This window comes from Vibrio sp. R10-SG-ISO4 (genome assembly GCF_059834135.1).
In genome coordinates, this window is the sequence record NZ_JCBDHJ010000018.1 from 56,606 (window position 1) to 112,664 (window position 56,059).

Consider the following 56,059-nt stretch of genomic DNA (forward strand, 5'->3'; position numbering starts at 1 on the left):
ATGAAATCACGCTTGAGCCGCGCAAAAGCTACAGCATTTTCGATACCTTTCAGGAAGCCATGGCCTTGTCACAAGGGTCTGTGTCAGATACGTCCAATACCGCACGTTTGCATCGAATGACTCAAGAATTCCATTCGGCGTTTATTCATCTCAATAAAGCGCGCACGGATGTGGGGGCAAGATTGAGCACGCTCGATATTCAAGAAGAGCAGCATGAAGATTTTAAGATGACGCTCGCCAAATCGAAAAGCAACTTTGAAGATTTGGATTACTCGGAAGCGATCATCGAGTTTAACGAAAATACGCGTGCGTTGCAGGCTTCGCAGCAAGCGTTCGGAAAAACAAAAGACTTAACTCTGTTTAACTATCTCTAAAGGGAACTTTATCGTCCAAGTTGATGCTTAACACTCTCGGTGATTGAGTTGTCTGACACAAGATGAAGATAACCGATGGGTTCGCTCCATGCCTTATGTGCTACGCCTTAAGCGCCGAGCAAAACCCGGCAGTCCGTGTATCGGCAAACCTTGCCACCGAGCGGCAATGATCGAGTGCCGCTCACTAGCAAGTACAGAGTGACTAAGCGCAGTTCGATGGCAATGATGTATCTAACATATTGATAGTTAATTTAAATAAACTTATTTGGCTATTTTTTGTTAAGTTGGCATACAACTTGAATTAGTAAAATCAGAGTAAAAATTTTTAAGCCGGCTACCGCCTGCTTAGCAAGTCATACACGGTCAGTGCTTCCAAATGAGATTAAGCTGGCCGCTTCGCAAGAACTTGCGACTCACTAGGAGAGCAAACTATGACCATTACAGTCAACACTAACGTGTCAGCAATGACCGCTCAGCGTTACCTGAATAAAGCGACTGGCGATTTGAATACGTCGATGGAACGTCTATCTTCAGGTCAAAAAATCAACAGTGCGAAAGACGATGCAGCGGGTCTGCAAATCTCAAACCGTCTGACCGCTCAGTCTCGTGGTTTAGATGTCGCGATGCGTAACGCCAATGACGGTATCTCGATTGCACAAACCGCAGAGGGGGCGATGAACGAGTCGACCTCGATTCTGCAACGTATGCGTGATCTATCACTACAATCTGCGAACGGCACCAACTCCGCTTCAGAGCGTCAAGCCCTGAACGAAGAAGTGTCTGCGCTGCAAGATGAGCTTAACCGTATTGCAGAAACCACCTCTTTTGGGGGGCGTAAGTTGCTCAACGGATCATTTGGTGAAGCGTCATTCCAGATCGGTGCCAGCTCGGGTGAAGCGATTATCATGGGATTGACCAGCATTCGTGCCGATGATTTCCGTATGGGAGGCCAGTCGTTCATCTCGGATGCCGAGAAGGGTAAAGACAAGGACTGGGGCGTACCTGCCACCGCACGAGATCTAAAATTTGAATTCACCACCAAAGATGGCGAAGCGGTGACGCTCGATATCCTCGCGAAAGAAGGGGATGACATCGAAGAGCTAGCGACGTACATCAACGGTCAAACAGACAAACTGAAAGCTTCAGTCGATCAAGATGGCAGACTGCAAATCTTTGCCGCTGAGCCTAACTTGGAAGGCAATATGAATATCTCTGGTGGCTTAGCGACCGAGATTGGCCTCAACGGTGGTCCTGGTGTTCAGACAACAGTACAAAGTATTGATGTAAATACTGTGGGTGGCGCGCAAAACGCGGTCGGCATCTTGGATGCGGCGTTACGCTACGTAGATTCTCAGCGTGCCGATCTGGGTGCGAAGCAGAACCGACTCAGCCACAGTATTAATAACTTGGCCAACATCCAAGAAAATGTTGAAGCGTCGAACAGCCGAATCCGCGATACGGATTTTGCCAAAGAGACGACGGCAATGACCAAAGCACAAATTCTGCAGCAGGCGGGGACATCGATTCTCGCTCAAGCAAAACAGTTGCCAAACTCTGCGATGTCACTATTGCAGTAGTTGCGAATATCTTCATTAGCGCAGACCCAGACGTGGGGCTTTTGAAGGCATTCAGGCAAACATGGGTGATTGGATAAGCAGAGTTCTCTCTCAAACCTGCTCTGCTTAACCGCTTTACCTGTGTCTTGGTTGCCAGCCCGGAATCATTTCTCTCGATCTCCAAAGGCACTGGTGACCTCTATAGCCCCGGTTCTCTCAAAGGAAAAGGGGCTTTTCTTTTATCTCCAGATTTCTCTTTCTTCAATCAATCTCATTTCTTTCGCACTGATGTCTTAAGTGCACCAGATCGGTCAATAGTCACAAAACTTTAATGATATTTTCTCGAACTCTGAGCTTGCTCAAATTCTATCGATTTTTGCTATGCAACGAGGAGGATTTATCAAAATGCTCTAAAGATAATCAAGTTGGCGTCGCTATAAGGATACTTTGAGAGAACTAATTGGTTTACCGAGACGTCGGAAACCTTTGGACCTCCGCTCTACGGAAATCAATAGGAGACACCATTATGGCGGTTAATGTAAATACCAACGTTTCGGCAATGACAGCTCAGCGCTACTTGAACTCAGCAACATCAGCGCAGCAAGCATCAATGGAAAAATTGTCGTCTGGTTTCAAAATCAATAGTGCGAAAGATGATGCAGCAGGTCTGCAAATCTCGAACCGTTTGAATGTCCAAAGTCGTGGCCTAGACGTCGCGGTACGAAATGCGAACGACGGCATTTCGATGGCGCAAACAGCGGAAGGCGCGATGAATGAAACCACCAATATCCTGCAACGTATGCGTGACCTCTCGCTACAATCGGCGAACGGCTCGAACTCTAAGTCTGAGCGTGTGGCGATTCAAGAAGAGATCACCGCGTTGAACGATGAATTGAATCGTATCGCTGAGACCACCTCGTTTGGTGGCAACAAGCTACTTAACGGTACGTTCGCCACCAAATCGTTCCAGATCGGTGCGGACAATGGTGAAGCGGTTATGTTGACGATGAACAACATGCGCAGCGACAATGCTCTGATGGGCGGTAACAGCTACGTCGCAGCCAACGGTCAAGATAAAGACTGGGCAGTGCAAGCGGGGGCCAATGACTTGACCATCAACGTCACGGATAAGTTTGGCGGCGTGCAAGACATCACCATCACCGCAAAAGAGGGGGATGATATTGAGCAGCTGGCCACTTACATCAACGGTCAAACGGACATGGTGAAAGCGTCGGTTAACGAAGATGGTCAACTTCAGTTGTTCACCGATAACAACACAGTAGAAGGCACGGCGACCTTTGGAGGCAGTCTAGCCGGTGAACTGAGCATTGGCCCAGCTAAAGCGGTCACCGTTGATACCATTGACGTTCGCACCGTCGGTGGCGCTCAAGAGTCTGTTGCCATCGTCGATGCTGCGCTTAAGTTTGTTGATAGTCACCGAGCGGAATTGGGTGCATTCCAAAACCGATTCAATCACGCGATCAATAACCTAGACAACATTAATGAGAATGTTAACGCGTCGAAGAGCCGCATCAAAGATACGGACTTCGCCAAAGAAACCACCGCATTGACTAAGTCTCAGATCTTGTCTCAAGCGTCAAGCTCTGTACTTGCTCAGGCAAAGCAAGCGCCCAACTCAGCGTTGGGGCTTTTAGGCTAAGAAAGTGATTTCTAGCATCTAAAAAGTCATGACTTAATGTTAAATCCAGCCCAAGGGCTGGATTTTTTTGTGCAGAAGAGATGCGAACAAGGCAACTGGGCTGAAACGAGAAAACCCAGCCAAAGGCTGGGTTTTAATATGGCAGGTCTACCTGGATTCGAACCAGGGAATGGCGGCATCAAAAGCCGCTGCCTTACCACTTGGCGATAGACCTGCAGGGTGATAGCGATGCTATCAAATAATGGTGCGGAAGGAGAGACTTGAACTCTCACACCTTGCGGCGCCAGAACCTAAATCTGGTGCGTCTACCAATTCCGCCACTTCCGCTTTGTTTATATCATAACCGAACTATGGGTAAAAATCAGCTATGAATTGTAATGGTGGCTACGACGGGATTCGAACCTGTGACCCCATCATTATGAGTGATGTGCTCTAACCAGCTGAGCTACGTAGCCAAACCTGAATTAAGTGTGGTGTGGAAGGAGAGACTTAAACTCTCACACCTTGCGGTGCCAGAACCTAAATCTGGTGCGTCTACCAATTCCGCATACTTAATGGTGCCTAGAAGGTTTTCTAGACGCTTGTAATGAGAAAACTCACCACAAGAAATAATGGCAGGTCTACCTGGATTCGAACCAGGGAATGGCGGCATCAAAAGCCGCTGCCTTACCGCTTGGCGATAGACCTGCAGGTGATAGCGATGCTATCGAATGATGGTGCGGAAGGAGAGACTTGAACTCTCACACCTTGCGGCGCCAGAACCTAAATCTGGTGCGTCTACCAATTCCGCCACTTCCGCGAATCATAGTGCTCAACTTATCAAACAAGGAGTAAGTTCAGCGGTTTTCAGTCTGGCGAGACTAAAAACAAAATATGGCAGGGCTACCTGGATTCGAACCAGGGAATGGCGGCATCAAAAGCCGCTGCCTTACCGCTTGGCGATAGCCCTACAAGATTCTAATGAATCTGAATAATGGTGCGGAAAGAGAGACTTGAACTCTCACACCTTGCGGCGCCAGAACCTAAATCTGGTGCGTCTACCAATTCCGCCATTTCCGCATAATCAAATTCAGAGTTGTTTATCAAGATGGTGCGGAAGGAGAGACTTGAACTCTCACACCTTGCGGCGCCAGAACCTAAATCTGGTGCGTCTACCAATTCCGCCACTTCCGCGTCTTGAACTCTGTACACAACCGATCAATTGGTAAAAATCAGTAGTGTTGATTTAATGGTGGCTACGACGGGATTCGAACCTGTGACCCCATCATTATGAGTGATGTGCTCTAACCAGCTGAGCTACGTAGCCAAACCTGAATTAAGTATGGTGCGGAAGGAGAGACTTGAACTCTCACACCTTGCGGCGCCAGAACCTAAATCTGGTGCGTCTACCAATTCCGCCACTTCCGCATACTTAATGTTGCCTAGAAGGTCTTTCTAGACGATTGCAATGAGAAAACTCACCACAAGAAATAATGGCAGGTCTACCTGGATTCGAACCAGGGAATGGCGGCATCAAAAGCCGCTGCCTTACCGCTTGGCGATAGACCTGCAGGTGATAGCGATGCTATCGAATGATGGTGCGGAAGGAGAGACTTGAACTCTCACACCTTGCGGCGCCAGAACCTAAATCTGGTGCGTCTACCAATTCCGCCACTTCCGCGAATCATAGTGCTCAACTTATCAAACAAGGAGTAAGTTCAGCGGTTTTCAGTCTGGCGAGACTAAAAACAAAATATGGCAGGGCTACCTGGATTCGAACCAGGGAATGGCGGCATCAAAAGCCGCTGCCTTACCGCTTGGCGATAGCCCTACAAGATTCTAATGAATCTGAATAATGGTGCGGAAAGAGAGACTTGAACTCTCACACCTTGCGGCGCCAGAACCTAAATCTGGTGCGTCTACCAATTCCGCCATTTCCGCATAATCAAATTCAGAGTTGTTTATCAAGATGGTGCGGAAGGAGAGACTTGAACTCTCACACCTTGCGGCGCCAGAACCTAAATCTGGTGCGTCTACCAATTCCGCCACTTCCGCGTCTTGAACTCTGTACACAACCGATCAATTGGTAAAAATCAGTAGTGTTGATTTAATGGTGGCTACGACGGGATTCGAACCTGTGACCCCATCATTATGAGTGATGTGCTCTAACCAGCTGAGCTACGTAGCCACTCGTGAGCGAGACAATATAAACCCTCACGCTCTGATAGACAAGCCCTTTATAATAAAAGGCTCAGCTATGTAAAAATGGCAGGTCTACCTGGATTCGAACCAGGGAATGGCGGCATCAAAAGCCGCTGCCTTACCGCTTGGCGATAGACCTGCAGATGATAGCGATGCTATCGAATAATGGTGCGGAAGGAGAGACTTGAACTCTCACACCTTGCGGCGCCAGAACCTAAATCTGGTGCGTCTACCAATTCCGCCACTTCCGCATTATTCTGTCTAGAGTTAGCTCTAGAGGTTTCCAGTCATGTATCATCACTAGAAACAAAATGTATGGTGGCTACGACGGGATTCGAACCTGTGACCCCATCATTATGAGTGATGTGCTCTAACCAGCTGAGCTACGTAGCCACTCTGTGCCCCTTTCGGCTTCGTTTAAAAACGATATGCCTTATTGTCGGGAACGGCGCGCATTATGCGAAGTTGAGGCAGAGGCGTCAATAGTTTTTTTTAATAAATCCGGATAAACCAGCTGTTCGATTCCTTTTTAAACAAAGAGGCGTGTAAACAGGCAAAAACAGGTAACATTTTGGCGTCAATCTCTTTACTTAACTTAGGCTTGCTGGGGGAGAAAACAACAAAGCCAGCAGAGTTGCTGGCTTTTTAAGTCAATCACTTGCGCAATTTTATACGTTAAAGCGAAAGTGGATAACGTCACCATCTTTGACGATGTAGTCTTTACCTTCTAGACGCCATTTACCGGCCTCTTTTGCACCGCTTTCACCGTTGAACTGGATGTAGTCGTCATAGCCGACAACTTCTGCGCGGATAAAGCCTTTTTCAAAATCCGTGTGGATCTTACCTGCTGCTTGTGGGGCGGTTGCACCGACAGGGATAGTCCAAGCACGTACCTCTTTGACACCTGCGGTGAAGTAGGTGTGTAGGGTCAAAAGCTCGTAACCAGAGCGGATAACACGGTTTAGACCCGGTTCTTCAATGCCCATATCCGCCAAGAACTCTTCACGATCTTCGTCGTCGAGCTCAGAAAGCTCAGATTCGATCGCTGCGCAGACGGCCACAACCACGTTGTTTTCTTTTTCTGCGTACTCACGTACCGCATCCAGGTACGGGTTGTCCTCAAATCCGTCTTCGTTGACGTTCGCAATATACATGGTTGGCTTGAGCGTTAGGAAGTTGAGGTAACCAATGGCATCCAACTCTTCTTTCGACAACTCAACGGTACGCGCCATACCACCTTCGGTCAGTACTGGGAGTAGCTTCTCTAGGACGGTCAATTCGAATTTCGCGTCTTTGTCGCCGCCTTTGGCTTTTTTAGCGTTACGTTGAATGGCGCGCTCACATGAGTCTAAGTCCGCCATCGCCAGTTCAAGGTTAATGACTTCGATATCTTCGATTGGAGACACTTTACCCGCAACGTGAACGATGTTTTCATTTTCAAAACAGCGAACCACATGGCCAATGGCATCGGTTTCACGAATATTGGCAAGGAATTTATTTCCTAGACCTTCACCGCGAGACGCGCCTGCAACCAAGCCTGCGATATCAACAAACTCCATCGTGGTTGGAAGTATTCTTTGTGGGTTAACGATCTTTGCCAGTGCATCGAGACGAAGATCAGGCACAGGTACCACACCTGTGTTTGGTTCAATGGTACAGAACGGGAAGTTGGCTGCTTCAATACCCGCTTTAGTCAGTGCGTTAAACAGAGTTGATTTACCTACGTTAGGGAGACCAACGATGCCACATTTAAAACCCATGATAGTAACCTTATTCAGCTTTGAACGTGTGTAGACGGTTTTGAGCTTTCGCTAAGCCATCTTTTAAAAGGATGTCTAAACAGCGGACCGATTCATCGGCGGCTGCATCGAGCAGTTCTTGCTCTTTTGCTGGTGCTTTGCCAAGGACAAAACCAGCGACTTTGTCTTTGTGCCCAGGGTGACCAATGCCAATCCTGAGGCGATAGAAATCTTTGTTATTGCCAAGCTTGCTAATTGTGTCACGCAGGCCGTTGTGTCCACCGTGTCCACCGCCTTTTTTAAACTTGGCTACACCAGGTGGCAAGTCGAGCTCATCGTGTGCCACCATGATCTCTTCCGGTTTAATTTGGTAAAACTTTGCCATAGTGGCGACCGCTTTGCCGGAGAGATTCATAAAAGTGGTGGGGATCAGCAGGCGGAGATCTTGACCATTGATCAGTATGCGCCCGGTCATACCGAAGAATTTCGGTTCGTTCTTCAAGGTGACCGTGTGGATACGTGCGAGTTCTTCTACCACCCATGCGCCTGCATTATGGCGAGTTTTGGCGTATTCAGGCCCAGGATTGGCTAGGCCGACAAGAAGTTTGATCGGTTGAGTCAAGGTTAGGATCTCTCTTGCAATCTCAAAAAGCGCAGTATGATAGCACAATTTTATCGCCGCAATAAAAAAACACCCCGTAGGGTGTTTTTACATCGGAGCAAGGCGCGATATTAGTTGAACATCGCCGAGATAGACTCTTCATTGCTGATGCGGCGAATCGCTTCAGCCAGCATGCGAGATAGGCTTAGGCAGGTCACTTTACCGGTCGCTTCCATTTCTTTAGGTAGCGTGATCGAGTCAGTAACGATCACTTGGTCTAGCACTGAGTTACCAATGTTTTGTGCTGCGTTACCAGAGAAAACGGCGTGTGTCGCGTAAGCAAAGACACGTTTCGCGCCGCGCTCTTTTAGCGCTTCTGCTGCTTTACACAGTGTGCCGCCTGTATCGATCATGTCATCGACGATCACGCAGTCGCGACCCTCTACATCACCGATCAGGTTCATCACTTCAGAGACGTTGGCACGCGGACGACGCTTGTCAACGATAGCAATATCGATATCACCCAGTGCTTTTGCTGTTGCGCGAGCGCGAACAACACCGCCAAGGTCTGGAGAAACCACGACAGGGTTCTCTAGGCCGCGAGCCTGCATGTCTTCAAGCAGTACAGGTGTACCGAAGATATTATCAACAGGAACATCGAAGAAGCCTTGGATTTGCTCTGCATGTAGGTCGATAGTTAGAACGCGGTCAACACCGACGTTGGACAGGAAGTCAGCAACAACTTTTGCCGTAATTGGCACGCGAGCAGAACGTACGCGACGGTCTTGGCGAGCGTAACCAAAATAAGGGATAACTGCAGTAATACGGCCCGCTGAAGCGCGGCGCATTGCGTCAATCATCACTACAAGTTCCATTAGGTTGTCGTTGGTCGGTGCGCAGGTAGATTGGATGATGAAAACATCGCTACCACGAACGTTTTCGTTGATTTGTACAGCGACTTCGCCATCAGAAAAACGAGAAACAGTTGCGTCACCAAGGGAGATGTATAGACGATCAGCAATACGTTGGGCTAGTTCAGGTGTAGCGTTACCAGCAAATAGCTTCATATCAGGCACGGTGGAAACCTCAGGGTTGCGTCCAGTTTTAGATAGATTGTGTGTGGGCTAAGCGATACTTAGCCAAAGTCTCGTGTAAAGGCGAAATGTTTTTCCCTTGGGCTACAAAAGCCGAGACGGCGTCAGGTAATTTTTCGAAGACAGATTGTGCCGCATTTTTGCTCGAAAATTCGGCAAAAATGCACGATCCAGTCCCAGTCAATCTTGACGGCGCATATTGTAGCAGCCATGAAAGTTGCTTATCAACCTCTGGGTAAAGCATTCGAACAATTTTTTCGCAATCGTTTCCGTAAGGATCGGCGAGAAGGGTTGTCAGCGCTCGCTTTGGTGAATTTCTGCACAAATCTGGATGGGTGAATATATCCACCGTCGCAATGCTTACGGAGGGTTTGATAACTAAGTACCACTTTTCCTCTGGCGATGCCGGCGTCAGCTGCTCACCTACACCCTCAGCAAAGGCGGCAAAACCTCGGGTGAACACTGGGACATCTGCTCCTAGAGCCAATCCAATCTCGGCGAGAGCATCGTCGCTCAGTTCGGTTTGCCATAAGTGATTGAGCGCGACAAGCGTTGTTGCGGCGTTAGAGGAACCGCCGCCAATGCCACCGCCCATAGGTAAAATTTTGTTGAGTTCGATATGAGCGCCGAGTGGACATTGACTCGCACTTTTCAGTGCCATTGCCGCTTTCCAGATCAAATTGTCTTCTAGTGCAACGCCCTCGATAGCAGGTGAGAGCGTAATGTTTCCACTGTGATTGGCGGTGATGGTTAACTCATCGCCATAAGCAAGGAATTGAAACAGCGTCTGCAGTTCATGGTAGCCATTGGCTCGTCGGCCTGTGATGTAGAGAAAGAGATTCAGTTTGGCCGGTGAGGGCCAAGTGGTGGTTTGGGTGATCATCAGTTCAGTGTCCAGGTCGAAATAATGATGTTGATGGTCGTGTCACCTTGGCGAAGGGCTATGCGTTGTGGTAACGGTGTGGGTAGCCCAGCGACGAGCACATCTTGATACCGTTGGTATTCCAACTGCCAGGTTTGGCCGCTGACCGTTTTGGTTAAGGTAGCGAGCGTGTTGGTCGGGTTGAGAGTGTAATCGTCGGCTTGCGTAGGGCGGCCCAATAGCCAGTCATGGAGATAATCAACGGGAATCGACAGACCCGTTAAGTGTTCAATCAGAGTTTGAGCACTCGGCGCTTGAAAGGTTTGCTCATCCATGGTCTCCACTTTGGCCATGGTTGGCGTGTCTTCTAGCAGTAACACGGTTTGGCCGAGAAAGGTGGTCAACCTTAGGCGGTTCGATTCACTGGCATGATGCCACTGGAAATTGAGCGATTGTCTTTGGTCTGGGGCGATGTAGCCCAGCTTGCCATTGGCTCTGTATTGCTCGATGGCCGCAAGCTGTTGTTGGTGAGTTTGCCACTGCACGTTGGTGGTGCTCTCCATCGTCGCACAGCCATTAAGTAACACGAGCGTCATAAGCGCAAGGATTAGGGATCGCAAATAGAGCGTCATTGCTGATAATTTGTCCGTTTCTTCTGCTGCCATGGGCATCACTATATCATTGATATCACGAACTCATGAAAACATATCCTCAATGCCCTTTCATTAACTTGGGGCATAAAGTAAAATTCCGTCCTCATTTGTTAACTGCCTGATTCAGAGAACCTTCGAATACATGTCTTTGCTTGCTATAGGTATCAATCACAACACGGCCTCAGTGGAACTTCGTGAAAAAGTTGCCTTTGGACCGGAAAAGCTGCCTGAAGCACTCAAGCAACTGAGCGACAATGCCGCCGTCAATGGCAGCGTGATTGTCTCAACCTGTAACCGAACGGAAGTCTACTGCGATGTCAAACCCTCCGGTAAAAGCAAGCTTATTGAGTGGTTATCTCAGTTTCATCAGGTCAGCCCTGAAGAGTTAAAGCCCAGTTTATACATCCATGAAGAGCAGGCCGCTATCAAGCATCTGATGCGTGTTTCGTGCGGGTTAGACTCGCTTGTTTTGGGCGAGCCGCAAATTCTAGGTCAGGTGAAACAAGCGTATGCCGATTCGCGTGAACACCGCTCGGTGGACAGCGCGATGGAGAAGCTGTTTCAAAAAACCTTTTCCGTTGCGAAGCGCGTGCGCACAGAGACGGACATCGGCGGCCAAGCGGTCTCGGTTGCCTACGCCGCTTGTACGTTGGCGAAGCACATTTTCGAATCGCTTGAAGCCTCCACCGTGCTGTTGGTGGGCGCTGGCGAGACGATTGAACTGGTCGCTAAACACCTCTCTGCCAATGGCTGTAAAAAGATGATCGTGGCTAACCGCACCCGAGAGCGGGCCTTGCCACTGGCGCGCGAGTTTGGCGCTGAGATCATCAGTTTGCCCGAGATTCCAGAGCATCTTGGCCGAGCTGACATTGTGATCAGCTCGACGGCTAGCCCGCTACCGATTATCGGCAAAGGCATGGTGGAAAGTGCCATCAAGGCAAGACGTCACCGTCCTATGTTGTTTGTTGATATCGCCGTACCGCGTGATGTTGAATCTCAGGTCGGCGATTTGAGCGATGTGTACCTTTACACCGTCGATGATTTGCAGTCGATCATAGACAGCAACATCGAGCAGCGCAAAGTGGAAGCCATTCAAGCCGAAGCGATTGTCAGCGAAGAGAGCGCGGCGTTTATGTCTTCACTGCGCTCGTTGCAGGCGGTAGATAGCATCCGCGATTATCGCCGCAGCGCGAATGCCATTCGCGAAGAGTTGTTGGCGAAAAGCTTACAAGCACTGGCAACCGGTGCCGATCCTGAAAAACTGCTCCATGAACTCAGCAACAAATTGACCAACCGATTGATTCACGCTCCGACGCGCGCCATGCAAAGTGCTGCGGAGCAGGGCGAGCCTGCAAAGCTTGCTATCATTAGACAAAGTTTAGGCCTAGACGATAACTAGCGGATTCACTTTGCCGTGCCCGTACGTTATTGATTGTGCCCACTTACCCTATCTTGAGAAATACAGTATGAAACCCTCGATTCTAACTAAGCTAGAAACACTGGTTGAACGTTACGAAGAAGTTCAACACTTACTTGGCGATCCGGATGTGATCGGTAACCAAGATAAATTCCGTGCTCTGTCTAAAGAGTACTCGCAACTTGAAGAAGTCACTCAGTGTTTCCAAGCTTACCAACAAGCTCAAGAAGACTTAGTCGCGGCGCAAGATATGGCCAATGAAGACGACGAAGAGATGCGTGAAATGGCGCAAGAAGAGATTTCAGCGGCCAAAGACGCGATTGAGCGTCTGGAAGCAGAGCTGCAGATTCTACTGCTGCCAAAAGATCCAAATGACGATCGCAATTGTTTCCTCGAGATTCGTGCCGGTGCGGGCGGTGATGAAGCGGGCATTTTTGCCGGTGATCTGTTCCGTATGTACAGTAAGTTTGCTGAAAAGAAAGGCTGGCGCATCGAAGTGATGTCTGCCAGTGAAGCCGAGCATGGTGGTTACAAAGAGATGATTGCCAAAGTGAGCGGTGAAGGCGCTTACGGCATCTTGAAATTTGAGTCAGGCGGTCATCGCGTGCAGCGCGTACCGGCAACCGAGTCGCAAGGTCGTGTGCATACCTCAGCATGTACCGTCGCGGTGATGGCGGAAATTCCAGAAGCGGAGATTCCTGAAATCAAAGCGGCAGATCTGAAAATTGATACCTTCCGAGCGTCAGGTGCCGGTGGTCAGCACGTCAACACCACGGACTCGGCGATTCGTATTACTCACTTACCAACAGGCACGGTAGTCGAGTGTCAGGACGAGCGTTCTCAACACAAAAACAAAGCGAAAGCGATGGCGGTGTTGGCGGCGCGCATCATTCAAGCGGAAGAGGCAAAACGTGCGGCTGAAGTGTCAGACACTCGTCGCAACCTGTTGGGTTCAGGGGATCGAAGCGATCGCATTCGTACCTACAACTATCCACAAGGCCGCGTTTCTGATCACCGTATTAACCTGACCATTTACCGTTTGAACGAAGTGATGGAAGGGGATTTGGTGAGCTTGGTTGACCCAGTGATCCAAGAGCACCAAGCGGATCAGTTAGCCGCATTAGCTGAAAACCATTAATGGCATTCCGTTACTACGGAATGGAGATGAGCTTGATATGACGATCACCACGGTGGAACAAGCGCTTGCGCGAGCGACTCAGCAACTTGAGCAAAGCGGCAGTGAGTCGCCAGCGCTTGATGCGGCGGTACTGCTTTGCCACGCGTTGGAGAAACCGCGTTCCTTTTTGTTCACTTGGCCAGAAAAAACACTCGACGACGCGCAGCTTGCCGCTTTAGATGCACTATTAGTGCGCCGCTGCGCGGGAGAGCCTGTGGCGTATATTTTGGGTGAAAGAGAGTTTTGGTCTCTGCCACTACTGGTGTCGCCATCGACCTTGATCCCACGGCCTGATACTGAGCGTTTAGTCGAAATTGCGCTCGATAAAGCGCCAGACATTGAAGGGCCGATTCTGGATTTGGGCACAGGAACGGGCGCCATTGCCTTGGCGCTAGCCAGTGAGTGCCCTCAGCGTAAGGTAATCGGGGTTGACCTCAAGGATGACGCACGCGACTTAGCCACTCGCAACGCAGAGCGTCTTGGCATCACCAATGCTGCGTTCTTAGCGGGTAGTTGGTTCGAACCTATTGAAGCTGGTACGCAGTTTGCTTTGATTGTGTCTAATCCTCCTTATATCGAAGAGAGTGACCCACATTTGACGCAAGGTGATGTGCGGTTTGAGCCTTTGAGTGCGCTAGTGGCTGAGGATGAAGGCCTCGCAGACATCAAATGGATCGCGAGAGCGGCACGCGAGTATTTGCTGTCGAATGGCTGGTTGATGTTTGAGCATGGGTTTGAGCAAGGTAAGGCGGTGCGAGAGATTCTGCAAGCCAATGGCTATCGCCAAATCGACACCCTCAAGGATTACGGCGGTAACGATCGAGTAACCATAGGTTGCCACGTTGCTGACTCATAGAGATAAAAAATAGAGAAGAGAACATGTACGAAGGATTAAAGCATTTTCACCTATTGACCATTGCCATCAGCGCCACGCTGCTTTCGGTACGATTTGCACTGATGATGGCCAACTCAAAGCTACTCGAGAACAAGTTTCTCAAAGTGTTTCCTCACATTAATGACACCTTCTTGCTGTTGTCAGGTATTTATCTGATTGTCATCACGGGCTTCGTTCCGTTCACACCAGCGGCCCCATGGTTAACAGAAAAGTTAACCTGCGTGCTGGCGTACATTGCCCTTGGTTTTTTCGCCTTGAAACTGGGCCGAAACAAACTGCTGCGCACGTTCTCCTTTTTTGGCGCGCTCGGGTGGTTGGCGATGGCGGGCAAAGTCGCCGTCACCAAAACGCCGATGTTTTTTGGTTAATCAACCAGAACGAGAAAAACACTAAGATAGACAACAAAACAGGTGGTTAGGCGAGATATGCTGGAGTTATTTGACGAAGATTTTGATGCAATGGAGCTGGTAGAAGGCGCTTTGGCATTGAATAAGGCCATCAATTCAGACACTCAAGTGGCGTGGGCAAAGGCAGAATTACTTCGTTTGGTTAAAGAAGCTGAGCTGGCACTAAGCCACGAGTATGATGAGAAGCAACGTTTTGATGCGCTATTGCGACTTTTCTACCATGAGTGGGGATTTCGCGGCGATCAAGATGCCTACTTCGACTCCGCTAATGCTTTTGTCGATAAAGTGCTAAAGCGGCGCAAGGGGATTCCGGTGAGTTTAGGCTCGCTGCTGCTTTATCTTGGCCGTCAACTGGACTTTCCTCTTAAGGCCGTCACGTTTCCTACCCAGTTTTTGCTCAAACTGGAGTGGTTCGGTGAGCCGGCGCGTTACATCAATCCTTTTAATGGCGAGTACGTGTGTGAGCACACGTTGGGCGCTTGGTTGATAGGGCACAGCGGTCCGTTGGCGACACTCAAATCTGAACACCTTAAAGAAGCGGACAATCCAACCGTGATTGGTCGCTGGCTAGCATTGATTAAATCGGCGCTGCTGCGTGAAGAGCGCTACACTTTAGCGTTAAAATGTACCGACTTGGCGCTGACGTTTGTCCCGGATGACCCTTATGAAATCCGCGACCGTGGTTTTATCTATCAGCAGCTTGATTGTCATCAAATTGCACTCAATGATTATCAGTATTTTATTGACCAATGCCCTGACGACCCGGCGTCTGAACTGCTCAAGAGCCAAGTCAACGCGATGAGCGATACGCGCGTCACTTTACACTAGCGCTAGGCGGTGTTTGCCGCCAACGCACACAAACCACTGTGGTTGTTAAGCGCAGTGACTAAATAAAGAGAGAACAAAATGGAACAGAAAATCGTTCAGGTTGGCGATATCCCCGTTGCCAACGACAAGCCGTTTACCCTATTTGCTGGCATGAATGTGCTCGAGTCGCGCGATCTTGCGATGCAAATTTGTGAGCACTACGTGAAGGTCACTGACAAACTTGGTATTCCTTACGTATTTAAAGCCTCTTTCGATAAGGCCAACCGCAGCTCGGTACACTCTTACCGTGGGCCAGGCCTAGAAGAGGGCATGAAGATTTTCCAAGAGATCAAAGAGACATTTGGCGTAAAAATTATCACGGATGTCCACACTGAAGCGCAAGCTCAGCCTGTTGCCGATGTGGTTGATGTTATTCAGTTGCCTGCGTTTCTTGCGCGTCAAACCGATCTCGTGCAAGCGATGGCGAAAACGGGCGCCGTCATCAATGTCAAGAAACCGCAATTTATGAGTCCAGGTCAAGTGGGCAATATCGTCGAGAAATTTGCTGAGTGTGGCAATGAGCAGGTGATTTTGTGTGAGCGCGGTTCTTGCCACGGCTACGACAACTTGGTGGTGGATATGTTGGGCTTTGGCGTTATGAAAAAAGCCTCCAATGGTAGCCCGATTATTTTCGATGTGACCCACTCATTACAGATGCGTGACCCGTCTGGCGCGGCATCTGGTGGTCGTCGTGAGCAAACGGTCGAGCTTGCGAAAGCCGGCCTTGCAACCGGTATCGCCGGTTTGTTTATCGAGGCTCACCCTGATCCAGATAAGGCGCGTTGCGACGGTCCTTCTGCGCTGCCGCTAGATAAACTGGAGCCTTTCTTGGCGCAAATGAAAGCCCTTGATGATTTGATTAAGGGTTTTGCTCCGATCGACATTAAATAGTCTGTCGCGAAAAACATCGATTAAGCCAGCATTTGCTGGCTTTTTTCGTCTATAGGCGGTGAACGTTGGACAATGGGTGCAAAACTGTTGGTTAAACGCTCTCTGTCGCAAAATCAAGCTTGGGAGACCATCAATAAGCTAAACGTTTGCCTGTGATCGCTTGATGCGGCCAATGAAAACTCTGTGGTTTGTTTCATCCTTTCAAGCGAAATAAAGTGATCGATACATCATAAATATGAAAACAGACTGTTGCGCAAGAACCCTTAATTTAAACTAGTTCAAGTTTTACTGTTCTCAGAGCCGTTTTTTGACTCCGTTTAACTCGTTGAGAGCACAGTAATTTCGGCAGTGGAAACCCCCAAGTTCAAAAGGTATGACAATGAAGCAACGCCTGATCGTAAAAAGCGCTATAAGCGCAGCAATTCTGGCAACTCTGGCTGGCTGTGCCACCGCACCGCAGCACGAGTGGGAAGCAGACACAACGTACAAGCTCACCGTCCTTCACACCAATGACCACCACGGTCGTTTTTGGCAGAACAAATACGGCGAGTATGGGATGGCCGCGCGTAAAACTCTGATCGATGAGTTGCGTGCTGATATCACTGCACAAGGCGGCAGCGTGCTGCTGTTGTCTGGTGGTGACATCAACACTGGCGTGCCAGAATCTGACTTGCAAGACGCGGAGCCCGATTTCAAAGGCATGAGCAAAATCGGCTATGATGCGATGGCGCTTGGTAACCACGAGTTTGACAACCCACTTGAGGTGTTGTTCAAGCAAAAAGAGTGGGCCAACTTCCCAATGCTGTCCGCTAACATCTACGACAAAGCTACGGGCGAGCGTATGTTCCAGGCATACCAGATGTTCAATAAGCAAGGTATTAAGATTGCCGTCATCGGTTTAACTACCGAAGATACGGCGAAAATCGGTAACCCAGAGTTTATTGGTGGCATCGATTTCCGCGACCCGAAAGAAGAAGCGAAGAAGCTGATCGCTGAGCTACAAGAAACGGAAAAGCCAGATCTGATTTTCGCTGTGACTCACATGGGCCACTACGAAGATGGTAAGCGTGGCGTGAACGCACCGGGTGATGTGGCTTTGGCTCGTTACCTAGATGAAGGTTCTCTGGATATGATTGTGGGTGGTCACTCCCAAGAGCCAGTCTGTATGGAAGCGCCAAATGTCGTGAAGAAAAACTTCGCGCCATCGGATGAGTGTAAACCGGACATGCAAAATGGCACCTACATTGTCCAAGCGCACGAGTGGGGCAAATACGTCGGTCGCGCGGACTATGAGTTCCGTAACGGTGAACTGCAGATGGTGAGCTACGACCTGATTCCGGTCAACTTGAAGAAAAAAGTCAAAGTGGATGGCGAATCAAAACGCGTCTTTATCGAAGACGAGATTGCCGAAGACAGCGAACTGCTCGAGTTTTTGCGTCCTTACCAAGAGCAAGGTCAAGCTCAGTTGAATGTGAAGATCGCAGAGACCAATGGCAAGCTGGAAGGGGATCGTAATGTGGTTCGTTTCCAACAGACCAACTTAGGCCGTTTGATCGCGACCTCGCACATGCAACGTGCCAAAGCGGATTTTGCTGTGATGAACTCAGGTGGCGTGCGTGACTCGATTGAAGGCGGTGACGTGACCTACAAAGACGTACTAACGGTTCAGCCGTTTGCCAACATTTTGACCTACACCGATATGTCTGGCCAAGAAGTGTTGGATTACCTCAACGTTGTGGCGACCAAGCCAGTGGACTCTGGCGCTTACGCTCAGTTTGCCGGCATTTCAATGACAGTGGAAAACGGTGAAGTGTCAAACGTGTTTATCGGTGGTAAACAGTTGCGTCTTGACGGCACTTACCGCTTCACAGTACCAAGCTACAATGCTGCAGGGGGCGATGGCTATCCTAAGCTGACGGACCACCCAGGTCACGTCAACACGGGCTTCGTTGATGCAGAAGTGCTCAAAGACTACCTAGAGGCGAACAGCCCAGTAGATGTAAACCAATACGCACCAGCAGGTGAGATGGTTTACAAGTAATTGACCTAACAAGCTAAATCTTATTAACTGAATGCGCAGCCTAGAGCTGCGCTTTTTTATTCTCGGAGTGTGTATGACCCCAGCGATCAATCTTGCTAAAAAACACAAAATTCCTCATCAAATACACCAGTATCAGCACGACGCGCGTGCCGAGAGTTACGGGCTCGAAGCCGTACAAGCATTAGGGCAAGATCCCAATAGCGTGTTTAAAACTCTACTGTTTTCACTCAATGGTGAGGCGAAAAACCTCGCTGTCGCTGTGATACCTGTTAACCAAAAACTCAATTTGAAGCAGGCGGCAAAAGCGGCAAAGGCTAAAAAAGCAGAGATGGCCGATCCGGCTATTGCGCAAACAGTGACAGGGTATATTGTGGGCGGAATCAGCCCGCTCGGGCAAAAGAAGCGATTGGCGACGTTTATCCATCATAGTGCGTTGGAGCGTGAAACGATCTGTGTCAGTGCAGGTAAGCGAGGGTTGGAAATCGAATTGGCGGCGCAAGATTTGGCAAAGCTGACCCAGGGCCAGTTTGCCAATCTTTGTGAAGGCTGAGCGTGGATTAGCGCGCTTCTTCCTCTTCCATTTGTGCGTTGTCGACGACGTGGTTTTCACCCAGATCTTTTGGAAGAACCAGATTTAGCACAATCGCGACGATACCACAGAGGCTCACGCCTTGGAGACTGAACTCACCGATGCCAAACGCCATACCACCAATACCAAAGACTAAGGTAATGGCAACGATGACAAGGTTACGAGATTTGTGCAAATCGACGTGATTTTTGATTAAGGTGTTCAATCCCACGGTCGCAATTGAGCCAAACAACAGAATCATGATACCGCCCATCACTGGCATAGGGATGGTTTGCAGCGCAGCGCCAAGCTTGCCGACCAACGCAAGGACAATAGCCGTCACCGCAGCGTAGGTCATGATCACAGGATTGAAGGCTTTGGTCAGCATGACCGCACCTGTCACCTCAGAGTAGGTGGTGTTGGGTGGCGCACCAAACAGTGATGCCGCCATCGTCGCGACCCCGTCCCCCGCAATCGTGCGATGAAGGCCGGGCTTTTTCAGGTAATCTTTTCCGGTGACGTTTGAAATGGCCAGCATGTCCCCAACGTGCTCCACCGCTGGCGCGATGGCAACGGGAATCATAAATAGAATGGCGTTAATGTTAAATACAGGCGCCGTGAAGTTTGGTAGCGCAAACCATGCCGCTTCTTTAACGGGCGTGAAATCGACAATACCGTAGCCCAAGCTCAGGCAATATCCCACCACAATGCCCCCCAAAATAGGGGTGAGCTTGAGGAAGCCTTTGGCGAAGACACTCAGTAGAATCGTGGTGAGCAGTGAAACAGAAGAGATCACTAGCGCCGCTTGTCCATCAATCAGTTGGGTGCCATCGCCCCCTTTACCCAGTGCCATATTGACGGCGACGGGCGCCAATCCAAGACCAATCACCATAATGACCGGCCCAACCACAACGGGAGGCAGCAATTTATGGATAATCTCAACCCCACGAAGTTTGATTAGACCACCCATTGCGACATACACCAAGCCAGCGGCCATCAAACCACCCATAGTGGCTGGTACACCCCAGGTTTGTACTCCGTAAAGGATAGGGGCGATAAAAGCGAAGGAGGAGGCGAGGAAGATGGGAACAGAGCGGCGAGTCATTAATTGAAAGAGTAAGGTACCAAGGCCAGCACCGAAGAGGGCAACGCTAGGGTCGAGTCCCGTTAGCAGCGGGACGAGAACCAGGGCCCCAAACGCAACAAACAGCATTTGTGCGCCTTGAATGGCATTTTTCATGTCGTCATTCCTTTGTAAAGCGGATAGTTTCGGTCTAGTACATAGCGATAGAGCATAGGTACTAAAAATAAAATCGCGAGATTTTAACATTAAAGCAAACGATTGCAATCTGAGCTTGATCAAATATTGCTCGTTTGAATAGGCAGGTGAACTGCGTTTACTCGGTGCGTTGCTGTTTCACTCCGAGAGTGGCTACGAGGAGAGTGTTAGCCATATCGCGCTTGCTGCTGCCAACCGACCGGGAAAGTTGCCCCGCAGCGGATAGTTGCTTATCATCGCTGTTTGTGAATTCGATTAGATGTAGGAAATGTATGCGCCGTTTAGCTTTACTCGCGCTCGGACTGATGGGTTTGCCAGCGATGGCCTTGACCAATGTGGATCTTTACCGAGCTGAAATCGTCATCGATCAAAGCGAGAATAACGCCGATACCCGAGCTCGCGAAGCTGGGATGAAACAAGTCATCATTCGCGCGTCTGGCGACCCGCAAGCTGCGGATAACGAAGTCGTCAAGAAGGCGCTCTCTCAGAGCGCTCAGTACGTTTCTCAACTCGGCTACGGCAAAATCGGTGAGGATACCTCACTGCGTATGTCGTTTAGCGGCCCTCATATTCGCTCTCTACTCAGTCAAGCGCAACTGCCGCTTTGGCCAGCAACACGTGCGAACGTTTTAGTCTGGATGGTGGAAGAGACGCCCTACGATCGCACCATCATCTGGGAGCATTCTCGCTCTGAGACACTGGTCAACTTGCAGCAGCAAGCGCGAGAGCGAGGCTTGCCCGTGACCGTACCGGTTGGCGATTTTGATGACGTTACCGGAGTGGCTGTCTCAGACTTGTGGGGCGGCTTTATTCAGCCAGTGGGTCAAGCGAGTCAGCGCTACCCGGTTGATGCTGTCTTAGTGGTGAAAGTGCAAGGCGAATCACTACGTTGGACGTTATACGATCAAAAGCCTGCGACCATAGGGGTGACTCGTCAAGCACCGATTAGCGGCGCCAATAATGGTGCAGATGCGGCGAATAAAATGATTAACCAAATCAGCGACTACTACGCGAAAAAGAGTGCGGTGCTGGTGGCGAGTGAGTCTTCTGAGTCCGTGAAAGCACGCTTTATTGAACTCAATGACGCGATGGGCTTTTTCCAACTTGAGAATAAGCTCAAGGCACTGAGCTCAGTCGCCTCGTTAGACATCATCAAAATTCAGGGCAATCAGGTGACGTTTGATGTCCACTTGCTTGCCAGTGTTGAAGAGTTTGAGCAGCAGGTCTCTGCACTCGAAGTGACGCAACTGGAGACCCAGTTTATTCAAACTGAACCCGAGGTAGGGGAGCTCACGCCAACGTTGCCAGTGCAAGGCAGCGATGAGCTCAATCAGCCTAGCGATACGACGACGACCGATTCAACTCTTGTGGCGACAGAGAGTTCGCTGGCGGCTTCAGCCCCGCTTATTCAGACTGAAACGGTGCTGCTGTTCCAGTGGCAAGGTAAACCGTATCAACCTGAGCCGCTACTGATCCAGCCAGACAGTGACGTCTCTGCCAACGAAGCAGTGGCAGAGACTGAAGGTGTGGAGATGGAACCTATTGAGGTAGTAGAGTAAACCACATCAAGATTTGAGATGAGAAAGGGGCTGGATGATCCGCCCCTTTTGTCGTTTTTTACCCGGAGTATAAGGGTGAGTTGGCTAGATGGGTGACCATCAGCGTGACCTTATCCCTCAGACTTATCTTCAGCGCCGAACTTAGCACGCTCTTCTTTTTCCACTTTGGACAATCTTTTTAGTTGCATGCCCAACTCTTGTCCCCGTGCTCGTGCATAAAGGATGTTGCCAGCAAACGCGAGACTGGTGAGTAGCAGTTCAACCAGTGCTAAATAACGTTCGCCGTCGTCAATCCAAAGGATGGTCAAAGCGTGTAGGAAGTAGAGCATTAAAACAAAGTTTGCCCATGCGTGTGTATACGGTTTGCCGGCCAAAATCCCGGGCATAGGCAGCAGCAGTGGGATAGCCCAAGCAATCGCGAGTGTGGTGCTGTTGAGGTGAGGGTGAGGCGATAACGATAATTGCCACAGTCCAATCCAAGCGAGCAGCGCCAGATTGCCAAGCAGCGCCATCAAACGGTATCGTTTTGTGGTCGCTTGCATCTCTTGCATGGTTAGAGTTCCTTTAATTGACGTGCGCAGCGGGCAATACGTTTGCCGACTTGCTGAGCTAATGCTATTTCGTCTTGCGACAAGGTGCGTGGTTGATGTGTCGTGACCGCACTGGCGCCATAAGGCGTGCCCCCAGAGCGTGTGGCATGCAGAGCTGGTTCAGAATAAGGAATCCCCAAAATTAACATCCCATGGTGCAGTAGCGGTAACATCATAGACTGCAAGGTGGTTTCTTGGCCGCCGTGCATGGATGAGGATGCGGTGAAGACACAAGCGGGCTTATCAATCAGATCGCCCGCTAGCCATAATGGTGTCGTCTTATCCCAAAAGTGCTTTAACGCGCCAGCCATATTGCCAAACCATACAGGGCTGCCCATCGCAAGCCCCGCGCAGTTTTTCAACTCGTCCAGAGTAATAATGGGATCGAGGGGATCATCGCCGCTCTCTATCTCGTTGACGGTGCGAAGCAACGCTTCACAACCGTCAATCGACTCAATGCCTCGCGCAATCTGCTGTGCGAGTGAGCGGGTTGCACCGTGTCGACTGTAGTAAAGGACAATCAGGCGGCAGCTCATAGTAGCTCAAGCACCTGCTCTGGTGGTCGGCCATGTTTGGCATGACCTTTGTTGACAACAATAGGTCGCTCAATCAACTTCGGATGTTCCGCCATTGCGCGAAACAGGGTTTCATCGTCGGCATCGGCCAGTTGCAGCTCTTTGTAAATCTCTTCTTTGGTGCGCATCATGTCACGAACTTCAGAGAAGCCGAGTTGGCTAAAGAGTATCTTGAGCTCATCGACACTTGGGGTTTGCTCGAGATATTTGACGATGTGAGGCTCAACACCATTTTCTTCTAATAGCGCCAGTGTTTGACGGCTTTTTGAGCAGCGAGGGTTGTGATAAATCACGACAGACATAGTCTTTCTCCATTATTGTTATCGTTCGATCTTGTGTTATTGCAGCGCCATAAAGCGATCACGCTGAATCATAAGTTGGTCAATGCGTGCATCGTATCTCGCCTGTTTTAGGCTGCCAAGGTCAGCGAGTTGGCTGGCTTGAGTGTAATACTGAATCGCTTTGTTCCAGTTGGCTTTCAACGCCAAAATCTCCGCACGCGCGGCCAAATCTTCGTCACTGTACCCTAAGTGAATGCTGGCTTCCGAGAGCAAGTGCCATCCGTTGACATCATTTGGGTTGTCGTGGGTATAGCGCTGCAAGACTTTGGACGCGTCTTGATTCTTATCCATTTGCATCAAGACGTTGGCGTAGTTGATGGTCAGGACGGGGTTATTTGGTGTTGCTTTCAGAGCTTGCTCTAACAGCGTTTTGGCTTTCTCAGGTGTTTTTTGTGCGATATAGAGATCGCTCATCGCATCGAGATAAAAATGATTGTTCGGTTGCTGCTTGTACAGTTCATGCAGGGTTTTGCTCGCTTCGTTGAGTTGGTTGTTGTCCATTTGCACCAGTGCTCGACCGTATTGGAATGCGCGTTTAATCTCGGGCTCTGCTTTTGCTTCGGTGCGCTCAAACCAATCGAGTGCCGCTTTCGAACTGATACCCGCATAGCGGGCGACGATACGCGCACGCGCTAAATGATAATCGAGCGACGAATCGACCCGTCTTGCCGGATAGTTTTGTGCACGAGCTCGGCTATCGGTGATGCGATCTTCAGGTAACGGGTGAGTGAGCAGCATTGGCGGTGGCGTACTCGCGTAACGGTACTCATCCGCTAAGCGACTGAAAAAGCGTGGCATGGCGTTGACGTCAAATCCCGCTTTCGCCAGCGTGGAGATGCCAAAGCGATCCGCTTCTTTTTCGTTCGAACGCGTGTAGTTGATTTGGCCCTGCATGCTGCCTGCCGTTGTCGCCGTAATGGCCGCAATTCCCGCTTCTGGCGCCGCAATCGCAAGTAGAAGGGCTCCCGCGAGAGCCGCCATGGTGGCAGGTGAACGTCTGGCTTGATCTTCCATACTGCGCGCTAAATGACGCTGCGTGACGTGAGCGATTTCGTGCGCCACGACGGAGGCGAGTTCACTTTCACTCTGTGCATGCAAAAATAATCCGCTGTGTAACGCGACATAACCACCGAAGAAGGCAAAGGCGTTGATGTTGCGGTCGCGGATCATAAAAAAGGTGAAGGGGGTTTTCACATCGTCCGCATTCGCCACCAATCGATGGCCTAAAGCGTCGATATATTCGTTGAGGACAGGGTCATTGACGATAGGCTGGCCGTTTCTCAACATGCGCATGTAGGCGTCGCCGTATTGCATCTCTTGTGCAATCGTCAAGGTGCCACTGGCGGCGGTACCAATGTCGGGCAAGTCTAGTGTGTTGGCATACACCGGTGTAACAGGGCCGAAGCTGGCGGTAGATGTCCCTAAAACAGTCGCTACACACAAGCAAACGATAGAACGCGTACGTTTAAGCATAAATTTCCTGAAATGCTCCTTGGATATTTTCTCGACAGCAAGCTGAGCTGCACTTACTGCTTGGACACCGAGTTTTGCGGTTGGTTTCGAGTGCAATGTCTCGGTGGTCTCCCTGTGTTACCCGCCATTCTCTTAGTTGGTTGAGGGAGAGTCAAATAGCGGTCAAAGTTTGCTTAGCCACCTCTATTTACACTGTCTCTTTTAAAAAAACACTATACAATACTTCACGATATAATATGCATCGAGCGGAAGAATGGAACCCAATATTTTGGATCTGCGCCAGGAGCGGTGCCCGATGGCGCTGTTATTAGCCAAACGTTACCTCACATCGCTTCATGAGCAGAGTTCAGCATCACTTCTTACCTCTGACCCGCAATCGTTGAAGGATATTCAGCGTTTTGTTACGGCGAAAGGGTGGCTACATGACTGCCAACCCCAAGAAGGCCACTTTGCTTTGCATGTTACTCTTTGTCTAGATGTCACAAGGGAAAACAGTTAAATGCTCGAAATGATCAATCGCTGGTACAAGCGACGCTTCTCTGATCCTCATGCCGTGAGCCTAGTGGCCATACTGCTCTTTGGTTTTATTACTATCTACTTTTTCGGCAACTTGATTGCGCCTTTGCTGGTGGCGATCGTGTTGGCTTATTTACTTGAATGGCCGGTCAATCAGTTGACCCGAGTTGGGCTGCCCCGCACGTTATCGGTGGTGGTAGTGATTCTGGGCTTTATCAGCATCATGCTGGTGGCTGTATTTGGTCTGGTACCGACGATTTGGCAACAGGTCGGTAATCTCATCAATGATATTCCCACCATGTATGTCGGTTTACAAAAAGTCATTGCCGAGTTACCTAAGCGCTATCCAGAACTTGAAAATTTCCAGATCGTCGAATCTCTGGTGAGCAACACGAAAAATCAAGTATTGGGAATGGGAGAAAGCGTTGTCAAAGGGTCGTTGGCATCTTTGGTGAGCTTGGCCACATTGGCTGTGTATTTGGTTCTCGTGCCACTGTTGGTGTTTTTCTTATTGAAAGATAAGCAAGAGATGCTTGAGATGGCCAGTGGCGTATTGCCGAGAAATCGTCGTCTCGCCAACAAAGTGTGGCTTGAGATGAATGAGCAGATCTCCAACTACATTCGCGGCAAAGTGATGGAAATCCTGATTGTGGGTGGCGTGAGCTACATTACGTTTGCGATTTTGGATCTGCGTTACGCGGTGTTATTGGCGGTGTCTGTCGGGCTCTCAGTGCTCATTCCTTATATTGGCGCGGCTGCCGTTACCTTGCCAGTGGCTATGGTCGGATTGTTCCAATGGGGATTCACACCACAATTCTACTGGCTGCTGTTGGCTTACGGCATAATCCAAGCGTTAGATGGCAATGTATTGGTTCCGGTGCTGTTTTCTGAAGCGGTCAACTTACATCCGGTGGCGATCATCGTTGCCGTTTTAGTCTTTGGCGGATTGTGGGGTTTTTGGGGCGTCTTTTTTGCGATTCCTCTGGCCACTTTGGTTAAGGCAGTATGGCGTGCCCTTCCTAGTAGTGAAGAAGAGAATATCATTTCTTAGTGCCTCGTCAGTTATCGGTGAAATAACGCCGCTAGAGTTTTAACTCTGGCGGCGTTATTTTTTATGCGCGATTCATATTAACGGCAGAATTTCATTCGATAAAATCTCCATATTGCCAAGGGAGGTGTCCCGAACAAACCCAATGTGGACGAGGCGATGTTGCATAAGGGATAGGGGGCAAAAAAGTCGACTAGTACTTTTGAATTATCTGGTTTATGCAGCTAGATTTATACAGTCAGGTAGGAGTTGCCTGATAGAGCGATGAAATATTGAAAGGTTGAGTGAAAAAATTCACTCTTTTTGTTTACAAGTTATCGTTTCTATAAGAATTTACTCAAGTCAACGTCAGCACAGTCGATAGATATAACTACAATAATACGAACGACCTATACATTTTTCGAGGGAAGTTATGAGATTTAGTCAAAAGATTGTCGCCGCATCGTCCGCGCTGCTATTTGTGACGGTCGCCCTGTTGTCCGTCCAGCAACTGTCCATTGTGAAAAACGAAGTCGAGGAGCTGGTGGATGTCAGCTTGAGCGAAATCGTTAACGGCGTAAGAAACACGGTGGTGTCCGAGATGGAAGCGAAGAAATCGTTGGCCCGCTCGTCGACTGAAGTGTTGCAGTTAGACCCATTCAATAAAGCACGTGTGAGTGAAATCCTTGAGCAGCCCAATTTGAAATCGAGCTTTCTTGCTGTGGGATATGGTTATGAGTCCGATGGGTCTCTGGTAGAAAACGACGATGGTTGGGAAGCCGATTCGAGTTATGACCCTCGCGTTCGTCCTTGGTATCAAGATGCGAAAGCCAAAGGGGCGTTGATTGTCACTGCGCCATACGTGGATGTCTCATCGAAGAAAGTCATTATTTCGATCGGCACGCCAGTGAAAGAAAACGGCAAAATGGTCGCCGGTATGTTCTATGACATGGAACTGGGTGGCTTGGCGGATTTGGTCAACACAGCCAATCTTCATGATGCGGGTTACCTGTTTATTATCTCAGGTGATGGCACGACCATTGCGCACCCTAACTCGGACTTTAACGGCGAGAACTTGTCGACCTACCTGCCTGAAGTAACGCTTCAAGAGGGTGAACAGCGCATCACGCAAGACGGTAAAGATTTCCTTATTAAATTGGCGCATGTTCCCAGTGAAAACTGGTACATTGGCGCGATTGTCGATGAAAGCGTCGCGTTTAAAGCCATCAGCGATATGCGTAATAGCTCGATCATTTACGTGATTATCGGTGTGGTGTTGAGTATTCTTGGCCTGACCTTCCTCATCAAAGTGTTGATGCGCCCACTAGGGACACTCAACGCGGCGATTCAAGATGTGGCATCTGGGCAAGGGGATTTGACCAAACGTCTTGATACCAACACAGATAAAGAGTTTGCCGAGCTTGCGTATGGCTTTAACCAGTTCACGGAAACGTTGCAGCAACAGATTCAACAATCGAAAGCGATCGGTGCAGAGATCCTACGCGGCACAGAGATGACCGTTCAAGGCTCGCACGAATCTGCCGAAGCAATGCGCAGTCAGTTACAAGAGCTTGAACAGTTGGCGACTGCGATGAACGAGATGGCGGTCACCGCGACGGAAGTGGCCAACAATGCACAAGGTGCTGCAGCTGCCGCGCGTGAGGCCGATGAAGCAACGCTTGATGGTACCTCGGTGGTGAGTGACACTACAGCCTCGATCGACATGCTGTCTGCTCGAATCGATCAAGCGGTTGAAGAAGTGCAAGGGCTTGAGTCGGCGACGGCCAACATTGAGACCATTTTGAAGGTCATCAATGACATTGCCGATCAAACCAACCTATTGGCACTGAACGCCGCGATTGAGGCTGCGCGTGCAGGTGAGTCGGGACGTGGGTTTGCGGTTGTAGCTGATGAAGTTCGAACTCTGGCGCAAAGAACCCAAGAGTCAACGACCGAGATCCGCAACATGATTGAGCAGCTACAAGCGGGTGCGAGCTCAGTGTCGGCCGCCATGAACGAAAGTAAAGCGACCGCGGTCGATGCCGTAGACAAAGCGCAAGCGGCCGATGGTGCACTGCAGCGTATTCGTGATGCGATTCAGCGAATCTCGGATATGAATATGCAAATTGCGTCGGCGGCTGAGCAGCAGAGCTTGGTAGCAGAAGAGATCAACAGCAACACAGTGAAAATCAAAGATCTCTCGACACAGGTGACCAACGCGTCAGAAGAGGCCAGTATTGCCATGCAGGTTCAAACCGAGAACGTACGAGAGCAAGACGCGATTCTCAACAAGTTCATTGTGTAGTTCCTACCTTTGATAGTAAAAATGCCAGCATTTCTGCTGGCATTTTTGTCTCTGTAATTTTCTCTATCCAACTTTTTCACGGTAAGGCACGATGAGTGGGTGGTAAACGCAATCGTTAGGCTTTCTCATTCAGGTAGTTCAGAACCACTTCGTGATGGTCTTTCGTTTTGAACTTGTCGAACACGTGTTCAATCACACCGTCTTCGTTGATTAGGAAGCTAATGCGGTGCAAACCGTCATACACTTTACCCATAAATTTCTTTTCGCCCCACACACCGAACTGCTCGGCGACAGCGTGGTCTTCATCGGAAAGTAAGGCGAAGTTGAGCTCGTCACGTTCGATGAATTTACCGAGTCGTTTCACTGGGTCGATACTTACCCCCAACACTACCACGTTGTGCTTATCTAGCTCGGTTTTCACGTCACGCAGACCTTGTGCTTGAACTGTGCAGCCTGGCGTCATCGCTTTAGGGTAGAAGTAGAACAGCACTTTCTTGCCAGCGAAATCGGACAATGACACGGTATCGCCGTTTTGGTCGAGAAGAGAAAAATCAGGAGCAGGAGAGCCGGCTTTGAGTGTATTCATGAAGTATTCCTTTCTTACTGACTATTTTTTAGAAAATTAAGTGAGCCTCGAACTTGTAGCTCTTTACATAAAGCGTTGAAGTCTTCTTGTAACTGCATCAGGTTACAACCCGAGTCGACAGAAGCAGAAATAGCGATATGGAACTGGTCTTGCGGCGCTTGAATCTTATCTTTATTGATCGTCTGGGCGCTAAGAGAAGAAAGGCCAATCTCTTTGCTGGCAAAGAACTGGGTGAGCTGTTCCGTTAAGCCCGGTTTATCGTCCGACTCAATGAAGACTTCGACCATATAGCTATTGTCTGACAGAGTGTGAGGAGAAGTACGTTTCATCATGGTGATGAGATCATGTTCCTGGCCAAGTAAAGGCAAGGTGGTCTCGACGCGAGTGATGGCTGCGTTGCTTCCCGACAGCAGCATGATAAGCGTGAATTCACTACCAAATAGCGCAATACGACTATCAACAATGTTGCAACCCGAGTGCGTCACATGGTGAACGACTTGGTTACAGATGCCTGAGCGGTCTGTCCCTACCGCGGTAATCACCAGATGTTGGTTCATAATGTCACTTCAGTCATTGTTAACTTTGTTAATGAGATAGCTTAGCACAGTTAAAAGGGAGAAAGTTGCGGGATCTGTAGGTTTTCTAATCACCTAAATTGAGTGTTTTCACATTGTAGAGTGAAAGCGCGCAGCCTAAGTCAAATCGGGTTGTGGAGTGGTCTAGGTTGGGATAGATTTTACCCAGAATTGCGCCAACGCTAACATATGATAAATATTCACAGATTTAGGTGATTTAAGCGTGACGAACCGCTTGTGTTTTTCAATCCCCATACAGTAACATGCGATAAGTATCGAAATTAGGGAGATAGACATGTTTTCAGGAAGTATCGTCGCGTTAATTACACCGTTTAATCAAGAAGACGAAGTCGATTACGCGAGTCTGAAAAAACTGGTCGAATACCACATTGCTGCGGGCAGCAGCGGTATTGTTGCGGTAGGTACGACGGGTGAATCATCGACGTTATCGATAGAAGAGCATGTCAAGGTTGTACTCAAGACGCTGGAATTCGCGGATGGCCGTATTCCTGTTATAGCAGGCACAGGCGCGAACGCAACCCACGAGTCAGTCACCTTTAGCCGCCTATTGAATAATACGGGTATCGCCGGTTGTCTGAGCGTTACACCATACTACAACAAGCCAACACAAGAAGGTTTGTACCAGCACTACAAAGCGATCGCTGACGTCAGCGAAGTGCCGCTGATCCTATACAATGTACCGGGTCGTACTGCGGTAGACCTTAAACCTGAGACGGTTGCTCGCCTTTCTGAAATCGACAACATCGTTGCATTAAAAGATGCGACCGGTGATTTGAGTCGAATTGCGATTCATCGTGAACTTTGTGGCGAAGATTTTATCTTACTAAGTGGTGATGACTCGACGGGTTTGGATTTCGTCAAAATGGGTGGTCAAGGTGTGATTTCTGTGACCAACAATATTGCGGCTGCGGATATGGCGACCATGTTCCGCTTAGCCAGCGAAGGCAAATACGATGAAGCGGAAGTCATCAACCAACGTTTGATGCCTTTGCACAAGAATCTATTTGTGGAGTCAAGCCCGATTCCGGTCAAGTGGGCGGCGCATAAGTTGGGTCTGATTGACCACGGTAGCCTAAGATTGCCGCTGACAGAGCTGTCAGACAACGCGCAGCCGATTGTATCGCAAGCCATGACGGATGCGGGCATCTACTGATTTAGGATAACTGCCGAAGCTTAGCTTCGGCTTTGATTTCTTAGGAGTTTCAATGAAATTGTCTCACCAGCTAGTCGTTAGTTCACTAGCTGTTTTTGTTTTAAGCGCCTGCTCAGGCAGCGCCACGCAGCGTCGCCAAGCCAAAGACGACTTTGAGTATCTCAATGCCCCTGATTTAACCGAGTGGACGTTACCGGCGGGCGCAGAGCCTCAGTTTTACCCCAACTACCAAATTCCTCAAGGTGAGTTTAGCGGTGGAATTGGTCGTGAAGTGGATATCCGCCCTCCCCAGCAGGTCCTAGCCTTGATTCCTGGCGCGCGAGCAGAGCGCAAAGAAGGGGAAACGACATTATGGCTGCTACGCGAAGACGAACTGGATCGCGTTTGGCAAACTGCGCAAACCATGCTGAGTGAGCGCAACATCGGTATCGTAGAGCAAACGGCAGACCATATTGAAACCGATTGGGTGACATGGAATTCTGCTGATGAAGATGTGGAACTCAGCTCTCGCTACGATATCTCTCGTCTTGTGGCAAACAACCGCTACGGCTTCAAAATTTCTCTTATCGATTGGCGCGAAGGCGGTAAATCTATGCCTGTTACTGCGACCAATAAATCTCGCTACAACGCTTTGATGACCAATCTTGTCACCGCTCGCTATGATTTGGATTTGCGTGAAGAAGCGACGCGTAAAGCGCAAGAGCTGGTTAAACAGATCCCTATTACAATGGGCCGAGATCGCAGTGGTTTCCCGGTTATCATCGCTCGTACTCCATACGATGTCCTATGGCAGCGTTTGCCAGAATTGCTACCTAAGATGGGCTTTACCATCGAAGCGCGCAACCAATCTCAAGGCACCATCAAGGCCAAGTATGCCTCACCGGATGATGCGTTTTGGGATGATATCGGAGTGAAACCGACCGAGCTGAAAGCGGGAACTTATACCTTCCTCTTTGGCGATCTTGGGAACCGTACGTCCATCAACATTACCGATTCATCGGATGCCCCTGTGAATGAAGAGTTGTTGAAAGATATGGCGCCAGTGCTGGCGGCGGTGGCAGAAAAACATGCCAAATAGGTGTTGTCTGCATCATCCAAACGTAAAAAAGCTGACCTAGAGTCAGCTTTTTTGATCTTAATTGTCTTTAGATTTTCATTTATCCAAAGACCAACGCGTTTAGAGCGTCATCGCGGCAATCCAGCCAAAGACGATCAATGGGATGTTGTAGTGGATAAAGGTCGGGACAACCGTTTCCCATACGTGCTCATGCTGCCCATCGGCATTCAGGCCAGACGTCGGGCCTAAGGTCGAATCAGAGGCCGGAGAGCCTGCATCACCAAGCGCTGCCGCCGTACCGACAAGGGCAACGGTCGCCAGTGGTGAAAAACCAAACGCAGCAGCAAGTGGAACGTAAATGGTGGCGATAATAGGAATAGTGGAGAAAGAAGAACCGATACCCATGGTGACTAATAGGCCAACAATGAGCATCAGAAGCGCAGCGAGCGGTTTGTTGTCACCAATGCTGGTAGAGAGTGCTTCAACCAAAGATTCAACACCACCGGTTTGCTTCATGACCGCTGCAAAGCCTGCGGCTGCAATCATGATGAAGCCAATCATAGCCATCATGTGCACACCCTTAGTAAAGACATCCTGAGTTTCACGCCAGGCAATCACACCACCAAAGGTAAAGACCATAAAGCCAGCTAGGGCACCGACAATCATTGAACCGGTCGAGAGCTGAACCGTCAATGCCGCGATAATACCCAATGCGGCAGTCAGAACGTTCTTCTTGTTCACTTGGGTGGTGTTCTCTTCCACATGCGTCAGCTCCGTCTCTTTGTAGATTCGAGGCTTACGGTAGCTGACAAAAATAGCCGTGATCAGACCAAACACCATACCCGCAGCAGGGAGCAGCATCGCCATCGGCACTTGGCTTGCGGTGACAGACTCAAGACCGTTGTCGTGCAAGTTTTTCAGCAAGATGTTGTTGAGGAAAATGCCACCAAAACCGATCGGCAACACCATGTATGGCGTGACCAGGCCAAAAGTCAGCACACAGGCAATCATGCGGCGGTCAAGGTTCAGTTTTGCAAATACGCCTAGCAAAGGTGGAATAAGAATAGGGATGAAGGCGATATGGACAGGAATGACGTTTTGCGATGACATGGTCACTAGAATCAGGGCAACCAGCACGGCGTACTTAAGGCCAAGTGACGCATTGGCATTCTCTTTACCATGAATACGTTTGATCACGCTGCTTGCTAGAAGGTCGGTGATGCCGGATTTTGAAATCGCAACGGCAAACGTACCTAGCATTGCGTAGCTCAGTGCAATCGTTGCGCCGCCACCTAGACCACTTTCAAACGCGGAAACCGCCTCATTTAGACTCATGCCAGAGACAAGGCCGCCGATGATAGCACTGAATGTCAGCGCGACCACGACGTTCACGCGCATCAGGGCAAGCGCTAGCATAACGCAAACGGAAATAACAACAGGGTTCATAACTTACTCGATAATTGTGTTTACATGTTTTTAGTATTAATCGGCGTCGTCGCTCAGTGGCCAGCCGCCTAGGGCTTTCCATTTATTGACGATGCCACAGAAAAGCTCTGCGGTTTTCTCCGTGTCGTAGAGCGCAGAGTGGGCTTCTTTGTTGTCAAATTCCATCCCTGCGGTTTTACACGCTTTGGCCAGAACAGTTTGACCGTAGGCCAAACCACTTAATGCGGCAGTATCAAAGGTGGCGAAGGGGTGAAATGGGACGCGTTTGAGCTTGCTACGTTCGCTTGCTGCCATGACAAAACTGTGGTCAAAAGTGGCATTGTGCGCAACGATGATAGCTCGGCTACAGTCCGCCGCTTTTTGCTCGCGGCGAACAAGCTTATAAATCTCTTTTAATGCTTCGGCTTCTGTCACTGCGCCGCGAAGCGGGCTAAATGGGTCACGAATCCCATTGAATTCTAGGGCTTCTTTTTCTAAGTTCGCCCCTTCAAATGGTTCAACATGGAAGTGAATCGTTGACGCAGGGTGGAGGTCGCCATTTTCATCCATACGTAAGGTGACCGCGCAGATTTCCAAGAGGGCATCGGTTTGGGCGTTAAATCCTGCGGTCTCGACGTCGATCACCACTGGGAAATAGCCTCGAAAGCGTTTTTTAAGCGTCAATGCTTCGTTTTCTGAACTCATGTTGGTCTATTGTTATGTGACAGGGGCAGCATTATTGCAGATTCTGTCAACAAGAAAAACCGTTAATCTCTTTGATGGCGACGCTGGGGAATGAAAGTGTTGGCGAGCTTTTTGCATTATTCTCACCAAAGTCATGCAGACAGAGTGACAAGCGGCAACGCCAGTCACCCAGCAGTATTAGAGATGAAGCATACTATGAACAAATTCTACGTTGCCTGTTTAGGGCTAGTCATTGCCGGTTTTGAAGCGAACGCCTTTGCGCTTGAGAAGCGCTATGTGGCAACGCCGATGCAGTCAACCTGGCAAATGGTTGCCAATACGCCGCTAGAATGTAAGTTGGTTCATCCTATCCCAAACTACGGCGATGCGGTGTTTTCTTCCCAAGCCAGTAAAAAGATCAATCTGGACTTTGAGCTGAAGATGAAACGGCCAATGGGGCAGACAAGAGACGTTAGCTTAGTGTCGATGCCTCCAGCATGGCGACCTGGCGATGGCGCTAGCCGCATGTCGAGCATTCAGTTTTTTCAGCAATTTGATGGTTACGTTGGTGGACAAACCGCGTGGAGCATTTTGGGTGAGCTTGAAAAGGGGCGTTATCCCACGTTTAGCTATCAAGAGTGGCAAAGTCGTGACGAGCGGGTAGAGGTGGCGTTGTCGTCGGTGCTTTTTCAGCCCACCTACAACGTATTTAGTGACTGTATTGCCAACTTGTTGCCTTACAGCTTTGAAGATATCGCCTTCACCATTTTACATTATGACCGTTCTAGCGTAGAGCTGAATAAAGCTTCGCAAAAACGCCTTGCACAAATTGCGGAGTACATTAAACACAACCAAGATATCGACTTGGTGTTGGTATCGACATACACCGACTCGTTAGACAGTAAAGCCGCCAGCCAAAGCTTATCTGAGCAGCGTGCTGAAGTGCTGCAACGTTACTTCCGTTCGCTTGGTTTACCGGAAGACAGGATTCAAGTTCAAGGTTATGGGCGTCGTCGTCCGGTGGCGGACAACACATCACCGCTTGGCAAAGATAAAAACCGCCGCGTAGTGATTTCTCTCGGTCGTACCCAAGTCTAAAAGAACAGCGCCAAAATTTGGCGCTGTTTTTGTATCCGCTGCATAGCTTCAGTATGTAAGGTAAAACATGAAGCCAAGTTTTTAGCAAGATAGCCGATCAGTTCAGCTTAAACTGTGCGATTAAGTTGCAATTGGTCGCTGTATCGATGTCTTGTACCATGCGAGCGATGGTCGGATTGGGGTGGCGTTTCATAAACTCCACTAACGCCTTTTTACAGCAGCCGATCGAAGAGACAAAGGCGTCACAGTCTGAATTCGGGCATTGAGGGATCAGCGTCAGCACTTTCTCTGAAGCGAGCTGTAAATACTTCAGTTCATACTTTTCATCGCCCATCGAGCGCCAGAAGGTCGCTAGGTTGTGGCACGAAATCACCGAGATCATCAGTCGGTCTTCGATATCGACATCGACCTGTTCACCCAGTCGTTCGCTCAGTGTTAATGCCTGTTGATAATGCAGAATACTGCGTAAGTGGTCTTGGTCCTTAAACGCGACGTCTGCGAGCAGTGTGTGTTTTTCCCATTCTGCCAGTTGCATGCTTGTCTCTCCTCTCTATGAGAAGGATAAGATTAAGTGATAATCATTATCATGTAAAGCAAATAAAAATGGGCAGCCGAGGCTACCCATAGGTTGAATTGATTGGCACTGTTAGCCTTCAAGCCCTGCTGTCGCTTGCTTGTTTTGAATCAACTCAATCTTGTAACCGTCTGGGTCTTCAACAAACGCGATGTGTGTCGTGCCACCTTTTACGGGGCCTGGCTCACGGGTCACATTGCCGCCAGCGGCTTTGATCGCATCACAAGTAGCGTAGATGTCATCGACACCCACCGCTACATGGCCAAATGCGTTGCCAAGATCGTAACTGTCGGTACCCCAGTTGTACGTTAGCTCAATCACCGCGCCTTGCGACTCATCGCCATAGCCAACGAAAGCCAACGTGTATTGGTATTCTGTGTTTTCGTTTTTACGTAACAGAGACATGCCCATTACGTCAGTGTAGAACTGAATAGATTTGTCGAGATCACCTACGCGTAGCATGGTGTGTAGAATGCGTCCGTTTGACATGTGCCTAGCTCCTAGTTGTCGGGGTAAACTTTCTCTTTATATTCACACAGGTCTTCAATCAAGCAACTGCCACACCTTGGCTTACGGGCCAAACAGGTGTAGCGGCCATGAAGGATCAACCAGTGATGTACGTCGAGTTTGAATTCTTTGGGGACCACCTTAAGCAGTTTCTCTTCTACTTGGTCAACGTTCTTGCCCATAGCGAATTTGGTGCGATTGGAGACGCGGAAAATGTGCGTGTCGACCGCAATCGTTGGCCAACCAAAGGCAGTGTTGAGGACGACATTCGCCGTCTTGCGACCCACTCCAGGTAGTGCCTCGAGTGCCTCACGGTTTTCAGGCACCTCACCGTTATGTTGGTCGAGCAGAATACGACAGGTTTTGATGACGTTTTCTGCTTTTGAGTTAAATAAGCCAATGGTTTTGATGTACTCTTTCACGCCGTCAACACCGAGATCAAACATCGCTTGTGGCGTGTTGGCAACAGGGTAGAGCTTGTCAGTGGCTTTGTTGACACTGACATCGGTGGCTTGAGCCGAGAGGAGAACCGCGATCAGCAGCTCGAAAGGCGTGTTCCAATTCAGCTCCGTTTGCGGGTGCGGATTGTCATCTCTTAGCCTCTGTAGAATTTGAATGCGTTTCTCTTTGTTCATTATTCGCTGACTTCCCGTGTGTTGATTAGCTGGTCACCCGCGCTCTTTCTATCGTTGGTTTGGTTTTTTCTTTGCGCGCGCTCAGTCGACTATCGATGGTGTTTTTAATCGCAATCAGCAGCCCAACGCCGATGAAGGCACCTGGCGGCAGCATTGCCAGCAGGAAATTGCTGTCAAATTGGAACACTTCAATTCGCAGCGCCGTTGCCCATTGCCCTAGCAGCAGCTCTGCACCATCAAATAAGGTACCGTTGCCAAGAATCTCACGCATTGCTCCCAAAATGACAAGAATAATCAGCATCCCCATGCCCATCCAAAAACCGTCTTGAGCGGCAAGAAGTGGTATGTTTTTCGAGGCAAACGCTTCAGCGCGTCCGATGATGATGCAGTTGGTCACGATAAGGGGGATAAAGATGCCTAGCGACAAATACAAACCGTAAGCGTATGCGTTCATCAGCAGCTGCACGCAGGTCACTAACGAGGCAATGATCATCACAAAGACCGGAATGCGTACCTCTTTTGGCACATAGTCGCGTACTAAAGAGACGGTCACGTTCGATCCAACCAGAACCAGCAGGGTCGCAATCCCCAAGCCAAGCGCATTAGTGACGGTAGAGGAGACCGCCAGCAAAGGGCATAGGCCAAGCAGTTGGACCAGTGCGGGGTTGTTGTCCCACAAACCATTCTTAATCAGTGTTTGATGTTCAGTCACGCGCACCTCCGCAATTGAGCGGTTGAGATTGAATGTCACCACGATGGTCGTTGACATACTCTAACGTATTACGTACCGCCTTGACGACCGCTCTTGGGGTGATGGTCGCCCCGGTAAATTGATCAAATTGCCCGCCATCTTTACGTACTTTCCAACTGGCCTGGTTATCCGTAGTCAGCACTTTGCCGGTAAAGTCGAGGATCCAATCTGTGACACGTAAATCGACTTTGTCACCGAGTCCGGGTGTCTCTTGATGGCTCAATACACGGGTGCCGGTGACGGTGCCGTCTTGTTTTACGCCAATGATGAGTTTGATGGAGCCGTTATAGCCATCGGGCGCGATGGCTTCAATCGCCATGGCGCTAGGCTCGCCATTTAAGGAAGCGAGATAGACTGGCATAGGCTCAGTCGTGCCAAGCAGCGGATCCGTTACCAAGGTACAGGCTTGGTAGAGATCGTTGTCGTGCAGGTCATGTGGGATGACCTGATTGAGTACCGAGAGCAACTGTGCTTGCTCCTGACGCTGGATCTGATCGGCGGTCAAGTAGTGAGTCAGCGCAACTAAGCCTGTAGAAGCACAGGCAAAGATGGCAAGGATTGCGCCGTTGTTACGTATAGCGTTCAGCATGATACCCCTCAGTGACCGTAAGTTTTGGGTTTGGTGTAGTAATCAATCATGGGTACACACATATTGCCCAGTAGCACCGCAAAGGCAACGCCATCTGGGAAGCCGCCCCACGTTCGAATGATAAAGACCATAGCGCCAATAAAGGCCCCAAATACCAAGCGTCCCTTGACAGTGGTCGACGCCGACACCGGATCGGTTGCGATAAAAAAGGCGCCGATCATGGCTGCGCCAGACAGGAGGTGCAAGATGGGTGAGGCGGTCTCTCCTGGCATGATGAGCATAAAAATGCCGCTCATGGCAGCGAGGCTAGCGAGAAAACTCACAGGGATGTGCCAACTGATGATGCGCAGTTTTATCAGCATCAAACCGCCAAACAAATACGCCAAGTTGACCCATTCCCAACCGACGCCGCCTAAACCGCTAAATTGCGCTTGTCGCATCACTTCCACACTGGTATTTCCTGTAAGCAGGCCAGTTTTAAACGCATCGAGTGGCGTGGCCATAGTGATGCCGTCAATACCGGTGCGAATTTGTTGTAGCGACAGCCCTTCTTGACTGTAACCGCTAAAGATTAGCGACAAGGTATCGGCAAGGGAGGTGCTGACAGGTTGTAGTGTGCTCGGCGCCATCCAACTGGTCATCTGGACAGGGAAGGAGATGAGCAACACCACGTAGGCGACCATTGCTGGGTTAAAGAGGTTTTGTCCAATACCGCCGTAGAGGTGTTTTGCGATGACGATGGCGAACACCAATCCAATCACCATCATCCACCAAGGGGAAAGAGGCGGAATGGCCACAGCCAGCAACCAAGCGGTCACGATGGCGCTGTTATCACGTAGTGCTGACATGGGCGAGCGGCCACGAACCAGCATCACCACACTTTCAAGTAGCAGTGCCAGTGCAATGGCAAAAATCAGTTGGATCAAAGTGCCCCAACCAAAAAAGTAGATTTGAGCGGCAAGCCCGGGCAAGGCACAGACGGCGACCCATTTCATCAAATCCGGCGTGCTTTTACGGCTGTGAGCATGGGGGGAACTTGCGATAAAGAACGCCACTAGTTGTTCTCCTCAGAAGGTTTAGATGATTGTTGGGCGGCTTTACGTGCTTTTGCGCGAGCGATCGCTGCCGCCACGGCGGCTTTTTTCGGATCCTCAGCAGGCTCATTCTTAGCTTGAGTTTCTTCGCTGCTGGAGTCTGCGTTGCTCTCTTGCTGTGCTTTACGCGCTTTGGCGCGCGCAACCGCTGCCGCCACGGCGGCTTTTTTCGGATCCTCAGCCGGCTCATTCTTAGCTTGAGTCTCTTCGCTGCTGGAGTCTGCGTCGCTCTCTTGCTGCGCTTTACGCGCTTTGGCGCGCGCAACCGCTGCTGCGACGGCGGCTTTTTTCGGATCCTCAGCAGGCTCATTCTTAGCTTGAGCCTCTTCGCTGCTGGAGCCCGTTTCGTTCTCTTGCTGCGCTTTACGCGCTTTAGCGCGAGCAATCGCTGCCGCGACGGCGGCTTTTTTCGGATCCTCAGCAGGCGCATTCTTAGCTCGAGCCTCTTCGCTGCTGGAGCCCGTTTCGCTCTCTTGCTGCACCTTACGAGCTTTAGCGCGAGCAATCGCTGCCGCGACTGCCGCTTTTTTGGGATCCTCTGCTGGCTTGTGCTCTTCAGGTGTCTCTTCGCTACTGTTACTTGCTAATGCGGCTTTGCGCGCTTTCGCTCTGGCCACTGCAGCGGCGACGGCGGAAGATTTGTCTGTTTCGCTTTGCTCATCACTTTGAGTGGTTTCTTGTTGCACTTTCTGCGCTTTTTTCTCGCGGGCTTGACGTTTACGCTCTTCTCGCAACTTGGCCATTTCCGTGTTGTCCGGTTGGTCGCTGCTGCTTGTCGCTTGCTCTCTAGCCGCTTCTTGTTTCGCTTTGGCTCTGGCAATCGCGGCGGCGACCGCTGGCTTGGTTTTGCTGTCTTCGCTTGTGGATTTTTGCGCTTTCACACGCGCGATGGCGGCGGCGATGGCGTCATCTCCTCCACTGGCTTTCATCTCGCTGCGACGTTCATCCACGGCTTTTTTGAAGCGATTCTCACGTTCGGCTTTGTCGCGTTCCATACGCGCTTTTTTCTCTTCAAAGCGGAGTTTGGCACGCTCTGCTGCTTGCGCTTCTTCTTTGCGCGTGCGTATCTCCGCTTTGGCCTGGCGATAATATTGCACCAGTGGGATCTCGCTAGGGCAGACGTACGCACAAGCGCCACATTCAATGCAGTCTTTTAGATTGAGCTCTTCACATTTTTCATACTCTTGCGATTTCGCATACCACTGCAACTGTTGAGGCAATAGTGACGCGGGGCAAACCTCAGCGCACTGAGCACAGCGAATGCACGCCATTTCCGTACCCGCAGGGGCGATCTCGCGGCGAGTTGGGGCAAGAATACAGTTGGATGTTTTTGTGATGGGCACATTGGCGTGCGGCAAGGTAAAGCCCATCATTGGCCCACCCATGATCAATCGAGGTAGGCGCTTATCTGCTTGATAGCCGAACTCGTCGAGCAGCGCTTGAACTGGGGTACCCAAAGCCGCAAGGACGTTGCGTGGTTGACGAAATGCATTGCCCGTTAACGTAACGATGCGCTCAATCAAAGGTTCACCATCCACAACGGCGCGTTTGATGGCGTACAGCGATCCGACGTTTTGTACCATCATCCCAATGTCCGCTGGGATGCCATCGGCGGGGACTTCTTTGTTAGTCAGCAGTTTGATGAGCTGCTTTTCGCCGCCCGAGGGGTACTTAGTCGGTACGACACGAATGATCAGGTTTTTGTCTTGCGCTGCCGCTTCTAAGGCTGCAATCGCCTCAGGTTTGTTGTCTTCAATGCCGATCACGGTCAGCTTTGGCTTGAGAATATGCTCGACAATCTCGATGCCCGTGATCACCTCTTGTGCAAACTCTCGCATCAAGGTGTCATCGGCGGTGATGTAGGGTTCACACTCAGCGGCATTGATGATCAAAATCTCGGTACGCGAGAGGCCTGATTGAATCTTTTTCGCGGTAGGAAAGCCAGCGCCTCCCATACCAGAAATCCCCGCTAGGCGGATCTTTTCAATCAGAGCTTCTGGAGAGTGTTGGCTGAAATCAGGCCAAGGGGCTTTGTCATACCAGGTGTCTTTGCCATCGGGTTGAATGACAATGCAGGTCTCCGCCAAACCGGAAGGGTGGGCGGTGGTACGAGGCTCAATCGCCGTAATGGTGCCTGAGGTGGGCGCGTGCACGGGCAACGTGAACGTGACGTCGTACTTGGTTAACGGCTCACCTTTTAAGACGTGCGCGCCGATATCAACCAGTAATGTCCCTTCTTTGCCGATGTGCTGTTTGAGAGGCAGCACAATTTCAGTTGGCAACGAGGCGCGAACCAATTCACTGCCCAGCGACTGCTGTTTATTCTCTGGTGGGTGAATTCCCCCAGGAAACTGCCACAGCGTACCTGATTTAATTTGTTCGATTAATGACAACATACCAGTCCTTAATTCACGCTTTTCTGCGCGGAGGCAGAATCGGTAATATCAACAACAGGAATGGCGTCCAGTTGCCACTTCCAGTTCGCTGTAGTGTTTTCTACAGGAATCATTTCAATGCAGTCCGTTGGGCACGGCGCGACACACAAATCACAGCCAGTACATTCATCTTTAATCACGGTATGCAGTGCTTTGGTGCCGCCAACAATGGCATCAACCGGGCAGGCTTGAATACACTTGGTGCAGCCAATACACATATCCTCATGAATAAAGGCGACTTTTTTGACGGCTTCATCTAGGTCATGCGCAGACTCTGTCGCTTCGACACCCATTAAATCCGCCAGCTTCTCAATGGTGGCTTGACCGCCGGGAGGACACTTGTTGATCTCGTCTCCCGTGGCGATCGCTTCCGCATAAGGGCGACAGCCAGGGTAGCCGCACTGGCCACACTGCGTTTGCGGTAAAATCGCGTCGATTTGATCGACGATCGGATCGGCTTCTACTTTGAAGCGGATGGAGGCGAAGCCCAAGATTGCGCCAAACAGCGCAGCAAGCGCGGCAATCGCGATAACGGCAATTAGGATGGCACTCATTACAGCTTCACCAACCCAGTAAAGCCCATAAAGGCGAGAGACATCAGTCCTGCGGTGATCATCGCAATAGACGCCCCTTTAAATGGGACTGGCACATCCGCAGCGTTAATACGTTCACGCATCGAAGCGAACAAAATCAGCACCATAGAGAAACCCACAGCAGCGCCAAAGCCGTAGATAATCGATTGGATAAAGTTGTGGTTCTCATTGATGTTAAGCAGGGCAACACCCAGCACCGCACAGTTGGTGGTGATCAACGGCAGGAAGATGCCGAGTAAGCGGTAGAGTGTCGGACTGGTTTTGTGTACCACCATTTCTGTGAACTGCACGACGACGGCGATAACAAGAATGAAGCTCATGGTACGTAAGTATTGCAACCCAAGCGGCAGCAAGATGTAGTTTTCTACTAAATACGCGCACACGGAAGCGAGGGTTAACACGAACGTCGTCGCGAGCCCCATACCAATAGCGGTCTCTAATTTCTTAGACACCCCCATAAATGGACATAAACCCAGGAATTTTACCAGTACAAAGTTGTTTACCAGCACAGTGCCGACCAACAACAAAAGATATTCGGTCATAGTTATATAATTTAGATATTCCGATCCCGACATTATCCTGCTTTGGATGCCTAATAACAACCAAGGAAAGATAAGGTTTTATATTGTTGAATGAAAATTATACGGGATCGTGCGTCGTTTGGTCAGCCAAGTCACTAATTTGTCGTCGCTCGTTCACTTGGGTCGAGTTCAGGATAGCGCTCTGATATCGCTTTTAGTTCGCTTTGATGCTCGCGCAGTGCATTGACGCAATCACGATCCAATTTACCCATCTGAACCATCTTTTCCAGCTCTAGTAGTGCGTAAAGAATCGACGATGCCTGTTTATACGGGCGATGGGTGATCAAAGCGTCAAAGATATTTGCGACGCAGACAATACGAGCGGCGAGAGGGATCTCATTGCCTTTTAGATGGCGAGGATACCCCGAGCCATCGAGAAACTCATAGTGGTGCGCAATGATGTGTAAAAACAGTTCAGCACTGGGGTGACCACTTGCGCCCGCTTGCTCAATGAACTCATGAATGATGGCTTCGCCCGCTTGAACATGTTCTCTGAGTGTGGCGAGTTCTACCTCGGTCAACTTACCGGGTTTACACAGTAGCTCGGCCGGTAGCGTGACTTTGCCAATGTCGTGATACTGCGAAAATAAGCTGAGGTGTTCAATGGTTTCGTCATCGAGATCGTATTTGAGCGCAAGGCCCGTTGCTATTACATGTGTAAAACTGGCGACGCGCTGTTTGTGCGCCCGAGATTCTCGTTGATAGAGCGGAAACTGCGCAGCGTGCTTGCAAGCGCAATTGATCAAGGTATCCACCAGCTGATACTCAGAAAAAATCGACAACCTCATCATCTCCAAGTAAGGCTTAAGGGTATCGAGCGCCACCGGTGTAAACGCACTCTCTTGATAAGAGTTGAGGAAGATGAACCCAAGGAATCGATCATGGATAAAGGTTGGTATGGTCGCCGAAGAACGGTAGCCATCGCGCAGTAAAGACTCAATATGCGGCGAGCGGCGCAATGTTTTTAGATGCGTCAAAATGACCGGGCTGCGCGATTGCAGGCTTTGGCGCAGCGTCGGTAATGAACTCAGTGGCGCTTCGTAATGGGTAATATTGAGCGAAAGCGAGGTACTGTCGGCGTAACTGCGCAGCAAATGATCTCTGTCGTCATACAGGGCAAAACTTAAGTGGTCGAGAGCGGGATGGTGAACTTGCATACGCTCCAACAAGCCGGTCATTTGCTCGTTTAGGTGATGGGTTTGTGCCAGTGAAGAGTGGCGATGCAGTGTTGAGTTTTCCATGATGCCCCCCTTACAAAATCAACGCCAACGATGAATCAAGAACGAACCGATTGTTGTGCCTCACTGGGTATTGAATGTGTGCACACTCAGTTTCGGCCACATAGCTTCGGACAAGCAGTAATCTGCAATCTGCAACTTACCTACTTAAGTGTAGACAGGGATAACTCGCTTGGCGGGGAAAGGCAGAGCTAAATGCGAAAGGCTTGATCCATCGCAAACTTGGGGAGAAAAAATGTAAAGCGCCGCTGATCGCGGCGCTTGGTCTATTGGTTAATCAATACGTTTTAACTGAGCGAGGATAAAACAGGCCGTCGCGCAGATGACGACAGATGGACCAGCCGGGGTATCGTAATGCCAAGAGAGCGACAGCCCACAGATCACCGCGACACTGCCAATCAGCGATGCAAAGCACGCCATTTGCTCTGGGCTTTTGGCAAAACGTCTTGCCGCCGCAGCAGGAATGATCAGTAGTGAGGTCATGATCAAGGCCCCGACGTATTTCATACCAATCGCAATCACTAGGCCGACCAGCAACATTAAAATCAAGCGCATCAAATCGACGTTATGGCCTTCGACAGCCGCCAACTCTTCATTGACGGTGGTAGAAATGAGCGGACGCCAGAAGACGATAAGCACCGCGCCAACGACGAGCGAGCCAAGGTAAATGTAGATCAAATCTGTGGGCGTGACGGCGAGCAAATCTCCGAACAAGTAGCTCATCAAATCAATACGTACGTGATCAAGAAAGCTGACGGCGACCAAACCGAGTGATAGGGCACTGTGAGCCAAGATCCCAAGTAAGGTATCGGTGGCGACCAACTGCTGGCGTTGCAACGTGACCAGAATCACCGCGAGCGCCAAACAGCAGACCACCAAGGCGAGATACAAGTTGATATTGAGCAAAAAGCCGAGTGCGATACCCATTAGCGACGCATGAGCCAAGGTGTCCCCAAAATAGGCCATTTTTCGCCACACGACGAATGAACCCAACGGACCGGAGATCGCCGCAATACCAAGACCGGCAAAGAGTGAGGGGAGTAAAAACTCAATCATGATGATGGTGTCCGTGAGAATGGTGAGAACAGGCCGTTGCATCGCCCGCTACGGGTTGACCGGATAAATCATGATGATGGTGGTCATGCTGGTGGTGATAAAACGCCAGTGACTCACGTTGAGCTTGGCCAAACAGCGCAATATAATTGGGGTGCTGTGTAATGTCGGCAGGTGGGCCGGAGCAGCAGATGTGATGTTGCAGACAAATCACATCATCGGTCTTGGCCATGACGAGATGTAAATCATGGGAGACCATAAACACCGCGCAGTTAAAACGGCGGCGTAGCGTATCAATCAGCTCATACAGATCGATTTGCCCTTGCACGTCGACCCCTTGCGCCGGTTCGTCAAGCACCAATAAATCTGGACGCTGTAACAGAGCCCGCGCGAGTAACACGCGTTGCGTTTCACCGCCAGATAGCGAATGCATATTGGCCATGAGCATGTGTTCTGCGCCCACCAGTTTGAGCGAGTCGATGATCTCTTGTTGGCTGTAACGCCCGGCCAGTTTAAGAAATCGCTCAACGGTCAAAGGGAGCGAATCATTCAGCTTGAGTTTCTGTGGGACGTAGCCGGTGCGCAGCCCTTTTTGGCGTGTGATCTGGCCGGTAAAGCGCTTCTGCAAGCCAAGCAGCACTTTGACTAAGGTGGATTTACCCGCGCCGTTTGGGCCAATCAAGGTGGTGATTTCGCCGCGTTTGATGGTCAAGGAGACCTTATCGAGCACTTTGCGCTCATCAAATTGGACCGAAATATTAGCTAGTTCGACGAGAGTCGACATGAATAGAACTCATTTGCAATTCAGTATTGTTATAATGTAACATTTATACTTTCTCAACGCTATAGAGCAGTCGTACATAAATGAAACGTTTCCTTCCTCTCTTGTTGCTTATCTTGAGCAGCAAGAGTGTCGTGGCCAGCGATATTATCGCGAGTATAAAACCGATCCAATTAATTTCGTATGAATTAACACTAGGCATCAACGAGCCGGATGTTTTATTGGCGGCCAACACCTCGCCGCACGATTATGCGTTGCGTCCGTCTGACGTGCGCCGAATCAACCAAGCGGATTTGATTATTTGGTTTGGCCCAGACCTAGAGCCTTTCCTTGACAAAATCTTAGAGGGGCGTGACAACGTGCTAACACTGAGCAAAATTGACGGTCTCCCTTTGCGTGAATATCAGGGCGATCATCATGATCATGACGGTCACGATCATGACGGTCACGATCATGGCAGTCACGATCCCCACTTTTGGATGGGCGTGGACACGGCTTCTCAGGTGGCCAAAGCGATCAGTGCCAAGTTGATTGAGATAGACCCAAGTCAGCAAGCAGCATATCAAGCCAACCTTGCTCAGTTTGAAGCGCGCCTGCGCCAGCAGCACAATGAGATTGCCGCTCAACTCAGCAAGGTAAAAGATCAAGGCTACTACGTGTTCCACGACGCGTATGGTTACTTTGAAGAGGATTATGGCCTCAATCAATTGGGTTTTTTCACTGTCAGCCCAGAGCGCAAGCCAGGCGCGAAGACCTTGATTGCAATAAGGCAAGCACTGTCGAAGAAAGAGGCGAAATGCGTCTTTTCTGAGCCACAATATACGCCTGCGGTGGTCGAGTCCGTGACGCGAAACACCGACGTCAACCAAGGCGTGCTTGACCCCATCGGCGCAGACATCGTGGTAGAATCTGGCGGTTATTTCAACTTTATGCAGCAGATGGCGGACAGTTTTGAGCAGTGTTTATCGGACTAAGACGTTCAGATATAAAAATGTTCAGATATAGAGCGCAACGGACGTTTGGTGTAACGCGCTCAGCGCAGGAAGCGAGGGAAAAGGGAGACGACGTGTCTCCCTTTTTGCTTTCGGTCACAACGATTTGCCACAAAGAATGTGATAAGTGAGACGCAAACACCTTGTAATGACCAAGCGTTGTTAGATAATTATCGACTCAAAATAACTGCGCAGCGACTCTTGTCGCTGCGCGTCACTGATAGCAACAGGTGTATTTTGCGCGTCGTCCCTTTATCAAAACTGATGACTCAACTCATCGCTTTCTGGCTGTGCTTGAGCGCACACGTTGTAGTGGCCTCTCCAGAGGTCTTTTATTCTCTACCCAGTCAAAGTCAGGGTAAGGTCTTTGCCGCCAAACAGTTGTTTCTTGCTGAGGGCGGCGGTTTGTGGCTGCAAGATGTTCGAGCCCAAATCCTCTTTTTTGACGGTCAAAACGTGGCGCCGAACGTCGGCTCGGCGCTGACGCATGATGTCGATAAAGTGGCGTACGCTGACCATGCATTTTGGTCTTTCTTTCGCAATGAAATCTATCGAACGCTGCCAAATCAGGAGCGCGAACTGGTGTTGAGCCTCACTCCTGGCACTGATATTCATTCCATCGGCGCGTCGGGAGATTACATTTGGTTGGCCGATGAACGCTATTTTTACACCTACCATATCCCCAGTGGTGAACTCGATACGCTCTCTTTGATGGAGTTGTATCAGTTTACCCAATCCTCAACCATCATCATCAATGATGCGCAATTTGTCGTCTCCAAATGGGTGCTCGCCACCAATGCGGGCGCCTACGTCTCCGACCGACGTCATTTCGAACACGTGCCACTTTCGCAGCAGCATTACATTGAAAAGTTCCATTACTCCGCGAAGCGAGGCGAAATTGTGGTTGGGACCTTGTCGGGAGCGCTGGTGTTTAATATCCATCGTCCTACTCAAATGGTCGCCGACATTCCGGGTTCGCACGTGCTGAGCTTGGCAGAAACAGATGACGCGTATTGGATTGGCACTGAACACGGCTTGATTATTTACTCCCATAACGATGGTGCTGAACGCCGTCTTGGCTCCCAGCGTTTGGCTGGGCACCCGCTTTATGGAGAGCGTATCTACTCCATCGTCAACGATGAAGCGGGCGGTATTTGGTTGGCAACCGATAAGGGCGTGCGCTATTACTCCTTGTTCTCTCCCAATTTCCAGCGCTTTAATCCGCAATTGCTCAGCGAAGGAACGGAGCGAGAGCAACCCCTAATGTTGGAGCCAATGGCGCAGCGTCAAGGGTATTGGCTCTTAACGACACTCGGGCTCTATCAACTGGACCTTACAGATAGAGGGCAGAGGACATTAGTGTATCAAGGCGCTGTTAGTGATGTGATGGAGCATCAAGAGACCTTGTGGCTAGCGACCCCCAATGGCGTGATCACCTTACCACCCAGTCGCCTTGCTGAGCCACAACTGGTATCGAATGCACCGGTTGCCAAGTATCTTGAAGTTGACAGTCAGGGCCACATCTGGGGGGCCAGTGACCAGCAGTTATGGCGCTATGATCCCGAGCGCGCAGTGTTCCGTGATTTTGTCTCGGATTGGATGTTAACGCAGTACCTCCCAGCGCAACTGACGTATCTCAAATCGGCCGGTGAGCGTTTGCTGATCGGCACCGATCATGGACTCTATTTGCTCGAGCGTGGTGTGATTAAGTTTGTTGATGACAGCAGCCAATACGGCGGCGTGAGCCACATTATTGAGGTGGCAGATGATGAGCTTTGGGTGGCCGGTCAATACGGGCTCTATCGTGTTGATACGGCGACAGGGATCACCGAATCGCTAGCGTTGATTGAAGGCCATATCTCGCCAAAATGCTTGATGAGTAATGAGCAAGGTATCTGGCTAACGACATCTGCAGGGCTGTCGCAATACACATTGGCGGGGGCGCTCAAGGAGCACTACGGCGAGCCTTTAGGGCTGAGGAATAATGAGTTTGTCACTGGGCTTTGCGGCGCTAAATCTGGCCGCGAACACACCTTGCTGATGGGCTCAAGCCATCATTTGATGACAGTGGATACTGAGCGTTTAGCAAATCAAGCGCTCCCATCTGGTCGCGTCGTAGTCAGTCAAGTGAACGTTGGTCAGGAACGGGTCGCTTTGGGCCATTCACCGGATAGAAGACTAACCACAGAGTTTGGCGAGTCACTCTCCTTCCAATTTGGTGTGATGCCTCAGTTGAGTGGCGCGCAGATTGAGTATCGTTTAGATAACGAGCCTGAATGGCAAGTGTTGGAGGGGGTGACGCTGACCATCGAACACTTGCTACCCGGCTTGCATCAATTGAGCGTGAGAGTGACACACAACGGCCGACGCACCGGTCAGGAAGACCGCTTTCAATTTCTCGTTAATAAGCCTTGGTACTTAGAGCACAGCTCGATAGGGGCGGCCGTGGTGTTGCTCTGTGCGTGTATCGTCTGGATAGTGTATTGGCGATCGCGGCTAATGGCCAAAGCAAACCGAGCGCTTAAAGCGCAAGTGGAACTGAAAACCCACCAGCTTGAACACCAAAGCCGAGTGCTATTGGCGAATAATGTCCAGTTAAGGAAACAACTTCACATTCGGCGTCTTATTTACGCCCACTCTGTGGCGAGTTTACAGAGTAAGTTGACGATGCCGCCATACAACAGTGCGGAGTTTAAACCAGTGGTCGATAGGCTCAGTCAAGAGCTCGCGTTATCGATTTTTTCCCGCGAAGCGAATAAAGAGGCGGATCCGGTTTACCACTTTAATCTCATTTTTCATGCGGCGATCGATGGTTGGCAAGAAGAGATTCGTAAATCAGGGCAGAGCTTGGATATTGAGTGGCCACAAGATCAAGCGGTTTATCTCTCTCTAAATGCGTTCAACCTCGACGAAATACTTAACGTGCTGATTGATAATGTCATTAAGCGCGGCTATCGCAACCAGACGGTGATGATGCGTATTGACCACAATGTTGAGCGCCTTGCCTTGACGGTGCTAGATCAAGGGGAGTCGATCGACCATGCGGACCTCGGCCAAGATTACCTGATGAAAATGAGCCAGTTGGTTGAGGCGAGCGGTGGTAGTGTGACGATTCACTGCTCAAAAGAGCGTAATATGCAGGAGTTTACGTGGCCAGTGAGCGATCACTTCACTGAGCGCTCAGCCGTCAAGCAACTGCCGCACTCTGTGCAAGAAGAGAGGGACCCTTGGTTCGCCAAACTGAAAACCATTGTTGAAGCGCACTATGCGGAGGCGGATTTTGGCTTATCAAAGGCGGCGCAATTGCTCTATGTCTCAGAGCGCAGCCTTCAGCGCCGCTTAAAAAGCCATCAGCACACCACTTTTACCGAATATCTCAATGAAGTACGCCTCGATCATGCATGTCGACGTTTGCTAGCGGGGGAAAAAGTGTCGGATGTGGCGTTTGAATGTGGCTTTAACGATCCCTCGTATTTCAGTCAACGGTTTAAATATCGCTTTGGAGTGTCGCCGACTCAATTTGTCGAAGGGCAGGGGGAAGAGTAAAAAAATAACGTGGTATAGCCGGGGGGACTATACCACGGGTGTCAATGACACCTTCGCTTGCTGCCGGAGTGGCGCGCTGCGCCACCTCTGGAATTCAATGTCACTTCAGGCTGTGCCCTAGCGACCTGTTCACTATAAATACCCGCACTTATTTTACTTATAAAATTAACGCCATTTTACTATAAGAATTGCGTCAATCGTTTTAAGTATATGAATTTTAGTTACTTTATGTGGGTTTTTGATGATTTTATGTCATGTGGAATGTGGGGAAGGTCTGAACAAGTGTCCCATTTTGACGGTATTGACGAGGCGAAAATTAACAAAAGTGACGAGGACAAAAATGCAAAGATTGATTTCAGACAATATCTGACCGGGTAGAGAGAGATATCATCTCAATAACTAATAGTAATATTTCTCATTTACACTATCGATTGGTCTGTTATGCAATTATCTCAGCTTTCTCCGGGTCAAACCGCGACCATCATTGGCTTTGGTCAGATGTCAAAAGAAGTACGCAAGAAACTCATGGTCATGGGGCTTCTGCCTAACACGGCGGTAACCTTGATTCGTGTCGCACCAATGGGAGACCCACTGCAAGTTGAAGTACGCGGTGTCTCATTGGCCGTTCGTCAATCTATGGCCAACTCGATTGATGTGGAGGTGCGCGCATGAATTACCAAATTCTCACTGTCGGCAATCCAAACAGTGGCAAAACGACCTTGTTTAACGGCTTAACGGGCGCGCGTCAGCAAGTGGGTAACTGGGCTGGCGTGACGGTAGAGAAAAAGACCGGCCGCTTTCACCATGCCGGCGATGATTTCTCTTTAACCGATCTGCCGGGTATCTACGCGCTTGATAGCGGGAACGATGGCAACAGCATAGACGAGTCTATTGCCTCCCGGGCAGTGCTTACTCATCCTGCGGATCTTATCATCAATGTCGTTGACGCGACCTGTCTTGAACGCAGCCTCTATATGACTTTGCAGCTACGCGAGCTCGGCCGACCGATGATCGTGGTGCTCAATAAGATGGACGCCCTAAAACGAGTCAGACAAACCATTGACGTCAACGCGCTAGAACGCGCTTTAGGTTGCCCCGTCTGGGCGCTCTCTGCCAACCGAAAGAGTGACGTTGAACAGTTTAAGGCGCATATCCATAAACGTTTAGTGCAAGGCATTGCGCCGAAAGCATTTTGCTTGAATTACGGTGATGCGTTTGAAGCGGCGATTGATTCGCTCTCATCGACCTTGTCGAGTCAGGCTGAAGTGAATCCGCGTGCGTTGGCGATCCGAGCGCTGGAAAGTGACCGCTTGGTGCTCAACGGACTCACTCAAGCGTCAAGAGAAAAGGTACATCTGGCTCAGAGTCAATTGACGATGGATATTGATCTGCTGGTGGCAGATACCAAATACACCTATCTTCACCAATTGTGCCAACAGGTGCGTCGAGCCCAGGGAGTGTTAAGCCATTCATTCACACAAAATGTTGATAACGTCATTCTCAACAAGTGGGTTGGCGTGCCGTTTTTCTTTGTTGTGATGTATTTGATGTTTATGTTCTCCATCAACATCGGCAGCGCATTTATCGACTTCTTTGATATTGGTGTCGGCGCTTTGCTGGTCGATGGCGGCCACTACTTGCTCGATGATCATCTGCCCGTGTGGTTGGTGACTTTACTTGCCGATGGCATTGGTGGCGGTATACAAACCGTCGCCACTTTTATTCCTGTGATCGCGTGTTTGTATCTGTTTCTCGCCATTTTGGAAAGTTCAGGCTACATGTCTCGCGCTGCGTTTGTGCTGGATAAGGTGATGCAAAAACTCGGTTTACCGGGTAAAGCATTTGTGCCTTTGGTGCTTGGGTTTGGCTGCAACGTACCCTCCATTATGGCCACGCGCACGCTCGATCAAGAACGAGAGCGTAAGCTGGCTGCCTCAATGGCGCCGTTTATGTCCTGCGGGGCTCGTCTACCGGTTTACGCGCTGTTTGCTGCCGCTTTCTTCCCGCAAAGTGGGCAGAACGTTGTCTTCGCCCTCTACTTACTTGGCATTGTCGCCGCAGTGTTGACGGGTTGGGTACTTAAGCACACGCTCTATCCAGGTTCGAGTGAGAGTTTAGTGATGGAAATGCCGGATTATGAGCTACCGACGATACAAAATGTGTTGATCAAAACTTGGCAAAAGCTCAAACGCTTTGTGCTTGGCGCGGGGAAAACCATTGTCATGGTTGTCGCGATCTTGAGTTTTATGAACTCGCTCGGTACTGATGGCAGTTTTGGGAATGAGGACAGCGAGCACTCGGTGCTGTCGCAAGCGGCGGTGTGGGTCACACCGGTATTTGAGCCCATCGGTATTGAAGCGGACAGTTGGCCGGCAACCGTCGGCATCATCACCGGCATTTTTGCTAAAGAAGCGGTGGTCGGAACCTTGAATAACCTCTACGCGCCCGCGCAAGGTGAAGAGAGTGAGTATGATTTATTAGCCAGTATGGAAGAGGCGTTTGCCTCGATCGGCGATAACTTGATTGGCCTGAGCTTTAGCGACCCGTTGGGCATTTCTGTGGGGGATTTATCCGACACCGAAGCGGTGGCAGAAGAGCAAGCGGTGGACGCATCGATTTTCGGTAACTTAAAGCAGCATTTTGCTTCTTCTCACGCAGCGTTCGCCTATCTGGTATTCATATTGCTCTATACACCGTGTGTGGCGGCGATGGGAGCGTATGTGCGTGAATTTGGCGCTCGATACGCACGCTTTATTGCCGTATGGACTATGGGGCTGGCCTACGGCAGCGCGGCCTTGTATTACCAAGTGGCGCATTTTACCGATCATCCTCTGAGTAGCAGCGTGTGGATTGCGGGGATTGTCGTTGTCAGTGCAGGCGTTTGGCGTGCTCTGAAAGTGGCGGGAAGACGAGAGCAAGCGTCGCTAGAGGTGCAAACCGCATGATCGTATCAGAGCTAAAAGCTTACATTGATCAATGTGGTACGGTGACCCAAGCGGAGCTTGCCAAGCGTTTTTCATTGTCGCTCGATGGGGTTGATGCCATGTTGGCGATATGGTTACGCAAAGGGAAACTGTCTAGGATAGATGATGTCAATGAGCACAACATTACGGTTCGGACACGATATGTGTCCGTCCGAAATGACCAGATTGCTATCATCACTAGCATGTAGACGTCTGCTGCTGTGGTGCTCGACAGAAGTTCAAACTCGTGTAAACAAGTGACTAAGCGACAGAACATTGCTCAAGCGAGTTGATATCTCAATTTGTGCCTCGTCGCTACGATGTTCACCCGGCGTATTGCCCCAAACAGGGCCAGGCCAAGCCACATCATCCTTAAAGCGAGCGATATGGTGAATGTGCAGTTGCGGCACCATGTTGCCCAGCGCCCCAAGGTTCAGTTTATCAGGTCGAAAGGTGGCTTCCAGAGCTTGGCTCACGGCTTGTGACTCCAGCAAAAACTGTTGCTGTTCTTGCATCGGCAAATGGTGCAGCTCTTTGAGTTGCGCTCGTTTGGGCACCAAGATAACCCAAGGCACGGCACTGTCTTTGTGTAGCAGTGCAACACAGAGTGGGAAGTGACCAAGTAAGGTCGTGTCTTTAACCAGCTGGGGATGAAGTTCAAAACTCATGGTGAGGGTCCTTAGTCCATGGATAACAAAAAGGTTGATGCTTTCACACCAACCTTCGTTTCGTCGCCTGAATGGTCAAGGCTAGGCGCGATTACATGCGCTCAAGGGTATCGATACCCAACAGAGAAAGACCTTGTTTGATGGTCTTCGCGGTCAATGCCGCCAGTTTTAAGCGGCTTTGCTTGATGGACTCATCTTCGCTGCTCAAAATTGGGCATGCTTCGTAGAAGCTAGAGAATTGACCCGCTAACTCAAACAGGTAGCTACACATGATATGAGGTTGACCTTCGCGAGCCACTGACTGTACTGCTTCTTCAAATTGCAGAAGCTTAGCGATCAGCGCTTTCTCTTTCTCTTCCGTCACTTTAATCTCACCAGACAACGCGTCCATTTCGATTTCCGCTTTGGCGAAGATCGACGCAACACGCGTGTAGGCATACTGCATGTACGGCGCTGTATTGCCTTCAAATGCGAGCATGTTGTCCCAGTCAAACACATAATCCGTGGTACGGTGCTTAGAGAGATCCGCGTATTTCACCGCTGCCATCGCTACGGTCGTCGCGATGTTGGTTTTCTCTTGCGCATCAAGATCTGGGTTTTTCGATTCGATCAGTTTGATGGCACGCTCTTGCGCTTCGTCCAACAGATCAGCAAGGCGCACAGTGCCGCCCGCGCGAGTTTTGAATGGGCGACCATCTTTGCCAAGCATCATACCGAATGCGTGGTGCTCAAGGGTAACCTCTTCTGGTACGTAACCTGCCTTACGAACGATGGTCCACGCTTGCATTAGGTGCTGATGCTGACGTGAGTCGATAAAGTACAACACGCGATCAGCGCCTAGCGTTTCATAGCGGTATTTGGCACACGCAATGTCTGTTGTGGTGTAGAGGAAGCCGCCATCGCGTTTTTGGATGATGACACCCATAGGCTCACCGTCTTTGTTCTTGTACTCGTCAAGGAAGACGACCTGCGCGCCATCGTCTTCTTGCGCCAAGCCTTTTTCTTTGAGATCGGCAACGATGCCTGGCAGCATGTCGTTGTACATGCTTTCGCCCATGACGTCGTCACGCGTCAAAGAAACGTTGAGGCGATCATAGTTGCGCTGGTTCTGGATCATGGTGACATCCACCAGTTTTTTCCACATTTCTGCGCAGTATTCGTCACCACCTTGCAGTTTGACCACGTAGTTACGGGCTTTCTCTGCAAATGCTTCATCTTCGTCGTAGAGCTTTTTCGATTCGCGGTAGAAGGCTTCAAGATCTGACAGTTCCATCGACACTTCGCCAGATTCTTTCTGTACGCGCTCTAGGTTGGCAATCAACATACCAAATTGCGTGCCCCAGTCACCGATGTGGTTAGCGCGAATCACTTTGTGGCCCAAAAACTCCAGTGTGCGCACCACCGCGTCACCAATGATGGTTGAGCGCAAGTGACCAACGTGCATCTCTTTGGCGACGTTTGGCGCTGAGTAGTCTGCGACGATGGTTTGCTGTGCTTCAGCCGCCACGCCAAGGCGCGCATCGGCAAGCGCTGCATCGGCTTGTTTTGCAAGGAAGGTTTCATCAAGGAAGATGTTAATGAAACCTGGGCCAGCGATTTCCGTTTTGCTGGCGATGCCATCGAGGTCTAGTACGTCCAATACTTTTTGTGCAAATTCTCGTGGGTTGGTGCCGAGTTTTTTCGCGACGCCCATAACGCCGTTCGCTTGGTAGTCACCAAACTGTGGTTTTGCAGATTGACGTACCGCTGCAGGGCTGCCTGCAGGTGCGCCAGCGGCTTCTAGAGCCTGAGAAACTTTGTCATTAATAAGTG

At 50.0% G+C, this 56,059-nt stretch carries 51 protein-coding genes and 19 tRNA genes (2 of these 70 cut by a window edge); 23 read left to right on the forward strand and 47 right to left on the reverse strand.

The features are described 5' to 3' along the window. The 3 genes from flgL to AC6R03_RS13115 all read left to right on the forward strand — a co-directional run. On the forward strand, positions 1–374 hold the 3' portion of the coding sequence (gene flgL, locus AC6R03_RS13105; RefSeq protein ID WP_500631838.1) for a flagellar hook-associated protein FlgL. Its footprint begins 820 nt before the window's first position; the window shows 374 of its 1,194 coding nt (coding positions 821–1,194); its start codon lies beyond the left edge, outside the window; it ends in the stop codon at positions 372–374. 431 nt (positions 375–805) lie between these two features. Then, positions 806–1,951, forward strand: a complete 1,146-nt coding sequence (locus AC6R03_RS13110) for a flagellin (protein WP_500631839.1) — start codon at positions 806–808, stop codon at positions 1,949–1,951. A gap of 505 nt (positions 1,952–2,456) precedes the next feature. Next, a complete protein-coding gene (locus AC6R03_RS13115; protein ID WP_500631840.1) occupies positions 2,457–3,590 on the forward strand; it encodes a flagellin in 1,134 nt (377 codons plus the stop codon). Positions 3,591–3,729: 139 nt separating this feature from the next. Here AC6R03_RS13115 and AC6R03_RS13120 read toward each other — a convergent pair. The 24 genes from AC6R03_RS13120 to lolB form a co-directional block, all read right to left on the reverse strand. After that, a tRNA-Gln gene (locus AC6R03_RS13120) sits at positions 3,730–3,804 on the reverse strand. Between the two features lie 28 nt (positions 3,805–3,832). Next, positions 3,833–3,917 (reverse strand) — tRNA-Leu (locus AC6R03_RS13125). A gap of 51 nt (positions 3,918–3,968) precedes the next feature. Continuing rightward, positions 3,969–4,045, reverse strand: a tRNA-Met gene (locus AC6R03_RS13130). A gap of 157 nt (positions 4,046–4,202) precedes the next feature. Continuing rightward, a tRNA-Gln gene (locus tag AC6R03_RS13135) sits at positions 4,203–4,277 on the reverse strand. Between the two features lie 27 nt (positions 4,278–4,304). Further along, positions 4,305–4,389, reverse strand: a tRNA-Leu gene (locus tag AC6R03_RS13140). Positions 4,390–4,464: 75 nt separating this feature from the next. Further along, positions 4,465–4,539 (reverse strand) — tRNA-Gln (locus AC6R03_RS13145). Between the two features lie 25 nt (positions 4,540–4,564). Next, positions 4,565–4,649: transfer RNA gene (locus AC6R03_RS13150), tRNA-Leu, on the reverse strand. 29 nt (positions 4,650–4,678) lie between these two features. Further along, a tRNA-Leu gene (locus AC6R03_RS13155) sits at positions 4,679–4,763 on the reverse strand. A 56-nt stretch (positions 4,764–4,819) separates the two neighbouring features. Then, positions 4,820–4,896 (reverse strand) — tRNA-Met (locus AC6R03_RS13160). A 16-nt stretch (positions 4,897–4,912) separates the two neighbouring features. After that, positions 4,913–4,997 (reverse strand) — tRNA-Leu (locus AC6R03_RS13165). Positions 4,998–5,063: 66 nt separating this feature from the next. Further along, a tRNA-Gln gene (locus AC6R03_RS13170) sits at positions 5,064–5,138 on the reverse strand. A gap of 27 nt (positions 5,139–5,165) precedes the next feature. Next, a tRNA-Leu gene (locus AC6R03_RS13175) sits at positions 5,166–5,250 on the reverse strand. 75 nt (positions 5,251–5,325) lie between these two features. Beyond that, positions 5,326–5,400 (reverse strand) — tRNA-Gln (locus AC6R03_RS13180). Positions 5,401–5,425: 25 nt separating this feature from the next. Further along, a tRNA-Leu gene (locus AC6R03_RS13185) sits at positions 5,426–5,510 on the reverse strand. Positions 5,511–5,539: 29 nt separating this feature from the next. After that, positions 5,540–5,624 (reverse strand) — tRNA-Leu (locus AC6R03_RS13190). Between the two features lie 56 nt (positions 5,625–5,680). Beyond that, positions 5,681–5,757: transfer RNA gene (locus AC6R03_RS13195), tRNA-Met, on the reverse strand. A 78-nt stretch (positions 5,758–5,835) separates the two neighbouring features. Continuing rightward, positions 5,836–5,910 (reverse strand) — tRNA-Gln (locus AC6R03_RS13200). A gap of 27 nt (positions 5,911–5,937) precedes the next feature. Further along, positions 5,938–6,022, reverse strand: a tRNA-Leu gene (locus AC6R03_RS13205). A gap of 65 nt (positions 6,023–6,087) precedes the next feature. Next, positions 6,088–6,164, reverse strand: a tRNA-Met gene (locus tag AC6R03_RS13210). 275 nt (positions 6,165–6,439) lie between these two features. Continuing rightward, positions 6,440–7,531: a redox-regulated ATPase YchF gene (gene ychF, locus AC6R03_RS13215; RefSeq protein ID WP_334551179.1), complete on the reverse strand. Its 1,092-nt coding sequence runs from the start codon at positions 7,529–7,531 to the stop codon at positions 6,440–6,442. Positions 7,532–7,541: 10 nt separating this feature from the next. Then, positions 7,542–8,132 carry an aminoacyl-tRNA hydrolase gene (pth, locus tag AC6R03_RS13220; protein WP_500631841.1) on the reverse strand — a complete coding sequence of 197 codons (591 nt, stop codon included), beginning with the start codon at positions 8,130–8,132 and terminating at the stop codon, positions 7,542–7,544. Positions 8,133–8,242: 110 nt separating this feature from the next. Next, positions 8,243–9,187 carry a ribose-phosphate pyrophosphokinase gene (locus AC6R03_RS13225; protein ID WP_038133791.1) on the reverse strand — a complete coding sequence of 315 codons (945 nt, stop codon included), beginning with the start codon at positions 9,185–9,187 and terminating at the stop codon, positions 8,243–8,245. Positions 9,188–9,215: 28 nt separating this feature from the next. After that, on the reverse strand, positions 9,216–10,088 hold the full coding sequence (gene ispE, locus AC6R03_RS13230; protein WP_500631842.1) for a 4-(cytidine 5'-diphospho)-2-C-methyl-D-erythritol kinase: 873 nt from the start codon (positions 10,086–10,088) through the stop codon (positions 9,216–9,218). After that, positions 10,088–10,699 carry a lipoprotein insertase outer membrane protein LolB gene (gene lolB, locus AC6R03_RS13235; protein WP_500631948.1) on the reverse strand — a complete coding sequence of 204 codons (612 nt, stop codon included), beginning with the start codon at positions 10,697–10,699 and terminating at the stop codon, positions 10,088–10,090. The genes ispE and lolB overlap by 1 nt, the downstream gene beginning before the upstream one ends. A gap of 163 nt (positions 10,700–10,862) precedes the next feature. Between lolB and hemA the strand changes: the two genes are divergently transcribed. The 8 genes from hemA to ybaK all read left to right on the forward strand — a co-directional run bounded on the left by hemA (position 10,863) and on the right by ybaK (position 18,965). Then, positions 10,863–12,119: a glutamyl-tRNA reductase gene (hemA, locus tag AC6R03_RS13240; protein ID WP_487903619.1), complete on the forward strand. Its 1,257-nt coding sequence runs from the start codon at positions 10,863–10,865 to the stop codon at positions 12,117–12,119. A 67-nt stretch (positions 12,120–12,186) separates the two neighbouring features. Then, positions 12,187–13,275, forward strand: coding sequence for a peptide chain release factor 1 (gene prfA, locus AC6R03_RS13245; RefSeq protein ID WP_334551174.1), 1,089 nt, complete (start codon positions 12,187–12,189; stop codon positions 13,273–13,275). A 37-nt stretch (positions 13,276–13,312) separates the two neighbouring features. Then, entirely contained in the window at positions 13,313–14,170 is an 858-nt protein-coding gene (gene prmC, locus AC6R03_RS13250; RefSeq protein ID WP_500631843.1) for a peptide chain release factor N(5)-glutamine methyltransferase, read from the forward strand. A 23-nt stretch (positions 14,171–14,193) separates the two neighbouring features. Beyond that, positions 14,194–14,577 (forward strand): SirB2 family protein, encoded by a 384-nt coding sequence (locus tag AC6R03_RS13255; protein WP_500631844.1) that lies wholly within the window; start codon positions 14,194–14,196, stop codon positions 14,575–14,577. Between the two features lie 57 nt (positions 14,578–14,634). Next, positions 14,635–15,444, forward strand: a complete 810-nt coding sequence (locus AC6R03_RS13260) for a SirB1 family protein (protein ID WP_500631845.1) — start codon at positions 14,635–14,637, stop codon at positions 15,442–15,444. Between the two features lie 78 nt (positions 15,445–15,522). After that, a complete protein-coding gene (gene kdsA, locus AC6R03_RS13265; RefSeq protein WP_500631846.1) occupies positions 15,523–16,374 on the forward strand; it encodes a 3-deoxy-8-phosphooctulonate synthase in 852 nt (283 codons plus the stop codon). 379 nt (positions 16,375–16,753) lie between these two features. Further along, positions 16,754–18,415: a bifunctional UDP-sugar hydrolase/5'-nucleotidase UshA gene (gene ushA / locus AC6R03_RS13270; RefSeq protein ID WP_334551168.1), complete on the forward strand. Its 1,662-nt coding sequence runs from the start codon at positions 16,754–16,756 to the stop codon at positions 18,413–18,415. A 73-nt stretch (positions 18,416–18,488) separates the two neighbouring features. Then, a complete protein-coding gene (gene ybaK, locus AC6R03_RS13275; RefSeq protein ID WP_500631847.1) occupies positions 18,489–18,965 on the forward strand; it encodes a Cys-tRNA(Pro) deacylase in 477 nt (158 codons plus the stop codon). A 7-nt stretch (positions 18,966–18,972) separates the two neighbouring features. Here ybaK and AC6R03_RS13280 read toward each other — a convergent pair whose 3' ends face one another. Continuing rightward, positions 18,973–20,223 (reverse strand): uracil-xanthine permease family protein, encoded by a 1,251-nt coding sequence (locus AC6R03_RS13280; protein ID WP_500631848.1) that lies wholly within the window; start codon positions 20,221–20,223, stop codon positions 18,973–18,975. 311 nt (positions 20,224–20,534) lie between these two features. On the opposite strand from AC6R03_RS13280, the gene AC6R03_RS13285 reads away from it, so the two are divergent. Beyond that, complete coding sequence (locus AC6R03_RS13285; RefSeq protein ID WP_500631849.1) at positions 20,535–21,821, forward strand: DUF2066 domain-containing protein; 1,287 nt, start codon at positions 20,535–20,537, stop codon at positions 21,819–21,821. A gap of 110 nt (positions 21,822–21,931) precedes the next feature. Here the strand turns inward: AC6R03_RS13285 and AC6R03_RS13290 are convergent, their stop codons facing one another. The 4 genes from AC6R03_RS13290 to bepA are packed head-to-tail and all read right to left on the reverse strand — an operon-like array spanning position 21,932 to position 24,800. After that, entirely contained in the window at positions 21,932–22,372 is a 441-nt protein-coding gene (locus tag AC6R03_RS13290) for a DUF2069 domain-containing protein (RefSeq protein ID WP_500631850.1), read from the reverse strand. Between the two features lie 2 nt (positions 22,373–22,374). After that, the gene (gene wrbA / locus AC6R03_RS13295) at positions 22,375–22,947 is read right to left on the reverse strand and encodes an NAD(P)H:quinone oxidoreductase (RefSeq protein ID WP_500631851.1); all 573 of its coding nucleotides are present in this window, start codon (positions 22,945–22,947) and stop codon (positions 22,375–22,377) included. Further along, positions 22,944–23,288: an arsenate reductase (glutaredoxin) gene (arsC, locus tag AC6R03_RS13300; protein WP_500631852.1), complete on the reverse strand. Its 345-nt coding sequence runs from the start codon at positions 23,286–23,288 to the stop codon at positions 22,944–22,946. The genes wrbA and arsC overlap by 4 nt, the downstream gene beginning before the upstream one ends. Before the next feature lie 36 nt (positions 23,289–23,324). Then, a complete protein-coding gene (bepA, locus tag AC6R03_RS13305) occupies positions 23,325–24,800 on the reverse strand; it encodes a beta-barrel assembly-enhancing protease (protein ID WP_500631853.1) in 1,476 nt (491 codons plus the stop codon). Between the two features lie 253 nt (positions 24,801–25,053). On the opposite strand from bepA, the gene AC6R03_RS13310 reads away from it, so the two are divergent. From AC6R03_RS13310 to AC6R03_RS13320, 3 genes are all read left to right on the forward strand, one after another. Continuing rightward, a complete protein-coding gene (locus AC6R03_RS13310; protein ID WP_500625745.1) occupies positions 25,054–25,299 on the forward strand; it encodes a sulfurtransferase TusA family protein in 246 nt (81 codons plus the stop codon). Further along, entirely contained in the window at positions 25,300–26,367 is a 1,068-nt protein-coding gene (locus AC6R03_RS13315; protein WP_334551158.1) for an AI-2E family transporter, read from the forward strand. A gap of 409 nt (positions 26,368–26,776) precedes the next feature. Beyond that, entirely contained in the window at positions 26,777–28,648 is a 1,872-nt protein-coding gene (locus AC6R03_RS13320) for a methyl-accepting chemotaxis protein (RefSeq protein ID WP_500631854.1), read from the forward strand. Positions 28,649–28,763: 115 nt separating this feature from the next. Here the strand turns inward: AC6R03_RS13320 and bcp are convergent, their stop codons facing one another. Next, positions 28,764–29,234 (reverse strand): thioredoxin-dependent thiol peroxidase, encoded by a 471-nt coding sequence (bcp, locus tag AC6R03_RS13325; RefSeq protein WP_500631855.1) that lies wholly within the window; start codon positions 29,232–29,234, stop codon positions 28,764–28,766. A gap of 14 nt (positions 29,235–29,248) precedes the next feature. Continuing rightward, a complete protein-coding gene (locus tag AC6R03_RS13330) occupies positions 29,249–29,791 on the reverse strand; it encodes a glycine cleavage system transcriptional repressor (RefSeq protein WP_500631856.1) in 543 nt (180 codons plus the stop codon). 313 nt (positions 29,792–30,104) lie between these two features. Here AC6R03_RS13330 and dapA point away from each other — a divergent pair, with 313 nt between their 5' ends. After that, the gene (dapA, locus tag AC6R03_RS13335) at positions 30,105–30,983 is read left to right on the forward strand and encodes a 4-hydroxy-tetrahydrodipicolinate synthase (protein WP_500628592.1); all 879 of its coding nucleotides are present in this window, start codon (positions 30,105–30,107) and stop codon (positions 30,981–30,983) included. A gap of 52 nt (positions 30,984–31,035) precedes the next feature. Further along, on the forward strand, positions 31,036–32,061 hold the full coding sequence (bamC, locus tag AC6R03_RS13340; RefSeq protein WP_500631857.1) for an outer membrane protein assembly factor BamC: 1,026 nt from the start codon (positions 31,036–31,038) through the stop codon (positions 32,059–32,061). Between the two features lie 99 nt (positions 32,062–32,160). Here bamC and AC6R03_RS13345 read toward each other — a convergent pair whose 3' ends face one another. Together AC6R03_RS13345 and rnt are read right to left on the reverse strand one after the other, a co-directional pair. Continuing rightward, the gene (locus AC6R03_RS13345) at positions 32,161–33,486 is read right to left on the reverse strand and encodes a Na+/H+ antiporter family protein (protein WP_500628594.1); all 1,326 of its coding nucleotides are present in this window, start codon (positions 33,484–33,486) and stop codon (positions 32,161–32,163) included. 36 nt (positions 33,487–33,522) lie between these two features. Beyond that, on the reverse strand, positions 33,523–34,170 hold the full coding sequence (rnt, locus tag AC6R03_RS13350) for a ribonuclease T (RefSeq protein WP_334551149.1): 648 nt from the start codon (positions 34,168–34,170) through the stop codon (positions 33,523–33,525). Between the two features lie 195 nt (positions 34,171–34,365). Here rnt and motY point away from each other — a divergent pair, with 195 nt between their 5' ends. Further along, on the forward strand, positions 34,366–35,247 hold the full coding sequence (gene motY, locus AC6R03_RS13355) for a flagellar protein MotY (protein ID WP_500631858.1): 882 nt from the start codon (positions 34,366–34,368) through the stop codon (positions 35,245–35,247). A gap of 97 nt (positions 35,248–35,344) precedes the next feature. Here motY and AC6R03_RS13360 read toward each other — a convergent pair whose 3' ends face one another. The 12 genes from AC6R03_RS13360 to znuC all read right to left on the reverse strand — a co-directional run bounded on the left by AC6R03_RS13360 (position 35,345) and on the right by znuC (position 46,081). After that, positions 35,345–35,782, reverse strand: a complete 438-nt coding sequence (locus AC6R03_RS13360; protein ID WP_334551145.1) for a DUF2753 domain-containing protein — start codon at positions 35,780–35,782, stop codon at positions 35,345–35,347. Between the two features lie 111 nt (positions 35,783–35,893). Further along, positions 35,894–36,310: a lactoylglutathione lyase gene (gene gloA, locus AC6R03_RS13365; RefSeq protein WP_334551144.1), complete on the reverse strand. Its 417-nt coding sequence runs from the start codon at positions 36,308–36,310 to the stop codon at positions 35,894–35,896. Between the two features lie 11 nt (positions 36,311–36,321). Continuing rightward, complete coding sequence (gene nth / locus AC6R03_RS13370) at positions 36,322–36,963, reverse strand: endonuclease III (protein WP_334551142.1); 642 nt, start codon at positions 36,961–36,963, stop codon at positions 36,322–36,324. Between the two features lie 25 nt (positions 36,964–36,988). After that, positions 36,989–37,675, reverse strand: a complete 687-nt coding sequence (locus tag AC6R03_RS13375; RefSeq protein ID WP_500631859.1) for an electron transport complex subunit E — start codon at positions 37,673–37,675, stop codon at positions 36,989–36,991. After that, entirely contained in the window at positions 37,668–38,303 is a 636-nt protein-coding gene (gene rsxG, locus AC6R03_RS13380; RefSeq protein WP_500631860.1) for an electron transport complex subunit RsxG, read from the reverse strand. Before rsxG ends, AC6R03_RS13375 begins: the two co-directional genes overlap by 8 nt. An 8-nt stretch (positions 38,304–38,311) precedes the next feature. After that, on the reverse strand, positions 38,312–39,358 hold the full coding sequence (rsxD, locus tag AC6R03_RS13385) for an electron transport complex subunit RsxD (RefSeq protein WP_500631861.1): 1,047 nt from the start codon (positions 39,356–39,358) through the stop codon (positions 38,312–38,314). Beyond that, a complete protein-coding gene (gene rsxC, locus AC6R03_RS13390) occupies positions 39,358–41,793 on the reverse strand; it encodes an electron transport complex subunit RsxC (RefSeq protein ID WP_500631862.1) in 2,436 nt (811 codons plus the stop codon). The genes rsxD and rsxC overlap by 1 nt, the downstream gene beginning before the upstream one ends. Before the next feature lie 8 nt (positions 41,794–41,801). Beyond that, positions 41,802–42,386: an electron transport complex subunit RsxB gene (gene rsxB / locus AC6R03_RS13395; protein WP_334551134.1), complete on the reverse strand. Its 585-nt coding sequence runs from the start codon at positions 42,384–42,386 to the stop codon at positions 41,802–41,804. Continuing rightward, positions 42,386–42,967, reverse strand: coding sequence for an electron transport complex subunit RsxA (rsxA, locus tag AC6R03_RS13400; protein WP_334551133.1), 582 nt, complete (start codon positions 42,965–42,967; stop codon positions 42,386–42,388). Before rsxA ends, rsxB begins: the two co-directional genes overlap by 1 nt. 134 nt (positions 42,968–43,101) lie before the next feature. After that, entirely contained in the window at positions 43,102–44,247 is a 1,146-nt protein-coding gene (locus tag AC6R03_RS13405; RefSeq protein WP_500631863.1) for an HD domain-containing phosphohydrolase, read from the reverse strand. 270 nt (positions 44,248–44,517) lie between these two features. After that, positions 44,518–45,300, reverse strand: coding sequence for a zinc ABC transporter permease subunit ZnuB (gene znuB / locus AC6R03_RS13410; RefSeq protein ID WP_500631949.1), 783 nt, complete (start codon positions 45,298–45,300; stop codon positions 44,518–44,520). Continuing rightward, positions 45,293–46,081, reverse strand: a complete 789-nt coding sequence (znuC, locus tag AC6R03_RS13415; RefSeq protein ID WP_500631864.1) for a zinc ABC transporter ATP-binding protein ZnuC — start codon at positions 46,079–46,081, stop codon at positions 45,293–45,295. Before znuC ends, znuB begins: the two co-directional genes overlap by 8 nt. A gap of 80 nt (positions 46,082–46,161) precedes the next feature. Here znuC and znuA point away from each other — a divergent pair, with 80 nt between their 5' ends. The 5 genes from znuA (at position 46,162) to AC6R03_RS13440 (ending at position 53,788) form a co-directional block, all read left to right on the forward strand. Further along, positions 46,162–47,052, forward strand: coding sequence for a zinc ABC transporter substrate-binding protein ZnuA (znuA, locus tag AC6R03_RS13420; protein WP_500631865.1), 891 nt, complete (start codon positions 46,162–46,164; stop codon positions 47,050–47,052). Positions 47,053–47,334: 282 nt separating this feature from the next. Continuing rightward, the gene (locus tag AC6R03_RS13425; protein WP_500631866.1) at positions 47,335–50,616 is read left to right on the forward strand and encodes a helix-turn-helix domain-containing protein; all 3,282 of its coding nucleotides are present in this window, start codon (positions 47,335–47,337) and stop codon (positions 50,614–50,616) included. A 441-nt stretch (positions 50,617–51,057) separates the two neighbouring features. After that, positions 51,058–51,288: a FeoA family protein gene (locus AC6R03_RS13430; protein WP_500631867.1), complete on the forward strand. Its 231-nt coding sequence runs from the start codon at positions 51,058–51,060 to the stop codon at positions 51,286–51,288. Further along, complete coding sequence (feoB, locus tag AC6R03_RS13435) at positions 51,285–53,561, forward strand: Fe(2+) transporter permease subunit FeoB (protein ID WP_500631868.1); 2,277 nt, start codon at positions 51,285–51,287, stop codon at positions 53,559–53,561. The genes AC6R03_RS13430 and feoB overlap by 4 nt, the downstream gene beginning before the upstream one ends. Next, the gene (locus AC6R03_RS13440) at positions 53,558–53,788 is read left to right on the forward strand and encodes a FeoC-like transcriptional regulator (RefSeq protein ID WP_500631869.1); all 231 of its coding nucleotides are present in this window, start codon (positions 53,558–53,560) and stop codon (positions 53,786–53,788) included. The genes feoB and AC6R03_RS13440 overlap by 4 nt, the downstream gene beginning before the upstream one ends. Before the next feature lie 30 nt (positions 53,789–53,818). Here the strand turns inward: AC6R03_RS13440 and AC6R03_RS13445 are convergent, their stop codons facing one another. Then, positions 53,819–54,247: an HIT family protein gene (locus AC6R03_RS13445; RefSeq protein ID WP_500631870.1), complete on the reverse strand. Its 429-nt coding sequence runs from the start codon at positions 54,245–54,247 to the stop codon at positions 53,819–53,821. Positions 54,248–54,338: 91 nt separating this feature from the next. Continuing rightward, positions 54,339–56,059, reverse strand: partial view of an arginine--tRNA ligase gene (argS, locus tag AC6R03_RS13450; protein WP_500631871.1) — the 3' portion only. It continues 13 nt past the right edge of the window; 1,721 of the gene's 1,734 nt are visible here — the last part of the coding sequence; its start codon lies beyond the right edge, outside the window — the gene reads right to left on this strand; it ends in the stop codon at positions 54,339–54,341.

What these genes read in the sequence shown, in the direction of transcription:
- AC6R03_RS13110 (WP_500631839.1), top strand. Translation starts at nt 806, where the DNA reads ATGACCATTACAGTCAACACTAACGTGTCAGCAATGACCGCTCAGCGT.
- AC6R03_RS13115 (WP_500631840.1), top strand. Translation starts at nt 2,457, where the DNA reads ATGGCGGTTAATGTAAATACCAACGTTTCGGCAATGACAGCTCAGCGC.
- ychF (WP_334551179.1), bottom strand. Translation starts at nt 7,531, where the DNA reads ATGGGTTTTAAATGTGGCATCGTTGGTCTCCCTAACGTAGGTAAATCA.
- ispE (WP_500631842.1), bottom strand. Translation starts at nt 10,088, where the DNA reads ATGATCACCCAAACCACCACTTGGCCCTCACCGGCCAAACTGAATCTC.
- lolB (WP_500631948.1), bottom strand. Translation starts at nt 10,699, where the DNA reads ATGACGCTCTATTTGCGATCCCTAATCCTTGCGCTTATGACGCTCGTG.
- hemA (WP_487903619.1), top strand. Translation starts at nt 10,863, where the DNA reads ATGTCTTTGCTTGCTATAGGTATCAATCACAACACGGCCTCAGTGGAA.
- prfA (WP_334551174.1), top strand. Translation starts at nt 12,187, where the DNA reads ATGAAACCCTCGATTCTAACTAAGCTAGAAACACTGGTTGAACGTTAC.
- prmC (WP_500631843.1), top strand. Translation starts at nt 13,313, where the DNA reads ATGACGATCACCACGGTGGAACAAGCGCTTGCGCGAGCGACTCAGCAA.
- AC6R03_RS13255 (WP_500631844.1), top strand. Translation starts at nt 14,194, where the DNA reads ATGTACGAAGGATTAAAGCATTTTCACCTATTGACCATTGCCATCAGC.
- AC6R03_RS13260 (WP_500631845.1), top strand. Translation starts at nt 14,635, where the DNA reads ATGCTGGAGTTATTTGACGAAGATTTTGATGCAATGGAGCTGGTAGAA.
- kdsA (WP_500631846.1), top strand. Translation starts at nt 15,523, where the DNA reads ATGGAACAGAAAATCGTTCAGGTTGGCGATATCCCCGTTGCCAACGAC.
- ushA (WP_334551168.1), top strand. Translation starts at nt 16,754, where the DNA reads ATGAAGCAACGCCTGATCGTAAAAAGCGCTATAAGCGCAGCAATTCTG.
- ybaK (WP_500631847.1), top strand. Translation starts at nt 18,489, where the DNA reads ATGACCCCAGCGATCAATCTTGCTAAAAAACACAAAATTCCTCATCAA.
- AC6R03_RS13280 (WP_500631848.1), bottom strand. Translation starts at nt 20,223, where the DNA reads ATGAAAAATGCCATTCAAGGCGCACAAATGCTGTTTGTTGCGTTTGGG.
- AC6R03_RS13285 (WP_500631849.1), top strand. Translation starts at nt 20,535, where the DNA reads ATGCGCCGTTTAGCTTTACTCGCGCTCGGACTGATGGGTTTGCCAGCG.
- AC6R03_RS13290 (WP_500631850.1), bottom strand. Translation starts at nt 22,372, where the DNA reads ATGCAAGAGATGCAAGCGACCACAAAACGATACCGTTTGATGGCGCTG.
- wrbA (WP_500631851.1), bottom strand. Translation starts at nt 22,947, where the DNA reads ATGAGCTGCCGCCTGATTGTCCTTTACTACAGTCGACACGGTGCAACC.
- arsC (WP_500631852.1), bottom strand. Translation starts at nt 23,288, where the DNA reads ATGTCTGTCGTGATTTATCACAACCCTCGCTGCTCAAAAAGCCGTCAA.
- bepA (WP_500631853.1), bottom strand. Translation starts at nt 24,800, where the DNA reads ATGCTTAAACGTACGCGTTCTATCGTTTGCTTGTGTGTAGCGACTGTT.
- AC6R03_RS13310 (WP_500625745.1), top strand. Translation starts at nt 25,054, where the DNA reads ATGGAACCCAATATTTTGGATCTGCGCCAGGAGCGGTGCCCGATGGCG.
- AC6R03_RS13315 (WP_334551158.1), top strand. Translation starts at nt 25,300, where the DNA reads ATGCTCGAAATGATCAATCGCTGGTACAAGCGACGCTTCTCTGATCCT.
- AC6R03_RS13320 (WP_500631854.1), top strand. Translation starts at nt 26,777, where the DNA reads ATGAGATTTAGTCAAAAGATTGTCGCCGCATCGTCCGCGCTGCTATTT.
- bcp (WP_500631855.1), bottom strand. Translation starts at nt 29,234, where the DNA reads ATGAATACACTCAAAGCCGGCTCTCCTGCTCCTGATTTTTCTCTTCTC.
- AC6R03_RS13330 (WP_500631856.1), bottom strand. Translation starts at nt 29,791, where the DNA reads ATGAACCAACATCTGGTGATTACCGCGGTAGGGACAGACCGCTCAGGC.
- dapA (WP_500628592.1), top strand. Translation starts at nt 30,105, where the DNA reads ATGTTTTCAGGAAGTATCGTCGCGTTAATTACACCGTTTAATCAAGAA.
- bamC (WP_500631857.1), top strand. Translation starts at nt 31,036, where the DNA reads ATGAAATTGTCTCACCAGCTAGTCGTTAGTTCACTAGCTGTTTTTGTT.
- AC6R03_RS13345 (WP_500628594.1), bottom strand. Translation starts at nt 33,486, where the DNA reads ATGAACCCTGTTGTTATTTCCGTTTGCGTTATGCTAGCGCTTGCCCTG.
- rnt (WP_334551149.1), bottom strand. Translation starts at nt 34,170, where the DNA reads ATGAGTTCAGAAAACGAAGCATTGACGCTTAAAAAACGCTTTCGAGGC.
- motY (WP_500631858.1), top strand. Translation starts at nt 34,366, where the DNA reads ATGAACAAATTCTACGTTGCCTGTTTAGGGCTAGTCATTGCCGGTTTT.
- AC6R03_RS13360 (WP_334551145.1), bottom strand. Translation starts at nt 35,782, where the DNA reads ATGCAACTGGCAGAATGGGAAAAACACACACTGCTCGCAGACGTCGCG.
- gloA (WP_334551144.1), bottom strand. Translation starts at nt 36,310, where the DNA reads ATGTCAAACGGACGCATTCTACACACCATGCTACGCGTAGGTGATCTC.
- nth (WP_334551142.1), bottom strand. Translation starts at nt 36,963, where the DNA reads ATGAACAAAGAGAAACGCATTCAAATTCTACAGAGGCTAAGAGATGAC.
- rsxG (WP_500631860.1), bottom strand. Translation starts at nt 38,303, where the DNA reads ATGCTGAACGCTATACGTAACAACGGCGCAATCCTTGCCATCTTTGCC.
- rsxC (WP_500631862.1), bottom strand. Translation starts at nt 41,793, where the DNA reads ATGTTGTCATTAATCGAACAAATTAAATCAGGTACGCTGTGGCAGTTT.
- rsxB (WP_334551134.1), bottom strand. Translation starts at nt 42,386, where the DNA reads ATGAGTGCCATCCTAATTGCCGTTATCGCGATTGCCGCGCTTGCTGCG.
- rsxA (WP_334551133.1), bottom strand. Translation starts at nt 42,967, where the DNA reads ATGACCGAATATCTTTTGTTGTTGGTCGGCACTGTGCTGGTAAACAAC.
- AC6R03_RS13405 (WP_500631863.1), bottom strand. Translation starts at nt 44,247, where the DNA reads ATGGAAAACTCAACACTGCATCGCCACTCTTCACTGGCACAAACCCAT.
- znuB (WP_500631949.1), bottom strand. Translation starts at nt 45,300, where the DNA reads ATGATTGAGTTTTTACTCCCCTCACTCTTTGCCGGTCTTGGTATTGCG.
- znuC (WP_500631864.1), bottom strand. Translation starts at nt 46,081, where the DNA reads ATGTCGACTCTCGTCGAACTAGCTAATATTTCGGTCCAATTTGATGAG.
- znuA (WP_500631865.1), top strand. Translation starts at nt 46,162, where the DNA reads ATGAAACGTTTCCTTCCTCTCTTGTTGCTTATCTTGAGCAGCAAGAGT.
- AC6R03_RS13425 (WP_500631866.1), top strand. Translation starts at nt 47,335, where the DNA reads ATGACTCAACTCATCGCTTTCTGGCTGTGCTTGAGCGCACACGTTGTA.
- AC6R03_RS13430 (WP_500631867.1), top strand. Translation starts at nt 51,058, where the DNA reads ATGCAATTATCTCAGCTTTCTCCGGGTCAAACCGCGACCATCATTGGC.
- feoB (WP_500631868.1), top strand. Translation starts at nt 51,285, where the DNA reads ATGAATTACCAAATTCTCACTGTCGGCAATCCAAACAGTGGCAAAACG.
- AC6R03_RS13440 (WP_500631869.1), top strand. Translation starts at nt 53,558, where the DNA reads ATGATCGTATCAGAGCTAAAAGCTTACATTGATCAATGTGGTACGGTG.
- AC6R03_RS13445 (WP_500631870.1), bottom strand. Translation starts at nt 54,247, where the DNA reads ATGAGTTTTGAACTTCATCCCCAGCTGGTTAAAGACACGACCTTACTT.